At 62.9% G+C, this 55968-nt stretch carries 54 protein-coding genes and 1 tRNA gene (1 of these 55 only partly in view); 22 read left to right on the forward strand and 33 right to left on the reverse strand.

The features are described from left to right. Positions 1-78: 78 nt before the first annotated feature. The 5 genes from DM807_RS16165 to DM807_RS16185 are packed head-to-tail and all read right to left on the reverse strand — an operon-like array spanning position 79 to position 3049. Positions 79-855, reverse strand: coding sequence for a fimbrial biogenesis chaperone (locus DM807_RS16165; protein ID WP_060514144.1), 777 nt, complete (start codon positions 853-855; stop codon positions 79-81). A gap of 40 nt (positions 856-895) precedes the next feature. Continuing rightward, on the reverse strand, positions 896-1399 hold the full coding sequence (locus tag DM807_RS16170) for a Csu type fimbrial protein (protein ID WP_179027557.1): 504 nt from the start codon (positions 1397-1399) through the stop codon (positions 896-898). Between the two features lie 3 nt (positions 1400-1402). After that, positions 1403-1936: a Csu type fimbrial protein gene (locus tag DM807_RS16175; protein ID WP_012271615.1), complete on the reverse strand. Its 534-nt coding sequence runs from the start codon at positions 1934-1936 to the stop codon at positions 1403-1405. A gap of 18 nt (positions 1937-1954) precedes the next feature. Continuing rightward, positions 1955-2491: a Csu type fimbrial protein gene (locus tag DM807_RS16180; protein WP_012271614.1), complete on the reverse strand. Its 537-nt coding sequence runs from the start codon at positions 2489-2491 to the stop codon at positions 1955-1957. 30 nt (positions 2492-2521) lie between these two features. Continuing rightward, positions 2522-3049, reverse strand: coding sequence for a Csu type fimbrial protein (locus DM807_RS16185; RefSeq protein WP_069942807.1), 528 nt, complete (start codon positions 3047-3049; stop codon positions 2522-2524). A 267-nt stretch (positions 3050-3316) separates the two neighbouring features. On the opposite strand from DM807_RS16185, the gene DM807_RS16190 reads away from it, so the two are divergent. The 3 genes from DM807_RS16190 to DM807_RS16200 are packed head-to-tail and all read left to right on the forward strand — an operon-like array spanning position 3317 to position 8441. After that, complete coding sequence (locus DM807_RS16190) at positions 3317-5563, forward strand: ATP-binding protein (RefSeq protein ID WP_179027558.1); 2247 nt, start codon at positions 3317-3319, stop codon at positions 5561-5563. A gap of 15 nt (positions 5564-5578) precedes the next feature. Further along, on the forward strand, positions 5579-6040 hold the full coding sequence (locus DM807_RS16195; protein WP_012271611.1) for a response regulator: 462 nt from the start codon (positions 5579-5581) through the stop codon (positions 6038-6040). Between the two features lie 13 nt (positions 6041-6053). Next, positions 6054-8441, forward strand: coding sequence for a hybrid sensor histidine kinase/response regulator (locus DM807_RS16200; RefSeq protein WP_060514146.1), 2388 nt, complete (start codon positions 6054-6056; stop codon positions 8439-8441). A 150-nt stretch (positions 8442-8591) separates the two neighbouring features. Here the strand turns inward: DM807_RS16200 and DM807_RS16205 are convergent. Then, positions 8592-8666: transfer RNA gene (locus tag DM807_RS16205), tRNA-Gln, on the reverse strand. A 259-nt stretch (positions 8667-8925) separates the two neighbouring features. On the opposite strand from DM807_RS16205, the gene DM807_RS16210 reads away from it, so the two are divergent. Next, positions 8926-9168, forward strand: coding sequence for a hypothetical protein (locus DM807_RS16210; RefSeq protein WP_012271609.1), 243 nt, complete (start codon positions 8926-8928; stop codon positions 9166-9168). A gap of 127 nt (positions 9169-9295) precedes the next feature. After that, a complete protein-coding gene (gene zapE / locus DM807_RS16215) occupies positions 9296-10366 on the forward strand; it encodes a cell division protein ZapE (RefSeq protein ID WP_060514147.1) in 1071 nt (356 codons plus the stop codon). 65 nt (positions 10367-10431) lie between these two features. Here the strand turns inward: zapE and DM807_RS16220 are convergent, their stop codons facing one another. After that, positions 10432-12321 (reverse strand): propionyl-CoA synthetase, encoded by a 1890-nt coding sequence (locus tag DM807_RS16220; RefSeq protein ID WP_012271607.1) that lies wholly within the window; start codon positions 12319-12321, stop codon positions 10432-10434. A 179-nt stretch (positions 12322-12500) separates the two neighbouring features. Between DM807_RS16220 and DM807_RS16225 the strand changes: the two genes are divergently transcribed. Further along, positions 12501-13367 carry a LysR family transcriptional regulator gene (locus DM807_RS16225; protein WP_012271606.1) on the forward strand — a complete coding sequence of 289 codons (867 nt, stop codon included), beginning with the start codon at positions 12501-12503 and terminating at the stop codon, positions 13365-13367. Here DM807_RS16225 and DM807_RS16230 read toward each other — a convergent pair. From DM807_RS16230 to DM807_RS16250, 5 genes are all read right to left on the reverse strand, one after another. Continuing rightward, positions 13341-14495, reverse strand: coding sequence for an HPP family protein (locus DM807_RS16230; protein WP_012271605.1), 1155 nt, complete (start codon positions 14493-14495; stop codon positions 13341-13343). The two genes, DM807_RS16225 and DM807_RS16230, sit on opposite strands and share 27 nt — an antisense overlap. A 253-nt stretch (positions 14496-14748) precedes the next feature. Continuing rightward, positions 14749-16068: an ATP-binding protein gene (locus DM807_RS16235; protein WP_060492839.1), complete on the reverse strand. Its 1320-nt coding sequence runs from the start codon at positions 16066-16068 to the stop codon at positions 14749-14751. Next, on the reverse strand, positions 16065-16733 hold the full coding sequence (locus tag DM807_RS16240) for a response regulator transcription factor (RefSeq protein ID WP_060514148.1): 669 nt from the start codon (positions 16731-16733) through the stop codon (positions 16065-16067). Before DM807_RS16240 ends, DM807_RS16235 begins: the two co-directional genes overlap by 4 nt. Then, a complete protein-coding gene (locus DM807_RS16245) occupies positions 16734-17048 on the reverse strand; it encodes a PepSY domain-containing protein (protein ID WP_060492840.1) in 315 nt (104 codons plus the stop codon). Then, positions 17048-17356 (reverse strand): PepSY domain-containing protein, encoded by a 309-nt coding sequence (locus DM807_RS16250; protein WP_012271601.1) that lies wholly within the window; start codon positions 17354-17356, stop codon positions 17048-17050. Before DM807_RS16250 ends, DM807_RS16245 begins: the two co-directional genes overlap by 1 nt. A gap of 164 nt (positions 17357-17520) precedes the next feature. Here DM807_RS16250 and DM807_RS16255 point away from each other — a divergent pair, with 164 nt between their 5' ends. The 3 genes from DM807_RS16255 (at position 17521) to queD (ending at position 20011) form a co-directional block, all read left to right on the forward strand. Then, positions 17521-18600: a patatin-like phospholipase domain-containing protein gene (locus DM807_RS16255; protein ID WP_012271600.1), complete on the forward strand. Its 1080-nt coding sequence runs from the start codon at positions 17521-17523 to the stop codon at positions 18598-18600. 80 nt (positions 18601-18680) lie between these two features. Then, on the forward strand, positions 18681-19331 hold the full coding sequence (locus DM807_RS16260) for a hypothetical protein (protein ID WP_012271599.1): 651 nt from the start codon (positions 18681-18683) through the stop codon (positions 19329-19331). Positions 19332-19654: 323 nt separating this feature from the next. Further along, positions 19655-20011: a 6-carboxytetrahydropterin synthase QueD gene (gene queD / locus DM807_RS16265; protein ID WP_012271598.1), complete on the forward strand. Its 357-nt coding sequence runs from the start codon at positions 19655-19657 to the stop codon at positions 20009-20011. Between the two features lie 68 nt (positions 20012-20079). On the opposite strand, the gene DM807_RS16270 is transcribed toward queD, so the two are convergent. Beyond that, positions 20080-20559 (reverse strand): DUF1289 domain-containing protein, encoded by a 480-nt coding sequence (locus tag DM807_RS16270; RefSeq protein ID WP_171577252.1) that lies wholly within the window; start codon positions 20557-20559, stop codon positions 20080-20082. A gap of 405 nt (positions 20560-20964) precedes the next feature. On the opposite strand from DM807_RS16270, the gene acnB reads away from it, so the two are divergent. Beyond that, positions 20965-23574, forward strand: a complete 2610-nt coding sequence (gene acnB, locus DM807_RS16275; RefSeq protein ID WP_041166454.1) for a bifunctional aconitate hydratase 2/2-methylisocitrate dehydratase — start codon at positions 20965-20967, stop codon at positions 23572-23574. Between the two features lie 72 nt (positions 23575-23646). On the opposite strand, the gene prpD is transcribed toward acnB, so the two are convergent. From prpD to DM807_RS16305, 6 genes are all read right to left on the reverse strand, one after another. Continuing rightward, a complete protein-coding gene (gene prpD, locus DM807_RS16280; RefSeq protein ID WP_012271595.1) occupies positions 23647-25131 on the reverse strand; it encodes a 2-methylcitrate dehydratase in 1485 nt (494 codons plus the stop codon). A gap of 72 nt (positions 25132-25203) precedes the next feature. Continuing rightward, positions 25204-26394, reverse strand: coding sequence for a 2-methylaconitate cis-trans isomerase PrpF (prpF, locus tag DM807_RS16285; RefSeq protein ID WP_012271594.1), 1191 nt, complete (start codon positions 26392-26394; stop codon positions 25204-25206). Between the two features lie 64 nt (positions 26395-26458). After that, positions 26459-29047 (reverse strand): Fe/S-dependent 2-methylisocitrate dehydratase AcnD, encoded by a 2589-nt coding sequence (acnD, locus tag DM807_RS16290; protein ID WP_069942812.1) that lies wholly within the window; start codon positions 29045-29047, stop codon positions 26459-26461. Positions 29048-29216: 169 nt separating this feature from the next. Continuing rightward, a complete protein-coding gene (gene prpC / locus DM807_RS16295; protein WP_060514150.1) occupies positions 29217-30344 on the reverse strand; it encodes a bifunctional 2-methylcitrate synthase/citrate synthase in 1128 nt (375 codons plus the stop codon). A 60-nt stretch (positions 30345-30404) separates the two neighbouring features. Beyond that, the gene (gene prpB, locus DM807_RS16300; RefSeq protein ID WP_060493053.1) at positions 30405-31295 is read right to left on the reverse strand and encodes a methylisocitrate lyase; all 891 of its coding nucleotides are present in this window, start codon (positions 31293-31295) and stop codon (positions 30405-30407) included. Continuing rightward, the gene (locus DM807_RS16305) at positions 31292-32008 is read right to left on the reverse strand and encodes a GntR family transcriptional regulator (RefSeq protein ID WP_012271590.1); all 717 of its coding nucleotides are present in this window, start codon (positions 32006-32008) and stop codon (positions 31292-31294) included. Before DM807_RS16305 ends, prpB begins: the two co-directional genes overlap by 4 nt. 306 nt (positions 32009-32314) lie before the next feature. On the opposite strand from DM807_RS16305, the gene rloA reads away from it, so the two are divergent. From rloA to DM807_RS16330, 5 genes are all read left to right on the forward strand, one after another. Further along, positions 32315-32851 (forward strand): retropepsin-like aspartic peptidase RloA, encoded by a 537-nt coding sequence (gene rloA, locus DM807_RS16310; RefSeq protein ID WP_012271589.1) that lies wholly within the window; start codon positions 32315-32317, stop codon positions 32849-32851. A 5-nt stretch (positions 32852-32856) separates the two neighbouring features. Next, positions 32857-34392, forward strand: coding sequence for an osmotic stress tolerance membrane protein RloB (gene rloB / locus DM807_RS16315; protein ID WP_012271588.1), 1536 nt, complete (start codon positions 32857-32859; stop codon positions 34390-34392). Further along, a complete protein-coding gene (locus tag DM807_RS16320; RefSeq protein ID WP_012271587.1) occupies positions 34392-35372 on the forward strand; it encodes an alpha-L-glutamate ligase-like protein in 981 nt (326 codons plus the stop codon). Before rloB ends, DM807_RS16320 begins: the two co-directional genes overlap by 1 nt. Positions 35373-35526: 154 nt before the next feature. After that, positions 35527-36870, forward strand: coding sequence for an aminodeoxychorismate synthase component I (gene pabB / locus DM807_RS16325; RefSeq protein ID WP_179027559.1), 1344 nt, complete (start codon positions 35527-35529; stop codon positions 36868-36870). 79 nt (positions 36871-36949) lie between these two features. Next, positions 36950-37684 (forward strand): phosphoadenylyl-sulfate reductase, encoded by a 735-nt coding sequence (locus tag DM807_RS16330; protein ID WP_003250299.1) that lies wholly within the window; start codon positions 36950-36952, stop codon positions 37682-37684. Positions 37685-37722: 38 nt separating this feature from the next. On the opposite strand, the gene cysB is transcribed toward DM807_RS16330, so the two are convergent. The 3 genes from cysB to DM807_RS16345 all read right to left on the reverse strand — a co-directional run bounded on the left by cysB (position 37723) and on the right by DM807_RS16345 (position 40408). After that, the gene (gene cysB, locus DM807_RS16335; RefSeq protein ID WP_010953293.1) at positions 37723-38697 is read right to left on the reverse strand and encodes an HTH-type transcriptional regulator CysB; all 975 of its coding nucleotides are present in this window, start codon (positions 38695-38697) and stop codon (positions 37723-37725) included. Positions 38698-38826: 129 nt separating this feature from the next. After that, positions 38827-39324: a universal stress protein gene (locus DM807_RS16340; RefSeq protein WP_012271585.1), complete on the reverse strand. Its 498-nt coding sequence runs from the start codon at positions 39322-39324 to the stop codon at positions 38827-38829. A gap of 136 nt (positions 39325-39460) precedes the next feature. After that, positions 39461-40408, reverse strand: a complete 948-nt coding sequence (locus DM807_RS16345; protein WP_179027560.1) for a putative 2-dehydropantoate 2-reductase — start codon at positions 40406-40408, stop codon at positions 39461-39463. 232 nt (positions 40409-40640) lie between these two features. Here DM807_RS16345 and DM807_RS16350 point away from each other — a divergent pair, with 232 nt between their 5' ends. Continuing rightward, on the forward strand, positions 40641-41717 hold the full coding sequence (locus DM807_RS16350) for a 3-deoxy-7-phosphoheptulonate synthase (RefSeq protein ID WP_012271583.1): 1077 nt from the start codon (positions 40641-40643) through the stop codon (positions 41715-41717). 58 nt (positions 41718-41775) lie between these two features. Here DM807_RS16350 and DM807_RS16355 read toward each other — a convergent pair whose 3' ends face one another. Beyond that, positions 41776-42057, reverse strand: coding sequence for a GNAT family N-acetyltransferase (locus DM807_RS16355; protein ID WP_003250290.1), 282 nt, complete (start codon positions 42055-42057; stop codon positions 41776-41778). Positions 42058-42563: 506 nt separating this feature from the next. On the opposite strand from DM807_RS16355, the gene oprI reads away from it, so the two are divergent. After that, positions 42564-42815 carry an outer membrane lipoprotei OprI gene (gene oprI, locus DM807_RS16360; protein ID WP_003259780.1) on the forward strand — a complete coding sequence of 84 codons (252 nt, stop codon included), beginning with the start codon at positions 42564-42566 and terminating at the stop codon, positions 42813-42815. A 132-nt stretch (positions 42816-42947) separates the two neighbouring features. Here oprI and DM807_RS16365 read toward each other — a convergent pair whose 3' ends face one another. From DM807_RS16365 to DM807_RS16375, 3 genes are all read right to left on the reverse strand, one after another. Continuing rightward, positions 42948-43925 carry a L,D-transpeptidase family protein gene (locus tag DM807_RS16365; protein WP_012271581.1) on the reverse strand — a complete coding sequence of 326 codons (978 nt, stop codon included), beginning with the start codon at positions 43923-43925 and terminating at the stop codon, positions 42948-42950. Between the two features lie 113 nt (positions 43926-44038). After that, positions 44039-44329: a hypothetical protein gene (locus DM807_RS16370; RefSeq protein WP_012271580.1), complete on the reverse strand. Its 291-nt coding sequence runs from the start codon at positions 44327-44329 to the stop codon at positions 44039-44041. Positions 44330-44387: 58 nt separating this feature from the next. Further along, entirely contained in the window at positions 44388-44993 is a 606-nt protein-coding gene (locus tag DM807_RS16375) for an arylesterase (RefSeq protein WP_041166452.1), read from the reverse strand. 10 nt (positions 44994-45003) lie between these two features. Here DM807_RS16375 and DM807_RS16380 point away from each other — a divergent pair, with 10 nt between their 5' ends. Next, entirely contained in the window at positions 45004-45687 is a 684-nt protein-coding gene (locus DM807_RS16380; protein WP_012271578.1) for an ABC transporter ATP-binding protein, read from the forward strand. Next, a complete protein-coding gene (locus DM807_RS16385; RefSeq protein WP_179027561.1) occupies positions 45687-48194 on the forward strand; it encodes an ABC transporter permease in 2508 nt (835 codons plus the stop codon). Before DM807_RS16380 ends, DM807_RS16385 begins: the two co-directional genes overlap by 1 nt. Before the next feature lie 47 nt (positions 48195-48241). Here DM807_RS16385 and greB read toward each other — a convergent pair whose 3' ends face one another. From greB to DM807_RS16405, 4 genes are all read right to left on the reverse strand, one after another. Further along, on the reverse strand, positions 48242-48712 hold the full coding sequence (gene greB, locus DM807_RS16390) for a transcription elongation factor GreB (RefSeq protein WP_012271576.1): 471 nt from the start codon (positions 48710-48712) through the stop codon (positions 48242-48244). Positions 48713-48723: 11 nt separating this feature from the next. Further along, entirely contained in the window at positions 48724-49032 is a 309-nt protein-coding gene (locus tag DM807_RS16395) for a hypothetical protein (protein ID WP_179027562.1), read from the reverse strand. A gap of 224 nt (positions 49033-49256) precedes the next feature. Continuing rightward, positions 49257-49694 (reverse strand): DoxX family protein, encoded by a 438-nt coding sequence (locus tag DM807_RS16400; protein WP_012271574.1) that lies wholly within the window; start codon positions 49692-49694, stop codon positions 49257-49259. A 113-nt stretch (positions 49695-49807) separates the two neighbouring features. Then, on the reverse strand, positions 49808-51214 hold the full coding sequence (locus DM807_RS16405) for an MltF family protein (RefSeq protein WP_012271573.1): 1407 nt from the start codon (positions 51212-51214) through the stop codon (positions 49808-49810). A gap of 157 nt (positions 51215-51371) precedes the next feature. Here DM807_RS16405 and DM807_RS16410 point away from each other — a divergent pair, with 157 nt between their 5' ends. The 3 genes from DM807_RS16410 to DM807_RS16420 all read left to right on the forward strand — a co-directional run bounded on the left by DM807_RS16410 (position 51372) and on the right by DM807_RS16420 (position 54183). After that, on the forward strand, positions 51372-52166 hold the full coding sequence (locus tag DM807_RS16410; protein WP_012271572.1) for a TatD family hydrolase: 795 nt from the start codon (positions 51372-51374) through the stop codon (positions 52164-52166). A 94-nt stretch (positions 52167-52260) separates the two neighbouring features. Beyond that, positions 52261-53739: a methyl-accepting chemotaxis protein gene (locus DM807_RS16415; protein WP_069942815.1), complete on the forward strand. Its 1479-nt coding sequence runs from the start codon at positions 52261-52263 to the stop codon at positions 53737-53739. 75 nt (positions 53740-53814) lie between these two features. Continuing rightward, entirely contained in the window at positions 53815-54183 is a 369-nt protein-coding gene (locus DM807_RS16420; protein WP_060493059.1) for an Mpo1-like protein, read from the forward strand. A gap of 36 nt (positions 54184-54219) precedes the next feature. Here the strand turns inward: DM807_RS16420 and DM807_RS16425 are convergent, their stop codons facing one another. From DM807_RS16425 to DM807_RS16435, 3 genes are all read right to left on the reverse strand, one after another. Next, the gene (locus DM807_RS16425) at positions 54220-55017 is read right to left on the reverse strand and encodes an acyl-CoA thioesterase (protein ID WP_060493060.1); all 798 of its coding nucleotides are present in this window, start codon (positions 55015-55017) and stop codon (positions 54220-54222) included. Between the two features lie 77 nt (positions 55018-55094). Then, positions 55095-55874, reverse strand: coding sequence for a CHAD domain-containing protein (locus DM807_RS16430; RefSeq protein ID WP_179027563.1), 780 nt, complete (start codon positions 55872-55874; stop codon positions 55095-55097). Positions 55875-55888: 14 nt separating this feature from the next. Further along, positions 55889-55968, reverse strand: the end of a protein-coding gene (locus tag DM807_RS16435) for a lipoprotein (protein WP_003250254.1). Its footprint extends 199 nt past the window's final position; 80 of the gene's 279 nt are visible here — the last part of the coding sequence; its start codon lies beyond the right edge, outside the window — the gene reads right to left on this strand; the stop codon is at positions 55889-55891.

A 55968-nucleotide genomic window follows, 5' to 3' on the forward strand; every position in this document is an offset into this window, starting at 1 on the left:
CGCCGAAAGCTTTTTCACACACGGTTTCCGACCATTGCCGGGTACTCCCTGACCCCTGCACTGCATTCATTTGCTGGCTCATTGGCCTTGGCGAATAGCGTCCGCCGTACCCTGCCCATTGACCCTGCCCTTGAGCACGCTACCGCTGCTGGACACCTCGGGAGCAGGCCAGCGCATGCTGGCGCCCGGCAGCACATAGCCCAGCAGCCCCTCGGCCAGTGGTTTGCTCTGGCTGCCTTGCTGCACCACTACATCGGTCAAGCGCGCATGCACGGGGCCAGTGTTGCGCAGTTCAACGTAAGGCTTGCCCTGCACGGTAACCGGGCGCCAGCTGAGCTGCGGCTTGCCCACACCCTCGGCATTGCGCTTGCCGTCAGGGTCGGCCTTGCCCCACAGCCCTTCGCCATAGACGAACAGCGGCACCGAATAACGCATTTGCAAACGAATGGCCGCGGTAGCGCCGGGGTCGGCTTTATCGACCGGGATGGCGGGCGGGATCTCGTCGATGATGATGCGGTAGGCCTGCTCCTGGCCGGCGGGTGATGAGCCCGTACGGGTCAGGCGAATCAGCTGCTTCTGCCCTGGGGCAATGTTGGCGACCGGCGGGCTGCCGATGATTTCGCGCTGCGCCTGGAACTGTTCCTGGTAATCACCCTGGCGCCAGGCGAATACCCGCACCTGCAAGTTGGCCGGCGCAGTACCGCGGTTTTCCAGCCACAGGGCGCCCGCCTTCTGGTCGGCCTCCAGCACCGGGTCGATCGGCCAGATCAACACCGAGGTGGCCGCCCCGGCCGGCAAGCTTGCCAGCCACCACAACCCGATCAATCCTCGCGCCCACTTCGCGCCTACCCGCATGCAGCTCTCCTTAGACACTTGTCGTTGGTGGCGCTGGTGTTCACCAGGTCACCGTCACTTGCACCACATCGGTGTAGGTCCCTGCCGGCAGCGTGCCGGTCAGCTGGACCCGCCCGTACACCGGCAGCTTGATCGCCGTCGGGTCGGCATAGCTCACGGCCACGCTCTGGCCGATTCCCAGGCTCTGGCTGTAGGCCGCGTCCCGGTACAACTGGTAGGCCAGCACTTGCGTGCCGCTCGATCGTTTCAGGTTGCGGGTGCCACTGGCACTGTTCTGCCCGCCATCCAGGCTCATGCTCATGGCCACGCCTGGCGTGCACTGGAAGGTCACGGTAGAGCCACCCAACGACGTGCTGAGCAACCCCGTGGACAGCGCGGACTGCGAGCCATAATCGAGCGTGCCGTAGCTGGTGACACCCCCCACCACCAGGCAACCGGCGACAATCTGCGCCGTCACCGTGAATGTACTGGTAGTCACCGCCCCCAGCGGGGCGGCCAACAGCATGCCGATTCCGCTCAGGCCACTTGCCAGCCAACCGCGCATGGTTCAGAACGACAGCTCGACCGAAATCGTGTCGCTGTAGACCCCTGCGGGCAGGCCCGCCTTGCCCACGGCCTTGCCGTAAAGGTTGACGGTCTGGGCCGCGCCAGTACTGGTTGGCAGGGTGATGGTGCCGTCAATGGCCAGCAACGTCGTACGGCCGGAGTCGGTATAGAGGTCGTACGGCACGAAGTTGCCAGCGCCATCGGCGAGCGCACGCGTGCCACCGCTCGACTGGCCGTCATGTAGCCCTGCACGCACTTTGATGGCAGGCACCGTACCCGCCGAGCACAGGATGCTCATAGCACCGCCCCCACCACCCAGCACCTGGGCATTGGCAGTGGTGAACAGGGCATCCTGAGTGCCAAAGTTCAGAGCGCCGAAGTTCAACCCCGAAGTGCCCGAACTGCCGTTGACCTGGCACGCGGCAATCAGGGTCAGCGTCGAGGTGATGTTCCCGGTCACCGTGGCGGCCTGGGCCTGGGAAGCCAGTGCCAGGCCAAGGCCTGCGAGCATGCAGCATGAAAGGTTCGTTCGCATCGGAGTCTCCTTGCGTGGTTACCAGTCCAGGGTCACTCTGAGGGTGTCGCGGTAAAGCCCGGCGGGCAGCGCGCGCGGCTGCGCCACTACCACGCCGTAGATGGGAATCGGCACTTGCTGGCTGCTGCGAATGGTGAAGGCGCGCGCCTGGCCGATGCCGTAGCGGCTGTTGCCGCCAGGGTCGACTGCCAGCTGATAAGGGATCAGTTCACGGCCATTGCTCAGACGCCGTATACCGTCGTCGCCATTCAGGCCACCATTGATGCGCACATTGAAAGCCCGGACTTCGGGCGTGCAACTGATCTGCAGGCTACCCTCGCCGCCCACTTCGTCCACCCGGCTGCGCAATGGCTGGTCCCAGTTCGGGCCGCGCTCGCCAAAATCCAGCACCCCCGGGTTGCCCAGCACGGCCGGTTGTGTCTCGTTGCTGCTGATCTGGCAGGCCGCGCTGATCACCAGCCGCGCCTGGATGAAACCTGTGGTGCTGCCATGCGCCTCACCACCAGGTACCAGCAGCGGGCCGAGGGTAAGCAACAGGATCGAAGTGCGGTTCATGGCATGGCGTCCTTGTGCATGGTGGCGTCCCTACCAGGTGACTGTGACTTTGAGCAGGTCGGCATACAGCCCTGCATTCGGTACCCAGGCCAGTTTGTCGATACGTGCGTACAGAGGCAGCTCAACCGAGCCACTGTCCGGCACCCGCGCCGACTGGGCCACCCCCACCGCCAGAGGCTCGCGCCAGGCAGCATCGCGGTACAAGCGATAAGGAATGGGCCGGGCCGTGCGGTCGCTGCTGGCCAGGTAGCGCAATTCGCCGACGCCACCATGCTGGCCGCCATCGACGCGTACCTGGTAGGGGGTGCCAGGGTTGCACTCAAGTCGCGGTGGGCGCTGGCTCAGCAGTACCCCGCTCAAGGGCGCGCCAGGGCCATCGAGGCGTGCCGACACACCCAGGTCGATCCTCCCCAGGGCTTGGGCTCCCGCGTCGCGTGTCTGGTTGACCAGCATGCAGCCACGCTGCACCAGTACCCGCACTTCCACGAGAAAATCCGCTGCCACGGTACTGCCGCTGAACAACAGGCCCAACAGCGCGGCCAGATAGCGCTCCGTCACCTTGTTATCCTTGTCGAAACGTCTTGGTTTGAGCGTAGCAGCGAGGCAGCGCAACCGTGGTGGCATCAAGCCATTTTTTTGTATTAGCGATAAAGCGATAGCGCCCCTTCAAAAAAAGCCTGAACGGCACAGAACCCCAGCGCACCGGCGTGCCTCCAATGGCGAGAGCCGGTAAATGTGCCGGGTTTCTGTTAGGGTGAACCAGTCTCATCCTGCCCCAGGCACCTATGCCATACATGGACGGACATGACAGGAGCGCTTTCATCGATGACTGCAGACAACACGCTGGCAGACGCCATGGAGCGCTGTGCCCAAGAACCGATCCACCTGCCGAGCAGCATCCAGCCTCATGGCTTTCTGCTGGTACTGGACGCCACCGACCTGCGCGTGCTGCAGGCCAGTGAAAACGTCGAGCACTGGCTGGGCTTGCCGGCCCAGGAGCTGATCGGTTGCCCCTTCGCCAATCTGGTCAGCGACGGTTTCGACCTGCACGCGCACCTCGCACGGCTGCCGGAAGATGAAATTTTCCCCTTTCACATCGGCGACGTGCGCTTGCGCCAAGGCGCGCCCCACAGTGAGCCGCTGCACTTGCTGGCCCACTGTCACGACGAAGTACTGATTGCCGAGTTCGAACCCCCGCGCCTGCCACCGGAGCTGGCCGGGCAAGGCGACTACTACCCATTGGTGCGCAACTTCGTCGGTAGCCTGCAACTGGCCACAAGCCTTGAGGATCTGCTGCAACAAACGGTGGTGCAGCTCAAACGCATCACCGGCTTTGGGCGGGTCAAGGCGTACCGGTTCGATGCCGATGGCAACGGTCAGGTGCTGGCGGAGGTGGCCGACCCTGGCTACCCCAGCTATCTGGGCCTGTGTTTCCCGGCCGCGGACATCCCGCGCCAGGCGCGCGAGCTGTACCGGATCAACCGCATCCGCGTGATCGAGGATGCCAACTATCAGTCCTCCCCCCTGTTACCGGCCGCCAACCCTCGCACCGGCAAGGCACTGGACATGAGCTTCGCTGCACTGCGCAGCGTGTCGCCGATACACCTGCAGTACATGCGCAACATGGGCACGCTGGCCTCGATGTCGCTGTCGATCGTGGTCGATGGCGAGCTGTGGGGGCTGGTGTCGTGCCACCACCATCAGCCACGCCCGGTGGACTTGCGTACCCGCACAGCCTGCGAGTTGCTGGCCAGCGTGCTGTCGTTGCAGATCGAGTCCCGCGAGGCCGATGCCAGCACGCGCAAGTTGCTGGCACTGCGTCAACACATCGTGCGCATGATCTCGTCCATGGCTGACCACGACAGCGTCAGCGACGGCCTGCGCGAACTGCCTCAGGTTTTGTTGGCCTTTGCCGGTGCCCAAGGTGCGGCGGTAATCTCGGCCGAACGCTGTGACCTGATCGGCCAGACCCCACCCGAAGCCCAGGTGACCGCGCTGGTGCACTGGCTTGGCCAGCGTGGCGAAGACAGCGTGTTCCAAAGTGACAACCTGCGCCGCGACATCACAGACCTGCCCGAACTGGCAACCCATGCCGGTGGTGTGCTGGCGGTGGCCATCTCGCAAATCCACTCGCACTACCTGCTGTGGTTCCGCCCCGAGCAAGTGCGTACGGTAAACTGGGCCGGCCAGCCGACCAAGCAGGTGGGGCCACAGGGCAACCTCCACCCACGACACAGTTTTGAACGCTGGCAGGAAGAACTGCGCGGCTATTGCGAGCCCTGGGACCCGCTGGTGATCGAGGGCGTGATGGAACTGCGCACCGCGGTGCTGGGCATCGTCCTGCGCAAGGCCGAAGAGCTGGCGCAACTGGCGGGCGAGTTGCGCCGCTCGAACAAAGAGCTCGAGGCGTTCTCCTACAGTGTTTCCCATGACTTGCGCGCGCCCCTACGGCACATCGCCGGCTATACCGAGCTGCTTGGCGAAATCGAAGGCCAAGGCCTGAGCGAGCGCGGCAAACGCTTTTTGCAGCACATCGGCGAAGCGGCGCACTTTGCCGGCAGCCTGGTCGACAACCTGCTCAACTTCTCGCAGATGGGCCGCTCGGCCTTGCGCTTGTCCGACGTCGACCTCAACGCACTGGTCGAGGCCATTCGCAGCGAATTGACCCCAGATTACGAAGGCCGCGCAATCGTTTGGGACATCGCCCCGCTGCCCAAGGTGATCGGCGACCCGGCGTTCATCAACATGGCATTGCACAACCTTATCGCCAATGCCATCAAGTACACGCGCGGGCGTAACCCTGCCCGCATCGGGATCAGTGCCGTACAGCACCCTGGCGAAACCGAGGTCTGCATCCGCGACAATGGCGTGGGCTTCGACATGGCCTATGCCAACAAGCTGTTCGGCGTATTCCAGCGCCTGCACCGCATGGAAGACTTCGAAGGCACAGGGATTGGCCTGGCGAGCGTGCGCCGTATCATCGAGCGCCATGATGGCCGGGTCTGGGCCACTGGCCAGATCGAGCAAGGCGCCAGCTTCCACTTCACCCTACCCCGAAACACTGCTACCTGAGGCATCGCTACCATCATGCTCAAGCCCATCCTGCTGGTCGAAGACAACCCCCGGGACCTGGAACTGACCCTGCTGGCCCTGGAGCGCAGCCAATTGGCCAACGAGGTCATCGTGCTGCGCGACGGTGCCGACGCGCTCGACTACCTGCTGCGCCGCAACGCCTATGCCGAGCGCGATGACGGCAACCCTGCCGTGCTGTTACTGGACCTGAAACTGCCCAAGGTCGATGGCCTGGAAGTGCTCAAGGCTGTGCGCGCCACCGCCGAACTGCGCAGCATACCCACCGTGATGTTGACCTCCTCGCGCGAAGAACCCGACCTGCTGCGCGCCTATGAGCTGGGGGTGAACGCCTATGTGGTCAAGCCAGTGGAATTCAAGGAATTCGTCGCCGCCATCTCGGACCTCGGGGTATTCTGGGCCGTGCTCAACGAACCACCACCCGGCTCACTGCGGCTAAACCGTCGCGGTAGTAACTGAGGCCGCCGCAACGATGCAACAAACGCCGTTGAAACTACTGATGGTCGAAGACAGCTCGATGGATGCCGAGCTTACCCTGTTGCGCCTGGAACGCAGCGGGTTGCAAGTGCAATCACAGCTGGTGTTCGACCATGCGGGCGTCGAACATGCCCTGCGCGAAGCCCACTACGACCTGATCCTGTGCGACTGTGTGCTGCCAGGCTCGTCCGGCACCGAGGTGCTGGCCATCGCCCAGCGCCTGGCACCGGACATCCCGTTCATCTTCCTGTCCGGTATTTACGGCGAAGAACACGCGGTGGAAATGATCCGCCTGGGCGCCACCGACTATGTGCTGAAAAAAAACCTGCCACTGCTGCCCAAGGCCGTGCGCAGGGCGCTGACCGAAGTACAGGAGCGCCAGCGCCGGCGCCGCGCCGAAGAAGCATTGGCCGACGTTGAGGCGCGTGCTCGGATCGCCATCGACGCTGCCGGCATGGGCACTTGGGACCTGCGCCCGCAGGAAGGCCTGCTGGTTTGGGATGACCGCTGCAAGACGTTGTTCGGCCTGCCTACCAGCACCGAAATGAGCCTTGAGGTGTTCCTCGGTGGCATCTACCCCGATGACCTGGCAATGGTGCGTGACGCGGTGGAATATGCCATGCGCCCCGAAAGCGGTGGCCAGTACCGGGTGGAGTTTCGTATCGCGCCAGTCGATGGCCAGGAGCCGCGCTGGTTGCTCAGCAGTGGCCAGAGCCAGTTCGTCGACGGCCAATGCGTGCGTTTTTCCGGTGTGCTGCAGGACATCCACACGCAACGCCTGGCCACCCAGGCACTGCGCCAGCTGAACGAGATGCTCGGTGAACGGGTCGAGCGACGCACGCGCGAACGCGATCGCGCCTGGGAGCTGTCGCAAGACTTGCTGGCCGTACTGAACAAGGACCTGACCCCGGTCGCGCTGAACCCCGCGTGGGAGGCCAGCCTGGGTTTCTCCCGCGAGCGCCTGAGCCAGTCGTCCCTGCTGCACCTGCTGCCCGAGCCCGATCAGGAACTGCTACTCACCGAACTGGCCGCCCTCGCCCATGGCCGCACCAGCGCCCGCTTTGTCGGCCGCATCCTGCATGCCGGCGGCCAGCAGCGCTGGCTGTCGTGGGTGGTGGTGCCGGAAGACACCCTGCTGTACGTGGTGGCACGCGACATCACCAGCGAACGTGAAGCCGCCCTGGGCCTGGCTGAAGCCAACGCCCGCCTGCGCGAGCAGATCAACGAACGCGAGCGCATCGAGGCTGCCTTGCAACAGATGCAGAGGCTGGAGGCGGTTGGCCAACTGACCGCAGGCGTGGCCCATGACTTCAACAACTTGCTCACGGTGATCCTCACCGGTGCAAGCTTTCTTGAGCGTGACCTGGCCAAGGCCGACCTGGACAAGGCCCGCACACGCCTCACGCATATCCGCGAAGCGGGCGAGCGTGGCGCCAAGCTGACCTCGCAGTTGCTGGCTTTCTCCCGTCGCCAGCGTCTGGAGCCGGTAGCGCTTAACCTCAACCGCACCTTGGCCGGCCTGGAAGAGCTGCTGCGCCGTACCCTGGGTGGCAACGTCTCGGTGCGCTTGGACCTGGACCAGGCCCTGTGGCAGGCAATGACCGACCCGACCCAGACCGAGATGATCATCCTCAACCTGGCGATCAATGCCCGCGATGCCATGCCCGAGGGCGGACAGCTGACCCTTACCACCCGCAACACCCGTATCAACGGGCGCCCGCATCGCCCAGAAGACCCGGACCCCGGCGAGTACGTGATGCTGAGCATCCGCGATACCGGCTGCGGCATGAGCGACGACGTGTTGGCCAAGGTGTTCGAGCCGTTCTTCACCACCAAGGACATCGGCAAAGGTTCGGGCCTGGGCCTGGCCCAGGTGTTCGGCTTCGCCAAGCAGTCCGGGGGTGGCGTGCGCATCGATACCACACCGGGGCGCGGCACCGAGGTGGCGGTGTACCTGCCCGCAGTAAAGGAGGAAGTGGTGGACGAACCTGCCGCAGCGGTGCTCAGCCAGTCGAGCAGCGAGAGCGGCCGTAACCGCACGGTGCTGCTGGTGGACGATGACCACCTGGTGCGCGACATGCTTGGCGATGTATTGCGCCAGTACGGCTATCAGGTGCGCCAGGCGCACAGCGGCGAGCAAGCATTGGCATTGCTGGATGACGAGATCGACCTGCTGCTGACGGATTTCGCCATGCCCGAGTTCAACGGTGCGCAACTGGCGCTGGCGGCGCGTGAGCGGTACCCGCGCCTGCCCGTGGTGTTCCTTACTGGGTATGCCGAGCTGCAGGGGCTGGAGCTGCCGGGCAGCCTGGTGATTCAGAAGCCGGTGCAGGCCGATGAACTGGCCAGGGTACTGAACGAAATGCTGGGCATTGCCGGGTAACTTGAGACGACGCAAAACCCGTGCAGGAGCGGCCCATCGCGACACAAGGCCGCTTCTACAGGCATCGCATTACGAAATTAAATACGGAAACGACAAAACCCAGCGCTCATCTTTCGAAGCACCGGGTTATAGACGTTTGAAACTGGAAAATGGCAGGGGCGGCTGGATTCGAACCAACGCATGGCAGGATCAAAACCTGCTGCCTTACCGCTTGGCGACGCCCCTGTATCGGATGCAGTGTTTGCTGCTCTGACAATTCCAACTGAGTGACAACTGGGTTGTTGTCTTGGAATGCGCGGCACTTTAACAACAAACTTTCGGTCTGTGAACCCCCTGATGAAAAAAAATTGCTAAAAAACAGCGGGTTAGTCATTTCGGCGTTGGCCCATCGACCATCCGTCGCTTTCCTCCCGCTTCGCTTCAACAGAATCGCATTCCTTCCTTCCAATCAGATGAGCCCACTGCATCGACCAAGGAGGACCTCATGCCTGTCTCCCACGACCTCTACCAGGACCTGCACTACCCGCGCGAAATCGTCCAGCAACGCCGCCAGCAGGACAAGGCGCTGGACCGCCTGCTGGACGAGTACATGGACATCGACAACCAGGTGCTGGCTGCCGAGTCGATCTCGGCCGGCAACTTCGTTGACGAAGACCTGCGCCACCTCAAGGAGCGCCGCCTGGCGGTGAAGTACATGATCGAGCGCCAGCTGGAGCGCAAAGCCTAGGCAATGCAGGTGCGCGGCCAGACGTATCGCATGAAGTGATCATTGCCGGTCACTTTCTGTATTAGTCAAAATGGCCGCCCTCGGGCAAGCTGCACGCTGACCCGCCATCGCCCAAGGAGCGTTGCTTTTGTCTGCCTGGATCCCTGCCCCATTGCGCCAGCTTGGCCAGCGCCTGCGCGGCACTGCCGCCAACGAGAGCGAACTGCTCGATTGGTTCGAGGACAAAGCCCGAAGCCGGGGTTATCAGCTTAGTGACGGCCAGCGACGGGTGATCCACTGCATGGCCGAACAACTGGCACTGCTGGAACAAGGGCAGCCACGCAGCCTGTACCTCTACGGGTCGGTGGGACGCGGCAAGAGCTGGCTGCTGGACGGTTTCTTCCAGGCGGTACCGGTCGAGGCCAAGCGCCGCCTGCATTTTCATGACTTCTTTGCTCGCCTCCACCGAGGCATGCACCACCACCGGGCGCTGGACGATGCGCTGGGCGCAACCCTCGACGAGCTGGTGGGTGGCTGCCAGGTGCTGTGCTTCGACGAATTCCACGTGCATGACATCGGCGATGCCATGCTGCTGACACGCCTGTTCAACGCCCTGTTCGCACGCGGCGTGTTCCTGCTGGTGACGTCCAACTACGCGCCCGAAGGGTTGTTGCCCAACCCGCTGTACCACGAGCGCTTCCTCCCGGTAATCCGCCTGATCAACAGCTCGATGCAAGTGCTCGAAGTGGACGGCGACACCGACTTTCGCAGCTTGCCGGCCAACCGTGAGCATCAACGTTTTACCCAGGGCCATTATGTCTGGCCGGGGAATGCAGCGCAGCGCCAGGCGCTGAACGTGCCGAACGAACAGCCGGTGATGCTGGAAGTGAACAAGCGCCCGCTGCGTGCGCTGGCCATCGATGGCCGGCGGGTGGTGCTTGGCTTCGATGACTTGTGCGAGAAGGCCACGGCGGTCATTGACTACCTGGTGCTGGCGGCGCAATACGATGAATGGATCATCGACGGGCTGGGTGACCTGGCGGAGTGCTCGCTGGCGGCTCAGCAGCGTTTCGTCAACCTGGTGGATGTGTTGTATGACCAGGATCGGCAGGTGGTGGTGATAGGTAAACGGCCACTGGAAGAAAGCCTGGGCGGGCCGCTTGCCGACCTGATGCGTACCCGCAGCCGCTTGGGGCAATTGCACCAGATAGCCCCTTGAAACTGCATCGCCTCGACAGGCCTCTTCGCCGGTAAACCTGCGAAGAGGCCTGTAATGTCAAAGCATCAACCGGCTCTGGGTAAATCCGCCAGCACCGCCTCGATCTCCCCCAGCACCGCCGGGTCATCCAGGGTCGAAGGCGGCGCATAGTCCTGCCCGTCGGCGATCTTGCGCAGCACCGCACGCAAAATTTTCCCCGAGCGGGTCTTGGGGAGCCGCTTCACCAACCGAACCCGGTTGAAACAGGCCAGCGGGCCAATCGCCTCGCGCACACTGCCCACCAGGTCCACCAGCAGTTGCGCCTCGGCAATGCCCTCGCCGTCCTTGAGCACAACAAGTGCCAACGGCACTTGCCCCTTGATTTCATCGTGCACGCCAACCACCGCACACTCGGCCACCGCCGGGTGGCAGGCCACCAGGTCCTCCATTTCGCCGGTAGACAACCGGTGCCCCGACACATTGATCACGTCATCGGTGCGCCCCATGATGTAGACGAAACCGTCATCGTCCAGGTAGCCGCCGTCACCGGTGTGGTAATACCCCGGGTAGGTGCGCAGGTACGCCTGCAGGTAGCGCTCGTGGTCGCCCCACAGTGTCTGGCTACAACCAGGTGGCAATGGCAGGGCGATCACTATCGAACCCTGATGGTTGGGCCCGAGCAAGCGGCCTTCGTCGTCCAGCACGCGAACGTTGTAGCCGGGTACCGCCCGGTTGCTCGATCCCGGCTTCGCGGCGCTCCCCTCCAGCCCGACACACGGCGCAGTGACCGGCCAGCCGGTCTCGGTCTGCCACCAGTGGTCGTGCACAGGCTTGCCACTGACCCGTTCCAGCCATTCGTGGGTGCTGGAATCGAGCTTCTCACCCGCCAGGAACAATTGGCGCAGCGAGCTGAGGTCATGTTTGCGGATCAGCTCGCCTTCCGGGTCTTCCTTGCGGATGGCACGCATGGCGGTGGGCGCACAGAACAACGCATTGACCTTGTATTGCTCCACCACCCGCCAGTAGGCCGAGGCATCCGGGGTGCGGATCGGCTTGCCTTCGTAGAACACTGTGGTACAGCCGCTCATCAACGGCCCGTAAACGATCAGCGAATGGCCGACCACCCAGCCCACATCAGATATGCCCCACCACACATCGCCGGCCTGCATGCCATAGATATGGCGCATGGCATAGCACAGCGCCACGGCATTGCCACCGTTCTCCCGCACGATGCCTTTGGGTTTGCCGGTGGTACCCGAGGTATACATGATGTACAGCGGGTCGCCGGCATCCAACTCGACTGGGGCCACCGGCTCGGCGCCGGTCAAGGCCGCCTGCCAGTCCAGGTCGCGGCCTGGCTGCAGGTCGGCCTGCACCTGTGGCCGCTGCAGCACCAGCACATTGCGCGGTTGGTGCCGGGCCAGTTGCAGGGCGCGGTCGACCAGCGGCTTGTACGCAATCACGCGATCGAACTCCAGCCCGCAGGAGGCCGTCAGCAGCAGCGTGGGCCGGGCATCATCGATGCGCAAAGCCAGTTCGTTGGCGGCAAAGCCACCGAACACCACCGAATGCACCGCGCCAATCCGCGCACAGGCCAGCATGGCCATGGCTGCCTGCGGCACCATGGGCATGTAGATGATCACGCCATCGCCCTTGCTCACCCCCAGCTGGCGCAGCAAGCCAGCCAGGCGCGCCACTTCATCGCGCAACTGGTTATAGGTATACGCCTGCTGCACGCCCGTCACCGGCGAATCGTAGATCAGCGCCAATTGCTCGCCACGGCCTTGCTCGATCTGGTAATCGAGGGCCAGGTAGCAGCTGTTAAGGCGGCCGTCTGCGAACCAACTATGGGTACCGTCGGCGTGGTCTTGCAAAGTCAGGGCAGGCTTGCGGTGCCAGGCCAGGTGTGCGGCCTGTTCCGCCCAGAAAGCGGCAGGGTCGGAAATGGAATGGGCGTAGCTGTGCTGGTAGCTCATATCGAAAGAAACCCGGTACTTGTTGTTATTGAAGGGCGAAACCTGAGTATGGACCGCTACACCCACGCCGCCATGGGACTAAAGTCACAACCGACCTGCAAATTTGCAGACAACGCAAAAACGCCCCATAACGGTGCAAAGCCTCTAGAATAGGCCACCCCTCAGCCACCGAGCAGCCCATGGATATCGATCAGGCCCGAACCTTCCTGGAAATCGTGCGTTGCGGCAGCCTGGTCGCCGCCGCCGAGCGCCTGTTCGTGTCACAGACCGCGATCACCGCGCGGGTACAGCGCCTGGAGCAGCAACTGGGTTGCCAGCTGTTCGTACGCAGCCGCAACGGCGCCAGTTTGACCAGCGATGGCGAAGCGTTCGTCAGTTATGCCAACCAGCTGGTACAAACCTGGGAAGCAGCGCGCCGCGACCTGCCGCTGCCTGAAGGCTGCCAGCAGGTGCTGCATGTGGGCGGTGAGGTGAGTTTGGGCAACCCGATGCTGCTCGACTGGGTCAGCGCCCTGCACCGTGAACTGCCCAGCCATGCCATCCGCAGCGAGGTCAGCGACGGTGAATCACTGCTGCGCAAGGTCGAGATGGGCCTGCTGGACGCCGCGCTGGTCTATCAGCCGACCTACGGCCCCGGCCTGCAGGTGGAGCAATTGATGGAAGAAAAGCTGATCCGTGTGCGCCGGGTCGCCCAGCCCGAACCGTACATCTACATTGACTGGGGCGAGGCCTTCCGCCGCCAGCACGATGCGGCCCTGCCCGACTGCGCACGCCCGGCACTGAGCTTCAACCTCGGCCCATTGGCCCTGCAGTTCATTCTTGACCAGGGGGGCAGCGGCTACTTCCGCACACGCGTGGTGCAGGCCTACCTGGACAGCGGGGTGTTCGAGCGGGTACCGCAGGCGCCTGAGTTCACTTACCCAACCTTCCTGGTGTACCCGCGCAAACGCGACAGCGAAGCCCTGCAACAGGCCTTCGCCATCCTGCGCCGGCTGGTGGCTGCCGGCGCAAGCGATTGGTCACAACGCTGGGACCCGGTTATCTGATGCCTCGGCCTTGCTAAGCAGCTGACGTTTGAGGCCGGCGATCAAGTCGGTCTGGGTGATCACCCCTACCAGCTTCTCGGCATCGAGCACCGGCAGGCAGTGCAGGCCCTGTTCGCACAACAACGGCAGCAGCCGCTCCAGCGGGTGCTGGCTGCTGACACTGACTACCCGCCGACTCATCACTTGCTCCATGCGTACCGCTTTGCGGCCAAACAAACCGCGCCAGCTGAAACGGCCACGCTGCATGGCCGGGCCGACCAGGTCGCTGAGGCTGACGATGCCCACCAGCTTGCCGTGCTGCAGTACCGGCAGGGTTTTCAGGTGATGGCTGGCGAGCATTTTCCAGGCCTGTTCCAGCGTGGTATCAGGCGTGGCGAACTGTACATCGCGGGACATCACCGAGGCCGCGGTGATACCGCCCAGGCTACGCTGCAGGGCGTGCTGCTCGGTGGCGAGGATGATGCGCTCCAGTTCGTCACGGGTAACGTCGACGAACTCACCAAGCTCCTCCAGCGCCTGGTCCAGGTCTTCACTGCGAATGCCGACGCGCTCGCCGGGCAGCGGGTCATGGGTGTGGTGCAGGTCTTTGCGCGGCACCGCGCCTTTCGGATAGCGCACGCCGGTCAGGCGGTTGTAGACGATTGCCACGGCCACCAGGATCAACGCATTGAGCAGCACCGGTTCCAACAGGTGATCGCCCATGGCGGTCAACCCGGAGTCGGCCAGCACCGCGCTCACTGCCACCCCGCCACCCGGGGGGTGTAGGCAGCGTAACAGGCACATGATCAGGATCGAAATGCCCAGAGCCGCAGCCGCCACCCAAAGCTCGGCACCGAAACCTTCGCGCATGGCAAGGCCAACTGCGCCAGCCAAGGCGTAGCTGCCCAGCACCGGCCAAGGTTGGGCCAATGGGCCGGAATGTACGGCGAAAACCAGGACTGCCGAGGCCGCCAACGGGCCCAACAGGTGCAGGGCAATGCCAGGGCCATAGGCCATGCTGGTCAGCCAGCCAGCGAGGAACAAGCCGAGCAACGCACCGATACCGGCACGCAACCATTCTTTGGGAGGGATATTCAGGGGCGCCGGCAACAGGCGCTGCAGACGGCTTTCGGAACGCGAGGCAGACATTGGTATTCGGGGTCTTTGGTTTTTCTGATTAAAAAGAAAGCCCAGCCGAGCTGGCCTGGGCCTTGTATTGCGCGTGCAATACCACAAGGGGCTCCGTCCATGGAGAGATGGAAACCGCAGGGTTTCGTGAGGGGGATTTTGCCGGGTGGGGTGCGATTGGGCTAATTCAAAAAACTGCGCCTGTACTGCATTTTTTTTGCAGTACTGACATTACCATGGGGGCTCGCTGCCACAGAGGGTTTCGGCGCCTGCATCATCGGGCCTTGCGCGGCAGGTCGATGCTCACCCGCAATCCGCCCAGCGGGCTCTCCAGCAAGGCCAGTCGCCCGCCCCATGCCTCGACGATATCGCGCACGATGCCCAACCCCAGCCCATGCCCGTCCACCTGTTCGTCCAACCGCGAACCACGCTCCAGCACCTGCTGCCGCCGGCCTTCAGGGATACCGGGGCCATCGTCATCGACCCACAGCCGGTAGCCCTCGCCGTTCGGCGCTATTCCCAGGCGCACCTCGCTGTCAGCCCACTTGCAGGCGTTGTCCAGCAGGTTGCCCAGCAGCTCCAGGAAGTCCTCGCGGTCCCAGGGCAACAACAGCCCAGGCGGCACATCACTTGCCAATTGCAAGCCCTCGCCATGGATCATGCCCAAGGTCTCCAGCAACCCCGGCAGCTCGGCATCACAATCGAACTGCGCGCCCGGCAAGGCATCCCCTGCCAGCCGTGCACGGTTCAGCTCGCGCGCCAGGCGTTGCTGAATCTGCTCCAACTGCTCGCGCATCTGCGCGCGGACTTCGGGCAGATCTTTCAGGCGTTCGCTGGAGGCCAGGCTCAGCAGCACCGCCAGTGGCGTCTTCAGTGCATGGCCGAGGTTGCCGAGGGCATTGCGCGAACGGCGCAGGCTGTCTTCGGTATGGCTGAGCAAGTGGTTGATCTGCCCCACCAGCGGCGCCAACTCGCTGGGCACCTCGGCATCCAGTTGCGAGCGCTTGCCCTGCTGCAACTGGGCAATCTGCTGTCGCGCCCGCTCCAGCGGCCGCAACGAGCGGGTAACGGTGATGCGCTGCAGCACCAAAACCACAATCAGTGCCACCAACCCCATGCCCAGGCCGATCTGCTGCAAGCGCCGGAAACCTTCGCGCACCGGCGAATAATCTTGCGCCACGCTGATCGAAATATCCTGGCCCAGGCGCCGGTAGTCGGCACGCAGGGCCAGCAGTTGCTGGCCTTCCGGGCCGAGTTCATGGCTATCGGAAAGCCCAGGCGCGGCGGGCTTGGGCATGTCCAGGTCCCACAGCGAACGGGACCGCCAGGTACCTTGGTCGAAATCGATGCGGAAGTAGTAACCGGAAAACGGCCGTTGATAAGCAGCCGAAATACGCCGCTCGTCCAGCTGCAGGCCGGAAGGCCCACGCACCAATGCCACCAGCAGGTTCTCGCTTTCCTTGCGCAGGCCGTTTTCCAGGTACCGTTGCAGGCCGGCTTCGAACAGCCACAAGGTCAATTGTGCCAGCACCACGCCGACCACCACCAGCACGGCCACCAGGCCCAGGCTCAGGCGCGCCTGTATCGACTTCACTCGCCGCTCCCGGCATAGATGTAGCCTTGGCCGCGGCGGGTTTCGATGACACTGCGGCCCAGCTTGCGGCGCAAATGGTTGACGTGCACTTCCAGCACGTTCGAGTCGCGCTCGGTTTCACCGTCGTAAAGGTGCTCGGCCAAATGGCTTTTGGACAGTATCTGCTGCGGGTGCAGCATGAAATACCGCAGCAGGCGGAACTCGGCGGCGGTCAGTTGGATGTCCACACCATCACGGCTCACGCACTGGCGGCTTTCGTCCAGGTGCAGGCCGGCCGCTTCCAGCTTCGGCTGGTTGGCCAGCCCACGGGCGCGGCGCAACAAGGCCTGGATGCGCAGTTGCAGCTCTTCGGGGTGAAAGGGCTTGCTCAGGTAGTCGTCGGCCCCGGCCTTCAGCCCTTCGATACGCTCGGCCCAGGAGCCGCGCGCGGTCAGAATCAGTACCGGCGTGGCCAGGCCGGCGGCGCGCCACTGGGCCAGTACATCCAGGCCCGGCAAGCCAGGCAGGCCAAGGTCCAGGATGATCAGGTCGTACGGTTCGCTTTGCCCCTGGTACACCGCATCACGGCCATCGGCCAACCAATCCACGGCATAACCCTGGCGCTGCAGGCCGGCGGTCAGTTCATCCGCCAGCGGCACATTGTCCTCGACAAGCAACAGGCGCATTCAGTCGTCTTCCTCGTCTTTGAGCAGGGCGCCGGTGCTGGCATCGAGCTTGATCTCGCGCACCACACCTTCAGTCGTCAGCAACTCGACTTCATATTCGTAGCGATCGTCGTCCTCTTCCAGCTCGGCCTCCAGCAAACGCGCCCCGGGGTAACGCCCCAAGGCGGCTTCCAGCAAGTGCTCGAGTGGCAGGATAATGCCCTTCTGCCGCAGCTTCAGGGCTTCGTCCTGATCGAGGTCGCGGGCAGCGGCCAGCGAACACACGGCCAGCAGCGCCAGCGCGAGGTAACGCGCCGGCCGCGGTAAGTGGATCATCAGTTGTCCCGCTCGTCCTTCAGCACTTCACCGGTCTTGGCGTCCAGCGCCACGTCCCATTCGACGTTCTGCGTGTCGCGCAGCTCGACCTTGTAGATGTAGCGGCCGTATTCGTCTTCAAGTTCCGAATCGGTGACGGTGGAGCCTGGGTGCTTGGCCACGGCGGCAGCCTTGAGTTCGTCCAGCGACTTGATGGTCTTGGCGTTGACCAGTTTGACCACTTCGTCGGGTTGAACATCCTTGGCGAAAGCGGCATTGGCGCCCAGAGCGAGGGCAGCGGCGGTGAACAGGGCAGTCAAGGTTTTCATCGTTCTTCTCTCCTGAGAACTGTGCAAGTTGTCTACGGGGTTAAGATTAACCACTGGTCCTTAATTCAACCTGAAAACAGCTGGCGGCATGATAGCGCAAGTCAAGACCGGGCCATCCTCAAACCCTTTATAGTGAACCGCGTACTGCCCAAGGGATCCCCCGCATGAGCGCCATCCACATCAAATACCCCGCCCTCACCTTCAAGGCTGGCCAACGGGCCCTGCGACATATCCGCGAGCGTGGCCTGCAGGCCGCCGATGTCGGGGTCTTGCCGGGCGCGGCGGGTGGGCCGAAGCCGCTGGGCATTCAAGGCCTGGACCTGGCGCTGTTCGGTGAGTGGCTGCCCTCGGCACCGCGCCCGCGGGCGCTGATCGGTGCCTCGATTGGTGCCTGGCGCTTCGCCAGCGCCTGCCTCGACGACCCGGTCGCAGGTATCCGCCGCCTGGGCGAGCTGTACACCGAGCAGGATTTCGCCAAGGGCGTGACCCCGGCCGAAATCAGCCGCAGTTGCCAAAAAATGCTCGATGACCTGTTGCAGGACCGTGACGGCCAGCTGCTGGCCAACCCGCACTATCACCTGAACATTCTGGTGGTGAAGAGCCATGGCCAGCTTGCCCACGACCATCGCGGGCGCCTGGGCTTGGGCCTGGGCTCGGTGGTCGCCAGCAACCTGCTCGGCCGTTCGCGCCTGGCCCGCCACTTCGAGCGCGTCATCCTGCACGATGAGCGCGCCGCCCCACCGCTCGAAGCGCTTACCGATTTCCCCTCGCGCTACTTGCCGCTGGGCCTGGCCAACCTGCGCCACGCCCTGCTCGCCTCGGGCTCGATCCCCATGGTCATGCAGGGCGTGAAAGACATCCCCGGCGCTGGCGCCGGCACTTACCGCGACGGCGGCCTGCTCGACTACCACCTCGACCTGCCCTATCGCGGCGACGACCTGGTGCTGTACCCGCACTTCACCGACAAGGTGGTACCCGGCTGGTTCGACAAAGCCTTGCCCTGGCGCAAGGGCGATGCCACTCGCCTGCAGAATGTGCTGCTGATGACCCCTTCCCCGCAGTACCTGGCCGCCCTGCCCTACGGCAAGCTGCCCGATCGCAACGACTTCAAACGCTTCATGGGCGATGCGCCTGGCCGCAAACGCTATTGGTACAAGGCCATTGCCGAAAGCCAGCGGCTAGGTGACGAATTGCTGGAGCTGATTGCCACCGGGCAGCTGTGTGAACGCCTGCAAGCCTTGTAGCGGCCATGCCTGCGCGACTACCGTTCCGACCCTTCCGCGGTGTTAATATGTCGTTTTGCCAGCATCAGGGGATCTGAGGGATGAAAGCGGTATTGGGCATCGGCGCTGCGATAGCGATTGCGGTGGCGGGTTGGTTCGGATGGAACCATTACGAAAGTGGCAAAGAACATGATGTAGCGGCAGCAGCTGTGCAGGTTTCCGTCACCCAAGCTGAACGACAGATGAAAGCGCAGTCAGAGGATGGAATCACTTTCGCGGAGTACTTCAAGCGAAGCGATACCGTGATTGACAATCTGGACAAGGAAATTGCCAACCTCGAGGGCCGAACCTGGAAACACAGGCTTGCCGAAAAGGATGCAGCCATCGCATTTATTGATCAATGCAAGGCTATTTTACGTGCGGATCAAACGGAAACCAGACTCCTGATGAAGGAGGGCAGCGCCCGAGAAGCGAATGACGAAGCCAAAAAGGAACTGAATGAGGCGGATTCGTCCGTTGCCAGAGAATGGGCATACAAAAGGTACAAGCGCACCAGCGATGCGCTGATTGATGTACTTGGGAAACTCATCAGCAATGCGGAAGAAAGCAAAGGTAAAATTGAGCGTATGCTGGCTGCGGATAACGCCGTGAAATCGACGTTTGGGGAGGGTCATGGACTCTCTCAGGGCACCGCAGAGCACTTGAAGAATCTGCTGAAACCGGCCGCCCCGGAAAAACCAGCGCAGAGCTGATTACAGCATCTTCAAAAGCCCGCCAGCAAGCGGGCTTTTTCATTGTATTTACAATGGCACAAGCTCTTCCACTTACTACCCAGGATCCTACCCCGCAACCGCGAAAATGCGACCGGCCGGAATACCTTCTATCGCAGATTCCGTGAAGCCCCCCCTAAAAAACAGGTTAAGATAGCGCCCAATTTGGTTGCCTGGCGCCAGCCGGCCATCACTCAGTGAATGACCTCTTTCACCCCAGCGACGACCAATCAGTACATTGAGCAGTACATTGAAATACCAATTTCCGCTCAAGCCCTTACCCCACCAGCTATACAGGTCCACCAGTGGAAATCTTCAAGGAATTCACATTCGAATCGGCCCACCGCCTGCCCCACGTCCCTGAAGGGCACAAATGCGGCCGCCTGCATGGTCACTCGTTCAAGGTCGGCCTGCACCTGACCGGCCCGCTCGACCCGCACACTGGCTGGATCCGCGACTTCGCCGAGGTCAAGGCGATCTTCAAGCCGATCTACGAGCAGCTGGACCACAACTACCTGAACGACATCCCTGGCCTGGAAAACCCTACCAGCGAAGTAATCGCCAAGTGGATCTGGGACCAGGTCAAGCCGTTGATGCCAGAGCTGTCGAAGGTACGCATCCACGAAACCTGCACCAGCGGTTGCGAGTATACCGGCGACTGATTCAGGCTCTACGTCGGCCCCTTCGCGGGTAACCCCGCGAAGGGGCCGGTAGCTTCACCCACTCAGCGTCAACCTTGCCCCGTCGCCAAGGCATCGCGCAGGAAGCTGGGGGCGATGTAGCGCTGATAATGCGCCTCTGAAAGCAGGAAAAACTCGCGATCGATGGCATCGCGCAACTGCGGCAGTTCCCAGTCGCGAAATTCCGGCAACAGCACCATACCGTAGGCCTCCAGGTCACGGATCATCCGCGCCCCGCGGGCGATAAGCTGGTAAGCCCAGCAATATTCCGACTGCTGCTCGACAAAGCGGATCGAGCGCTGCTCCAGTTGCTGGCGCAGCAGGCTTTTGTCGAACACCTCAAGCTTGGCCATCATCACCTGCACCAGCAGTTGCTCAAGGCGCAACCACACGGCGCGCTTCTGCGTGTCGTCGTAACCGTTCCAGTTGATCACTTCGTGGTGAAAACGCTTGCAGCCACGGCACACCGTGTCTCCGTACACCGTGGAGCACAGGCCGACGCAAGGGGTTTTGATGGACTTGTTGGACATGAAAAACAACAGCTTGGCGGTGGAACACAGGCCCATGTTAGCCCTTTGTCTAACCAGGGTCACTCGTTAAAGTCATGTTCACCGCCTTACCTTCGGGCTTTTTTTGCCGTAGAATCATCCGGCCTTTTCAAAGGCAACAATGTCCGTTGGAAGCTGTTTTCAAAGCGTCACGAGCACAGTTAATCCGGTAGAACGGCGTTGGCCCGGGTCATGCTTCCCTCGCATGCCCGCGCCAACCCTCATCAGCCCCCGTTCTGCAGGCGTAAAACTTTGAAAGCAGCTTCTGTAAGGATTCTTTGCGACTCTGGCTGGGCGGCCCACAAAGCCGTGGCAGCGCATGGGTGCATTGAATGCTGGATAAGCGTCCCGGACCCCCTTTAGGGACCACTGATGAGGGAAATAACTGTGCTTGAAGCCTACCGCAAACACATCGAAGAGCGTGCCGCCCTGGGCATCGTGCCCCAGCCGCTGAACGCCGAACAAACTGCAGGCCTGGTCGAGCTGCTGAAAAACCCGCCGGCCGGCGAAGAAGCCTTCCTCGTAGACCTGATCACCAACCGCGTACCGCCAGGGGTCGACGAAGCTGCCTACGTCAAGGCCGCTTTCCTCTCCGCCGTCGCCAAGGGCGAAGCCAAGTCGCCACTGATCGACCGCAAGCACGCCACCGAACTGCTGGGCACCATGCAGGGCGGCTACAACATCGAAACGCTGGTCGCACTGCTGGATGACGCCGAACTGGGCGCCGTCGCGGCCGAGCAGCTCAAGCACACCCTGCTGATGTTCGATGCCTTCCACGACGTGGCCGAAAAAGCCAAGGCCGGCAACGCGCATGCCAAGGCCGTGCTGGAATCCTGGGCTGCCGGCGAGTGGTTCACCTCGCGTCCGGCCATCGCCGACAAGTACACCCTGACCGTGTTCAAGGTACCTGGCGAAACCAACACCGACGACCTGTCCCCAGCCCCGGACGCCTGGTCGCGCCCAGACATCCCGCTGCACGCCCTGGCCATGCTGAAAATGGCCCGCGACGGCATCGAACCGTCGCAGCCTGGTTCGGTCGGCCCGCTGGCCCAGATCGAAGCCGTCAAGGCCAAGGGTTTCCCGGTTGCCTATGTGGGTGACGTGGTCGGTACCGGCTCCTCGCGTAAATCCGCTACCAACTCGGTACTGTGGTTCTTCGGCGACGACATCCCGTACGTGCCGAACAAACGCGCCGGTGGCTTCTGCTTCGGCACCAAGATCGCCCCGATCTTCTACAACACCATGGAAGACGCCGGCGCCCTGCCGATCGAATTCGACTGCACCAACCTGGGCATGGGCGACGTCATCGACGTTTACCCATACAAAGGTGAAGTACGCCGTCACGGCAGCGACGAACTGGTCACCAACTTCGAGCTGAAAACCGAAGTGCTGCTGGATGAAGTCCGCGCTGGCGGCCGTATTCCGCTGATCGTCGGCCGTGGCTTGACCGAAAAAGCCCGCGCCGAACTGGGCCTGGGTGCTTCCGACCTGTTCAAGAAACCAGAGCAGCCTGCCGATTCCGGCAAGGGCTTCACCCTGGCGCAGAAAATGGTCGGCCGTGCCTGCGGCCTGCCAGAAGGCCAGGGCGTGCGCCCAGGTGCCTACTGCGAGCCGAAGATGACCACCGTCGGCTCCCAGGACACCACGGGCCCGATGACCCGCGACGAGCTGAAAGACCTGGCGTGCCTGGGCTTCTCCGCTGACCTGGTGATGCAGTCGTTCTGCCACACCGCGGCCTATCCGAAGCCGATCGACGTCACCACCCACCACACCCTGCCAGACTTCATCCGCACCCGTGGCGGCGTGTCGCTGCGCCCAGGCGACGGCATCATCCACAGCTGGCTGAACCGCATGCTGATGCCTGACACCGTGGGTACCGGTGGCGACTCACACACCCGCTTCCCGATCGGTATCTCGTTCCCGGCCGGTTCCGGCCTGGTGGCTTTCGCCGCCGCCACCGGCGTCATGCCGCTGGACATGCCAGAGTCGATCCTGGTGCGCTTCAAGGGCAAACTGCAGCCAGGCATCACCCTGCGTGACCTGGTGCATGCCATCCCTTACTACGCCATCCAGAAGGGCCTGCTGACCGTCGAGAAGAAGGGCAAGAAAAACGCCTTCTCCGGCCGCATCCTGGAAATCGAAGGCCTGGACGAACTGACCGTCGAGCAAGCCTTCGAGCTGTCCGACGCCTCGGCCGAGCGTTCCGCTGCCGGTTGCACCATCAAGCTGCCAGAGAAGGCCATCGCCGAGTACCTGACCTCCAACATCACCCTGCTGCGCTGGATGATCGGTGAAGGCTACGGCGATGCCCGCACCCTGGAGCGTCGCGCCCAGGCCATGGAAGCCTGGCTGGCCAAGCCTGAGCTGCTGTCGGCCGACGCCGATGCCGAGTACGCCGAAATCATCGAAATCGACCTGGCCGACGTCAAGGAGCCTGTGCTCTGCGCGCCGAACGACCCGGATGATGCCCGCCTGCTGTCCTCGGTACAGGGCGAGAAGATCGACGAAGTGTTCATCGGTTCGTGCATGACCAACATCGGTCACTTCCGCGCTGCCGGCAAGCTGCTGGACAAGGTCAAGGGTGGCATCCCAACCCGTCTGTGGCTGGCTCCGCCAACCAAGATGGACGCTCACCAGCTGACCGAAGAAGGCTACTACGGCATCTACGGCAAGGCCGGCGCACGCATGGAAATGCCAGGCTGCTCGCTGTGCATGGGTAACCAGGCACGTGTGCAGACCGGTTCGACCGTGGTTTCCACCTCGACCCGTAACTTCCCGAACCGTCTGGGCGACGCTACCAACGTGTACCTGGCATCGGCCGAGCTGGCTGCTGTCGCTTCGATCATCGGCAAGCTGCCGACCGTCGAAGAGTACATGCAGTACGCGAAAGACATCGACAGCATGGCTGCCGACGTTTACCGCTACCTGAGCTTCGACCAGATCGCCGAGTTCCGCGAAGCGGCAGCCAACGCCAAGATCCCGGTGGTGCAGGCGTAAGCTGAGTCACAGGTTGTAAAGAAAGCCCTGGCAGTGATGCCAGGGCTTTCTTGTTTCAACCCCACTCCGGCCTCAGATCACGAACAAATCCACGAACCCGTGCACCGCTGTGCGCTCCAGCCGCTGCTGGTCCTTGCACAGCTCTCCAATCTCGCCACACCGCTGCCGCGCGAAACGGGTCGCCAGGTTGGCCCTGAACTTGGCCTCCAGCAACGGTATGCCTTCTCCACGCCGCCGCCGATGCCCGATCGGATACTCCACCAGCACTTGCTCGGTGCTGCTGCCATCCTTGAAGAATACCTGCAGCGCGTTAGCGATCGAACGCTTGTCCGGTTCCAGGTACTCGCGGCTGAAGCGCGGGTCTTCCACCACCTCCATCTTCTCGCGCAAACGATCGATGCTCGGGTGGTTGGCATGGAAGGCATCCTCATAATGCTCGGCCACCAAATGGCCGAAGATCAGCGGCACCGCCACCATGTACTGCAGGCAATGGTCGCGGTCGGCGGCGTTGGCCAGCGGGCCGCTTTTGGAAATGATGCGGATCGCCGACTCCTGGGTGGTGATGACGATGCGGTCGATTTCGTGCAGGCGGTTTCGTACACGCGGATGCAGGGTGACGGCCGCCTCACAGGCGGTCTGAGCATGAAACTCGGCAGGAAAGCTGACCTTGAACAGCACGTTTTCCATCACATAGCTGCCCAAGGCCTGGGGCAGACGCAGCTCGTACTGCCCAGCAGGCTTGAGCGCCAAGTCCTTGTTGGTATGGCTGAACGATACGTCGTAGAAGCCCCATTGCGGCGCCGTAAGCACACCCGGCACGCCCATCTCGCCACGCAAGGCGATATCGGCCAGGCGCACGCCCCGGCTGGACGCATCACCCGCGGCCCAAGACTTGCGTGAGCCCGCGTTGGGCGCATGGCGGTATGTGCGCAGGGCCTGGCCGTCGACGAAGGCGTGGGACAAGGCCGAGAGCATCTGCTCGCGGTTGGCCCCCATCAGCCTGGCGCACACGGCGGTCGAGGCTACCTTCACCAGAATCACGTGGTCGAGCCCAACACGGTTGAACGAGTTTTCCAGCGCCAGCACACCCTGAATCTCGTGGGCCATGACCATGGCTTCGAGCACATCACGCATCAGCAGCGGCGCTTCACCAGCGGCCACGCGCTTTTGTGACAGGTGATCAGCAACGGCCAGGATGCCGCCAAGGTTGTCTGAAGGGTGAGCCCATTCGGCGGCCAGCCAGGTGTCGTTATAGTCCAGCCAGCGCACGGCACAACCGATATCCCAGGCAGCCTTGACCGGATCGAGGCGGTAGGCGGTGCCAGGAACGCGAGCCCCATGGGGCACCACGGTACCTTCCACCAATGGACCCAGCAGCTTGGTGCACTCAGGGAAGCGCAAGGCGAGAAGACCGCAGCCCAGGGTGTCCATCAGGCAGTTGCGCGCGGTGTCCAGGGCTTCAGCGGAATCGACCCGATAACCGAGGGCGTAGTCGGCCAGGGTTTGCAGCACCCGGTCGTAGTCCGGGCGGTCATTGAGGTCTACGTTGGCGCTCATATCCAGCTCCCTTCAGAATTGCCGGGGCTGCACAGCAGCCCCAACTGACTAAAGCCGAGCGCCGCTGGTGCGTTAGAAGCTGTCGCCAGGCACGCGAACCCAGCCCTCCATCAGCACGCGAGCACTGCGGCTCATGATTGCCTTGGTCACCGTCCACTCACCCTTCTCCTGACGCGCCTCGGCGCCGACCCGCAGGGTGCCCGAGGGATGACCGAAACGCACGGCGCTGCGCTCGCCCCCGCCAGCGGCGAGGTTGACCAGCGTGCCCGGAATGGCCGCTGCGGTGCCGATTGCCACCGCCGCCGTACCCATCATGGCATGGTGCAGCTTGCCCATCGACAGGGCCCGTACCAGCAGGTCGATATCGCCTGCCTGCACCGGCTTGCCACTGGACGCAGTGTAGGTGCTCGGTGGCGCAACGAACGCCACTTTTGGTGTGTGCTGACGCCCGGCAGCCTGGTCGACATTGTCGATCAGGCCCATGCGCAAGGCGCCATAGGCGCGAATGGTCTCAAAACGCAGCAGTGCCTGCGGGTCGCCATTGATAGCGTCCTGCAGTTCGGTACCGGTGTAGCCGATATCGGCAGCATTGACAAAAATGGTCGGGATGCCGGCATTGATCAAGGTCGCCTTGAAGGTGCCCACACCCGGCACTTCCAGGTCATCGACCAGCTTGCCGGTAGGGAACATGGCACCCCCGTCGCCGTCCTCGTCGGCGGCCGGGTCAAGAAACTCCAGCTGCACCTCGGCCGCCGGGAAGGTCACCCCGTCCAGCTCGAAATCGCCGGTTTCCTGCACCTCGCCTTCGGTGACCGGCACATGGGCGATGATGGTCTTGCCGATGTTCGCCTGCCAGATGCGCACGGTGGCGATACCGTTGCGCGGTATGCGCGCCGGGTCGACCAGGCCGCTGCTGATGGCGAACGAACCGACCGCAGCGGACAGGTTGCCGCAATTGCCGCTCCAGTCGACGAAGGCCTTGTCGATGCTGACCTGGCCGAACAGGTAATCGACATCGTGCTCGGGCTTGATGCTTCGCGACAGGATCACGGTCTTGCTGGTGCTGGACGTCGCACCGCCCATGCCGTCGATCTGCTTGCCGTAGGGGTCGGGGCTGCCGATTACCCGCAGCAGCAGTGCATCGCGGGCGGGGCCGGGGATTTGCGCCTGCTCGGGCAGGTCTTGCAGGCGGAAGAACACGCCTTTGCTGGTGCCGCCGCGGATGTAGGTGGCGGGGATTTTTACTTGCGGTACATGTGCCATTGTCTTGGGCATCCTGATAGTCCGGTGAAATACCCTGGGGCCGCAAAGCGGCCCCGCTTCATACTCAGGCGGTCGCTTCGAGGAAGTCCTGGGCAAAGCGCTGCAGCACACCGCCCGCTTCGTAGATCGACACTTCCTCGGCGGTGTCCAGGCGGCAGGTCACCGGCACGTCAAGGCGCTCGCCATTGCTGCGGGTAACCACCAACGTCAGGGTCGCCCGTGGCGTACGCGCGCCCAGCACGTCATAGGTCTCGCTGCCGTCCAGGCCCAGGGTCTTGCGGTCGGTGCCCGGTTTGAACTCCAGCGGTAACACGCCCATGCCCACCAGGTTGGTGCGGTGAATGCGCTCGAAGCCTTCGGCGACGATTGCCTCGACACCCGCCAGGCGCACACCTTTGGCCGCCCAGTCACGGGACGAGCCCTGGCCGTAGTCCGCACCGGCAACGATGATCAGCGGCTGCTTGCGCTGCATGTAGGTTTCGATCGCCTCCCACATGCGGGTGACCTTGCCTTCCGGCTCGATACGCGCCAGCGAGCCCTGCTTCACGCTGCCATCTTCCTTGCGCACCATTTCGTTGAACAGCTTGGGGTTGGCAAAGGTGGCGCGCTGGGCGGTGAGGTGGTCGCCACGGTGGGTAGCGTAGGAGTTGAAGTCCTCTTCCGGCAGGCCCATTTTTGCCAGGTACTCACCGGCGGCGCTGTCGAGCATGATGGCGTTCGATGGCGACAGGTGGTCGGTGGTGATGTTGTCCGGCAGCACCGCCAGCGGGCGCATGCCACGCAACGTGCGCTCGCCCGCCAGGGCGCCTTCCCAGTAGGGTGGGCGGCGGATGTAGGTACTCATCGGGCGCCAGTCGTACAGCGGCGCCACTTTCGGCCCACGGTCCTCCTCGATGGCGAACATCGGGATATACACCTTGCGGAACTGCTCCGGCTTGACCGCGGCACGCACCACGGCATCGATTTCTTCATCGCTGGGCCAGATATCCTTCAGGCGGATTTCCTTGCCATCGACCACACCCAGCACATCCTTCTCGATGTCGAAGCGGATGGTACCGGCGATGGCGTAGGCCACCACCAGCGGCGGTGAAGCCAGGAAAGCCTGTTTGGCATACGGATGGATACGCCCGTCGAAGTTGCGGTTACCCGACAGCACGGCGGTGGCGTACAGGTCGCGGTCGATGATCTCTTTCTGGATCACCGGGTCGAGGGCGCCGGACATACCGTTGCAAGTGGTGCAGGCGAAGGCGACGATGCCAAAGCCGAGTTGCTCCAGTTCCTTCTCCAGGCCGGCCTCTTCCAGATACAACTGCACGGCCTTGGAGCCTGGCGCCAGCGATGACTTGACCCACGGCTTGCGGGCCAGCCCCAGCCGGTTGGCATTGCGTGCAATCAAGCCTGCGGCAATCACGTTGCGCGGGTTACTGGTGTTGGTGCAACTGGTGATGGCGGCGATGATCACCGCGCCATCAGGCATTTGCCCCGGTACCTCTTCCCAACTGCCGGCGATGCCTTTGGCCGCCAGGTCGCTGGTGGCCACGCGAGCATGCGGGTTGGACGGGCCGGCCATGTTGCGCACCACGCTCGACAGGTCGAAGCTCAGGGTACGCTCATAAACGGCAGCGCCCAGGCTGTCGGCCCACAGGCCGGCGGCCTTGGCGTAGGTCTCCACCAGCTTGACCTGCTGCTCTTCACGGCCGGTCAGGCGCAGGTAGTCGATGGTCTGCTGGTCGATGGCGAACATCGCTGCAGTGGCGCCGTATTCCGGGGCCATGTTGGAAATGGTGGCGCGATCGCCCAGGGTCAGGGCGCGGGCACCCTCACCGTGAAACTCCAGATACGCGCCGACCACCTTCTGCTTGCGCAGGAACTCGGTCAGGGCCAGCACCAGGTCGGTGGCGGTGATGTTCGGCGCCAGCTTGCCGGTTAGCTCGACGCCGACGATTTCCGGCAGGCGCATCCAGGAGGCGCGCCCGAGCATCACGTTCTCGGCTTCCAGGCCGCCCACGCCGATGGCGATCACGCCCAGGGCATCGACGTGCGGGGTGTGGCTGTCGGTGCCGACGCAGGTGTCCGGGTAGGCCACGCCACGGTCGTTGTGGATCACCGGCGACATCTTCTCCAGATTGATCTGGTGCATGATGCCGTTGCCCGGCTGGATCACGTCGACGTTCTTGAACGCCTTCTTGGTCCAGTTGATGAAGTGGAAGCGGTCTTCGTTGCGGCGGTCTTCGATGGCGCGGTTCTTCTCGAAAGCCTGCGGGTCGAAACCACCGCACTCCACGGCCAGCGAGTGGTCGACGATCAGTTGCACCGGCACCACCGGGTTGACGGCAGCCGGGTCACCACCTTTATCGGCGATGGCATCACGCAGGCCGGCGAGATCGACCAGCGCGGTTTGGCCGAGAATGTCGTGGCACACCACGCGGGCCGGGAACCACGGGAAGTCGAGGTCGCGCTTGCGCTCGATCAGCTGGCTCAGCGAGGCGTCGAGCGTGGCTGGGTCGCAGCGACGCACCAGGTTTTCGGCGAGCACGCGGGAGGTGTATGGCAGGCCGTCGTAGGCGCCGGGCTTGATCGCCTCGACCGCCGCACGGGCATCGAAGTAGTCCAGGTCGGTGCCTGGCAGGTGCTTGCGGAATGCTGTGTTCATATCGTTATCAGGCTCGGTCACGGTATTCGGGGGCAGGTGCGGCTCAGGCCTCGGGAGCGCTACGCGCCCCTTTCGCGACACAAAGCCGCCCCCACAGGTACTGCGCCGTCCCTGTGGGATCGGCCTTGTGTCGCGAAAGGGCTGCGCAGCAGCCCCAGCAATCTCTGACTCAGCGCTGCTCGATCGGCACGAACTGGCGCTGCTCGACGCCGACATACTCGGCGCTCGGGCGGATGATGCGGTTGTTGGCGCGCTGCTCGAAGACGTGCGCCGCCCAGCCGGTCAGGCGCGAGCAGACGAAGATCGGGGTGAACAGCTTGGTCGGGATGCCCATGAAGTGGTAAGCCGAAGCATGGTAGAAGTCGGCATTCGGGAACAGGCGCTTCTGCTCCCACATGGTCTTGTCGATGGCTTCGGAAACCGGGTACAGCACCTTGTCGCCCACTTCGTCGGCCAACTGCTTCGACCAGCCCTTGATCACCTCGTTGCGCGGGTCGGACTCTTTGTAGATCGCATGGCCAAAACCCATGATCTTGTCCTTGCGCTCGAGCATGCGCAGCAGCTCGGCAGTGGCTTCCTGCGGGCTCTGGAAGCGCTCGATCAGCTCCATCGCGGCCTCGTTGGCGCCGCCATGCAGCGGGCCGCGCAGCGAGCCAATGGCAGCAGTAACGCAAGAGTACAGATCGGACAGGGTCGACGCGCAGACACGGGCAGTGAAGGTCGAGGCATTGAACTCGTGCTCGGCGTAGAGAATCAACGACACGTTCATGACCTTGACGTGCAGCTCGCTTGGCTTCTTGCCGTGCAGCAGGTGCAGGAAGTGGCCACCGAGGGTGTCTTCATCGCTGGTGCAGTCAATGCGTACGCCATGGTGGGTGAAGCGGTACCAGTAGCACATCACGGCCGGGAAAAGCGCCAGCAGGCGGTCGGTCTTGTCGCGCTGGGCCTCGAAGGTCAGTTCGGGTTCGAGGGTTCCCAGCACCGAACAGCCAGTGCGCATCACGTCCATCGGGTGGGCGTCGCGCGGGATGCGCTCCAGCACCTCCTTCAATGCTTGCGGCAGGTCACGCAGGCCCTTGAGCTTGCGTTTGTAGTCGGCAAGCTCGGCTTGGGTTGGCAGCTCGCCGTACAGCAGCAGGTAGGCGACTTCTTCAAATTCGGCACCGGCCGCCAGGTCACGTACATCGTAACCCCGATAGGTCAGCCCGGCACCGGCCTGGCCCACGGTCGACAGTGCAGTCTGGCCGGCCACCTGGCCACGCAGGCCTGCGCCACTGAGTACTTTTGCTTCGGCCATGGTGTTTCTCCTTTCTTGAATTTGTTATGGATGCTTTCTGGCTAATTCGGGAGATGTCGCTCAGCCCTTCTTCTGGGCAAACAACGCATCAAGGCTCTGCTCGAAGGCGTGATAGCCGATGGCATCGTAGAGCTCCATGCGGGTTTGCATGGTGTCGATCACGTTTTTCTGCGTGCCGTCACGACGCAGCGCGGTGTACACGTTCTCGGCCGCCTTGTTCATGGCGCGGAACGCCGACAGTGGGTACAGCACCAGCGACACGTCGACCGAAGCCAGTTCTTCGGTGGTGTACAGCGGCGTGGCGCCGAACTCGGTGATATTGGCCAGAATCGGTGCCTTCACCCGATCGGCGAAAGTCTTGTACATCTGCAGTTCGGTGATGGCTTCCGGGAAGATCATGTCGGCGCCGGCCTCGATGCAGGCCTCGGCACGGTCCAGGGCAGCGTTCAGGCCTTCGACGGCCAACGCGTCGGTACGCGCCATGATCACGAAGCTGTCATCGCTGCGGGCATCCACGGCAGCCTTGATGCGGTCGACCATTTCCTGTTGGGTGACAATTTCCTTGTTCGGGCGATGGCCGCAACGCTTGGCGCCAACCTGGTCCTCGATATGGATCGCGGCAGCGCCGAACTTGCTCATCGAGCGCACGGTACGGGCAACGTTGAAGGCCGAGGCACCGAAGCCAGTGTCGACATCCACCAACAGCGGCACGTCGCAGACATCGGTGATACGGCGCACGTCGGTGAGCACGTCGTCCAGGCCACTGATGCCCAGGTCCGGCAGGCCCAGGGAGCCTGCGGCCACGCCTCCACCGGACAGGTAGATGGCCTTGAAGCCGGCACGCTTGGCCAACAGGGCATGGTTGGCATTGATGGCGCCAACCACCTGCAGCGGATGTTCAGCGGCAACGGCATCGCGGAAACGCTGACCGGGGGTGCTCTTCACAGTCATTTCTCACCTCGTGGGCTGTTGTTGTGGGCGTCCAGATAGTGGCGCTCGATATTGCGTTTGGATGCACCGATATGGCGGCGCATCAGGAGCTCGGCCAGTTCGCCGTCACGGTCGGCGATGGCATCGAGAATGCGGTGGTGCTCGGCAAAGGCCTGACGCGGCCGGTTGGGCGTGGCGGAGAACTGGATGCGGTACATGCGCACCAGCTGGTACAGCTCGCCGCAGAGCATCTTGACCAGGGTCTGGTTACCGCTACCCTGAATAATCCGGTAGTGGAAGTCGTAGTCGCCTTCCTGCTGGTAGTAACCCAGGCCGGCCTGGAACGCAGCGTCGCGCTCGTGGGTGTCGAGCACCCGGCGCAACTCGTCGATGTCGGCCTGGCTCATGCGTTCGGCCGCCAGCCGGCAGGCCATGCCTTCCAGGGACTCGCGAATTTCGTACAGTTCGATCAGCTCGGCGTGGTTGAGCGACACTACCCTCGCCCCTACATGCGGCACGCGCACCAGCAGGCGCTGGCCTTCAAGGCGGTGGATAGCCTCGCGCAGCGGCCCACGGCTGATGCCATAGGTGCGCGCCAGTTCCGGCTCGGAAATCTTGCTGCCGGGGGCGATTTCACCCTTGACGATGGCCGCCTGGATGCGCCGGAAGACGTTTTCGGAAAGTGTTTCCGTTTCGTCTGCCAGCACTGGGCCAGGGGTGGAAAGGTCCTGCATATTGTCGACACCTTGAAAAACTCTTCGCCAGAAATTAACCAACAGAGCCCATCAAGTCAAAGACAAAATGAATATTGTCGACAATCGTCTAAGAACGAACTATCACCGCCTTGATGCTGTCAGATCGCGCACCGCTGGCGTCAAGACGTCGGCGTGATAGAATGCCGCGCCTCCAATGGGGTATGGATAGCCTGTCTGTCATACATTCATGCTTGTTGACAGATACACGAGGAAGCTTGCGCAGCCGTTGCCAGTCGCCTTGACCCGAACCTTGCCTAGAACCTTGCACTGCACCGCGCCAGGATTATGAGACTTACACCCGTTTTATTGCTGCTATGCCTCACCCTGCTGCCGGCCCTTGGCCAGGCTGCGGGCAAGACCGTGTATGGTCTCAACGAATACGCACAGCTGGGCGACCTGAACCTGGAAGTGGCCGCCAAGCTCGACACCGGTGCCAAGACCGCGTCGCTCAGCGCCCGCGACATCAAGCGGTTCAAGCGCAACGGCGAAAGCTGGGTACGCTTCTACCTCGCCATCGATGCGGCCCATTCGCACCCGATCGAGCGCCCACTGGCACGCGTAAGCAAGATCAAGCGCCGGGCTGGCGACTATGATGCCGAATCGGGCAAGGCCTACACGGCCCGCCCGGTCATCGAACTCGAAATCTGCATGGGCCAGGCCATGCGCACCATCGAAGTGAACCTCACCGACCGCAGCGCCTTCCAGTTCCCGCTGCTGATCGGCTCCGAGGCGCTCAAGCACTTCGACGCGCTGGTTGACCCAAGCCTTAAATATGCGGCCGGCAAACCTGCCTGTGCCACCGACGCTCCCAAAGCAGAGTAATCCCGATGCGCTCTCTTACCCTCCATCTGAAAGTCCTGATCACCGTACTGGTGCTATTGGGCGTGGCGGTCACGGCTTATCAGATCTTCTTCCTCGGCATCCCGGTGACCGAGGATGAAACCGACGACCTGTGGAACATCGACGCCAAGGTCGAGTTCGTGGCCAGCACCAAGGACCCGGTCAAGGTGCAGATGTTCGTGCCGCCGCTGAACCGCGACTACGTCAGCCTGAACGAGAGCTTCATCTCCAACAACTACGGGGTCAGCGTCAACCGCGCCGACGGCAACCGCAAGGTCACCTGGTCGGCCCGCCGCGCCAGTGGCAACCAGACCCTCTACTACCGCCTGGTGCTGACCAAGCGCTACAGCAACGAGAAGACCACGGTCAAAGGCCCGACCTTCCGTGACAGCCTGGCCGTCGAAGGCCCCGAGAAGATCGCCGCTGAAGCCCTGATGGCACCGATCCGCCAGCACTCGGCCGACGTCGAAACCTTCGTCAGCGAGACCATCAAGCGGGTCAACAACCTCAACGATGACAACGTCAAGCTGCTGCTGGCCGGCGACACTTCGGCCATGAAGAAGGCCCAGATCATCGACCTGCTGCTGTCGATCGCCCACGTGCCGATGGAAAAGGTGCACACCATCCGCCTGGTCGCCGACACCCCGCAGACCCCGGAACTGTGGCTGCGCAGCTTCAACGGCAACGACTGGCTGTACTTCAACCCGGACACCGGCGAGCAAGGCCTGCCGAGCGACCGCCTGCTGTGGTGGACGGGTGACGACAACCTGATCACCGTCGATGGCGGCAAGAAGGCCAACGTCACCTTCAGCATGAACAACAGCGAGATGAACGCCATTCGCCTGGCCAAGCTGACCGACGAGAACACCGACGCCGACTTCCTCGAGTACTCGTTGTACGGCCTGCCGCTGCAAACCCAGCAAACCTTCATGATCATGGTCATGATCCCGATCGGCGTGCTGGTGATCCTGGTGTTGCGCAACCTCATCGGCCTGCAGACCCTGGGTACCTTCACACCGGTACTGATTGCCCTGGCCTTCCGCGAGACCCAGCTAGGCTTTGGCATCGTGCTGTTCACGGTGATCACCGCCCTGGGCCTGTCACTGCGCTCGTACCTGGAACACCTCAAGCTGCAGATGCTGCCACGCCTGTCGGTGGTGCTGACCTTCGTCGTGGTACTGATCGCCGCCATCAGCCTGTTCAGCCATAAACTGGGCCTGGAGCGCGGGCTGTCGGTGGCGCTGTTCCCGATGGTGATCCTGACCATGACCATCGAACGCCTGTCGATCACCTGGGAAGAGCGTGGCGGCGGCCATGCCATGAAAGTGGCCATCGGCACCCTGTTCGCCGCCTCGGTGGCACACCTGCTGATGATGGTGCCGGAACTGGTGTACTTCGTATTCACCTTCCCGGCCGTACTGCTGATCCTGGTGGGCTTCATGCTGGCGATGGGCCGTTATCGCGGCTACCGCCTGACCGAGCTCGTGCGTTTCAAGGCTTTTCTGAAGAAGGCTGACGCCTGATGTTTGGCCTGATCAAGACGTGGAAAGCCCTGGAGGCCCGGGGCATCATGGGTATCAACCGGCGCAACGCGGACTACGTGTTGAAGTACAACAAGCGCCACCTGTACCCGATCGTCGACGACAAGATCATCACCAAGGAGCGTGCCCTGGCGGCCGGCATCCATGTGCCGGAAATGTACGGCATCATCGAGACCGAAAAAGAGATCGAGAAGCTCGATCAGATCATTGGCGGGCGCAACGATTTCGTCATCAAGCCGGCACAGGGCGCCGGCGGTGACGGCATCCTGGTGATCGCCGACCGCTTCGAAGACCGCTACCGCACGGTGTCGGGCAAGATCATCAGCCATGAGGAAATCGAGCACCAGATTTCCAGCATCCTCACTGGCCTGTACTCGCTCGGCGGGCACCGCGACCGCGCGCTGATCGAGTACCGGGTGACCCCGGACCAAATCTTCAAGAGCATCAGCTACGAAGGCGTGCCGGATATCCGCATCATCGTGCTGATGGGCTACCCGGTAATGGCCATGCTGCGCCTGCCAACCCGCCAGTCCGGTGGCAAGGCCAACCTGCACCAGGGCGCCATTGGTGTGGGTGTGGACCTGGCCACCGGCGTGACCCTGCGTGGCACCTGGCTGAACAACATCATCAGCAAACACCCGGACACCACCAATGCGGTGGACGGCGTGCAGCTGCCGAACTGGGACGGTTTCATGAAGCTGGCCGCCGGCTGTTACGAGCTGTGCGGCTTGGGCTACATTGGCGTGGACATGGTGCTGGACCAGGAAAAGGGGCCGTTGATTCTGGAGCTCAATGCCCGCCCGGGACTGAACATCCAGATTGCCAACGACTGCGGTTTGACCCAGCGTACCCATGCCATCGAGGCGCATATCGAAGCGCTGGCCAAGGACGGCGTGACCGAGGATGCCGAGCAGCGGGTACGGGTCGCGCAAGGGCTGTTTGGGCACGTACCCAACCGCTGAGATACCGGGGGGCTGCATTGCAGCCCCTAATGCAGGATCAGCCTTGTGCTGCGAATGGGCCAAACACAATGTTGAATGTCGCGCCCAGTGCTAGGCGCTTTTCCTACACAGGTCTACAATCGCCCTCCTCGCTTTTACATCGCCGTCCACACTGATGCCGACCTGTACGCTTTACCCCCTGCCCTACCAGCCCGACCCTGCCGCCTATTTCGCCCGCCTGCGCCAGGCCCCCGGCGCAATTCTGCTCGACAGCGCCCGCCCTGGCGCCGAACGCGGCCGCTTCGACCTGCTCAGCGCCTGGCCGCTGCAACAGTTGCGAGCGCACCCGCACGAAGAAGGCCGCGCCTTCCTTCAGCGCCTGCGGGTCGGCCTGGCTCAACTGGGTTACGCCGACTTGCCCGACGGTGTAGAACTGCCCTTCTCCGGCGGCCTGATCGGCTACCTGAGCTATGACTTCGGACGCCGCCTAGAACACCTGCCAAGCCATGCCGTGGACGACCTCGGCCTGCCAGACGCCCAACTGGGCCTGTACGCTTGGGCATTGGTCAGCGACCATCTGCTCGGCACCAGCCAACTGGTGTTTCACCCAAACCTGGCAGCTGACGAACGCCAACGCCTGATCAGCCTGTTCCAAGGCGAAATCAACGCCGAAGCCGGCGAGTTCCAGCTGCTCGCGCCGATGGCCGGCGACCTGCAGCCCGAGCAGTACAAAGCAGCCTTTGACCAGGTACAACGCTACATCCAGGCCGGTGACTGCTACCAGATCAACCTCACCCAACGCTTCCGCGCGCCCTGCCAGGGCGACCCGTGGCGCGCCTACCAGGCCCTGCGCCAGGCCTGCCCAACGCCGTTCTCCGGCTACCAGCAACTGGCCGACGGCAGCGCCTTACTGAGCTTTTCGCCTGAACGCTTCATTCGCGTCAACCAGGGCCAGGTGGAAACCCGACCCATCAAGGGCACCCGCCCACGCGCCAGCGACCCGACCGAAGACACGCGCAATGCCGAAGAGTTGCTGCACAGCCCCAAGGACCGCTCGGAAAACCTGATGATCGTCGACCTGCTGCGCAACGATTTGGGGCGCACCTGCAAAATCGGTTCAGTGCAGGTACCGGAGCTGTTCAGCCTGGAGAGCTACCCCAACGTCCACCACCTGGTCAGCAGCATCACCGGCCAGCTGGCCAGCGACAAGGACGCGCTGGACCTGATCGGCGACAGCTTCCCCGGCGGCTCGATCACCGGTGCACCGAAAATCCGCGCCATGCAGATCATCGACGAGCTGGAGCCATCGCGCCGTGCGCTGTACTGCGGCTCTCTGCTGTATGTGGATGTGCGCGGCGAGATGGACAGCTCCATCGCCATTCGCAGCCTGCTGGTCAAGGACGGCCAGGTCAGTTGCTGGGGCGGCGGCGCGGTGGTAGCCGACTCCGAGTGGCAGGCCGAATATGAAGAGTCGATCGCCAAAGTGCGGGTGCTGATGCAAACCTTGCAGGGCTTGTGAGTCCGTCTAGCCCGCGTTTTTTTGTTACCATCACCTCATTACGAGCGCACAGCGCCACAGCCAAGATGGAAACCGCCTGATGAGCCAACCCTTCGACGTCGCCGCCCTGGCCGCGACCTACGCCAACAAGTCCCCACAGGACATTCTCAAGCTCGCGTTCGAGCATTTTGGTGATGACCTGTGGATCTCCTTCAGCGGCGCCGAGGACGTGGTGCTGGTCGACATGGCCTGGAAGCTGAACAAGCAAGTCAAGGTGTTCAGCCTCGACACCGGTCGCCTGCACCCGGAGACCTACCGGTTCATCGACCAGGTACGCGAGCAGTACAACCTGCCGATCGAAATCCTCAGCCCTGATCGGGCCAAGCTCGACCCGTTCGTCAAGGAAAAGGGCCTGTTCAGCTTCTACAAGGATGGCCATGGGGAGTGCTGCGGCATTCGCAAGATCGAGCCGTTGCGCCGCAAGTTGGCCACCGTCAGCGCTTGGGCTACCGGCCAGCGCCGCGACCAGAGCCCGGGCACCCGCAGCCAGGTGGCGGCACTGGAAATCGACAGTGCCTTCTCCACCCCTGAACGTACGCTGTACAAGTTCAACCCGCTGGCGCAGATGAGCAGTGAAGAGGTGTGGGGCTATATCCGCATGCTTGAACTGCCGTACAACAGCCTGCATGAGCGCGGCTTCATCAGCATTGGTTGCGAGCCGTGCACCCGGCCGGTGCTGCCGAACCAGCATGAGCGTGAAGGGCGTTGGTGGTGGGAAGAGTCGACGCAGAAGGAATGCGGGTTGCACGCGGGCAACCTGATCAGCAAGGCTTGAAATAGCCGGGGCTGCTATGCAGCCCCAGCATTCTTGAATCAGTGCACTGGCAGTTCGACGCCTTCGAAAAGTTCTTCCAGCTCCTGCTTGTTATGGCACTGAATCGCCTTGGCCATCACTTCGCGGGTCAGGTGCGGGGCGAACTTCTCGATGAAGTCGCACATGAAGCCACGCAGGAAGGTGCCACGGCGGAAGCCGATCTTGGTAATGCTGGCTTCGAACAGCTCGCTGGCGTCCAGGGCCACCAGGTCACTGTCGAGCTTGGCATCCACGGCCATGCCAGCAACGATGCCCACGCCCAACCCCAAGCGTACATAGGTCTTGATCACGTCGGCGTCAGCCGCGGTGAATACAACTTTCGGCGTGAGGCCTCGGTGGTTGAAGGCTTCGTCCAGCTTCGAACGCCCGGTGAAACCGAACACGTAGGTAACGATCGGGTATTCGGCAACGGCTTCCAGGGTCAGCTTCGGCAGCTTGGCCAGTGGGTGACCTTGCGGCACCACCACGCAACGGTTCCACTTGTAGCACGGCATCATGATCAGGTCGCCGAACAGCTCCAGCGCCTCGGTAGCGATAGCGAAGTCGACCGTACCGTCCGCAGCCATCTCGGCAATCTGCATGGGTGAGCCCTGATGCATGTGCAGGGACACTTCCGGGTATTGCTTGATGAAACTGCTGATTACCGGCGGCAGTGCATAACGCGCCTGGGTATGGGTAGTGGCAATGGACAGCGTGCCCTTCTTCTCGTTGGAGAACTCCTGGGCGATCTGCTTGATGCTCTCGACCTTGCGCAGGATTTCGCCTGCGGTATTGATGATGCGCTCACCGGCCGGAGTAACGCGGGTCAGATGCTTGCCACTGCGGGCAAAGACTTCAACACCCAGTTCGTCTTCGAGCAGGCGGATCTGCTTGCTGATACCTGGCTGGGAGGTATACAGGCTCTGCGCCGTCGCGGAGACGTTGAGGTCATGGTGCGCCACTTCCCAGATGTAGCGCAGTTGTTGAAGCTTCATAGGTTCCCCTCGGTTCAGCGATGAGTCCGCGGCAGCAGGCAGCGACGATATATAACTATATTAGTGGTTCTGAAAATAAATCTAGAACTATTTTGTTACGCGCCAGCCGGAAATGGCCTACAGCCATCTTCATGTTTTCCTACGCCCCAGGTGCTGCGCCAAAGGCACCATGTACACCGGCACCGGCGACAATTGCAGCAGCCGCACCGCCGTGCGCCCCAGCGGTACATCTACCCCGGCACCGGCGCTGTGGCTACCGAATATCAACAGGTCGACGCTTAGCCGCTGCGCCTGGTCGAGAATCACTTGGGCCGGGTCGCCCTGCCGTACCCGCACGGCTCTGATCACCGCCAGATCGGCTTCTTCACCTAGCTCGTCGCGAAAGCTTTCCAGCACCCGCTGCTCTATATTCGCCATCACCGTGTTCACACCTTGGCTATGCAACTGGTCGAGCGTCTGCTCATCGAGGTAGCTTTGCAGGAGGGATTCGGCGAACTGGCCCATCGGCTCTACCGCGTGAATCACATACAATTCGGCGTTGAACGTGCGCGCCAACGCCAGCGCGTGCTGCATCACGAAAGGGGCGTAGACACCGAGGTCGGTGGCGTACAGCATGGAGCGGATCATTCGACCTCCTCGACTGCCGCAGCGGCAGAGCAAGCTTCAGCTTAGCAGCGCGCCGGATGCACGCTTTGCCGTCCGGCGCGCTGCTGGCGTGGGCTGGAGCGACCCACAGCGAGTGCCGCCAAGGCCGAAGCCGCCTTCAGTGGGGCCGATTACTGCTGTCGATGAAACTCAGCGCCTGATACAGCATCTCCATGCGTGGCAGGCTGCACCCCGCCGCCCGAGCGCGTGCCAGCGGCTCGGCATAGATAGCCTGCAGTTCAAGGGGGCGCTGGTGGGCATGGTCGTGGTACATGCTCGGCCAGTAGTCGGGCATGCGCTCGGTCACCTGGAACAAGTGCTCGGCGTAGCCCTCCGGTAACACATGGCCACAGGCTTCCGCCCCCTGCACCACCTCGGCCATCAAGGCCTGGATCAGCTCGCGACTATGGCGCTCGGCCATCAGCGGCGTGGTGCTCGCCCCCAGCAGCACCGACAGGCCGTTGTAAGGCACGTTCCACACCAACTTCTGCCAGCGAGCCTGGGCCAGGTTCGGCATGGCCTGCGAATCGATGCCCGCGGCCTGGAACAACCCGGCGCCTTCCGCGACCAGCGCGGCGCCACCATCAATGGCCGGCCCGCTGTGGTACCCCAGATTGACCGCACCTAGAGCCTGGTGACGGATTACACCCGGTGCCTGGCGATTGACACAGATGAAGCACAGGCCGCCAAGCAGATGCATGTCGCTGCGCAAGGCCGAGCGCAACTGTTCCTCCACACCCAGGCCATTCTGCAACAGCACCACCTTGGCGCCGGGCGCAGCGGCCTGGACGATCAACGGCGCAAGCTGCGCGTTGCTGGTGGCCTTGGCGCCGATCAGCAGCCAGTCACACGGCGGCATGTCGGCGGCATTGACGTAAGCCTGCACCTTCATTTGCAGCGTGCCATGCACGGCACTGTCCAGGCTAAGCCCCTGCTCGCGAACGGCCTGATACTCGCTGCGCAGCAGAAAATGCACATCGAAACCGGCCCGGGCCAGCATCAACCCATAAAAGCCGCCAATGGCGCCACTGCCGATGATGCCGATGCGCGGGGTGTTCGAATCCATGCCAATCTCCAGCTATAGGGTCAGCCCTCTTTTTACACAGGTTGAGACGCGCTGGGCAGCCCATTCGCGCGCAACCCCCTCGAACAGGGAAAAACCCCACAATGACTGGGCTTAGCCCATTGTCGCGCCACCTGTAACGCGCTAAGGTTCGGCTCCCCGCTGCGATTATTCTTGCTGCTGGGCCGCACGGGGATTGTTGGCGGCCGGCACCCGTGACCTGACGAGTAACACGATGGCTGATTTACCGATCGATGACTTGAACGTTGCCTCCAACGAGACCCTGATCACCCCTGATCAGCTCAAGAAGGAAATCCCCCTCAGCGCCAAGGCCCTGCAGACCGTGACTGCCGGCCGTGAAGTGGTGCGCAATATTCTCGACGGCAAGGACCATCGCCTGTTCGTCGTGGTCGGCCCTTGCTCGATCCACGACATCAAGGCCGCCCACGAGTATGCCGAGCGCCTGAAAGTGCTGGCCGAAGAAGTGTCCGATACGCTGTACCTGGTCATGCGCGTGTACTTCGAAAAGCCACGCACCACCGTCGGCTGGAAAGGCCTGATCAACGACCCATACCTGGATGACTCGTTCAAGATCCAGGACGGCCTGCACATCGGCCGCCAGCTGCTGCTGGACCTGGCTGAAATGGGCCTGCCGACTGCCACCGAGGCGCTCGACCCGATTTCCCCGCAGTACCTGCAAGACCTTATCAGCTGGTCGGCCATTGGTGCTCGCACCACCGAGTCGCAAACCCACCGCGAGATGGCCTCGGGCTTGTCCTCGGCGGTCGGCTTCAAGAACGGCACCGACGGCGGCCTGACCGTTGCCATCAACGCTTTGCAGTCGGTGTCCAAGCCGCATCGCTTCCTGGGTATCAACCAGGAAGGCGGTGTATCGATCGTTACCACCAAGGGCAACCCTTACGGCCACGTGGTACTGCGCGGCGGCAACGGCAAGCCGAACTACGACTCGGTCAGCGTTGCCCTGTGCGAACAGGACCTGGCCAAGGCCAAGATCAAGGCCAACATCATGGTCGACTGCAGCCATGCCAATTCCAACAAGGACCCGGCCCTGCAACCGCTGGTCATGGAAAACGTTGCCAACCAGATCCTCGAAGGCAACCAGTCGATCATCGGCCTGATGGTCGAAAGCCACCTGAACTGGGGCTGCCAGTCGATACCGAAAAACCTGGACGAGCTGCAGTATGGTGTGTCGATCACCGACGCCTGCATCGACTGGTCGGCTACCGAGAAGACCCTGCGCAGCATGCGTACCAAGCTGAAAGATGTGCTGCCGCAGCGCAAGCGCGGCTAAGCATTGCAACAACGAAAAACGCCGGGCAATGCCCGGCGTTTTGGTGTCTGGTGCCTGCTCAGGCTTTGCTCGAATGCCGCTGCTGGCGCTCCATGTAGCGCTCCACATACGAGCAGGACGGAATCACCGTGTAGCCCATCTGCTCGGCGTACTCCAGGGCTCGTTCGGTCAAAGCGGCAGCGATCCCGCGGCCGCGCAGGGCGTTGGGCACGAAGGTGCGATAGATGTCCAGCGTCTGCTTGCCCAAATCCATGTACGTCAGATAGGCACGATGACCGTCCACGTTGGTCTCGAACTGATGACCCGCCTGGTCATGGTGGATGGTCAGCGCTTCGCTCATCACTACTCCTTGCAGGTCTTCTCGGCAGACCCATACCTTAACCGATGGTTGTTTATCCGGCACAGAATCTCTACGCCACCTGTTGCCCCTTCGACCACTGGACGATTGTAATCGTTCGGATCCTCTGGCACTCACAAGATAGTAGGCGCCGCGAGCGTGATTGCTCAAGGTGGCGGCGGTTAAAAATGGCCAAAATGGCATCAGGGCGACTTTCCCCATCCCACCCAACAGCCGCCGGATGTTCTAGGGCTTAAGACGCTGAGGGACAGTTAAAGTCACCCTTAGTTCAACAAAAAAGTTCCTGTACTACAATCGCTTGCGAACCCTGCACGTTTTTTTCACAGAAGCGTCGCAAATCTTGTCGGCGCAGGGTCAAGCAACATTTTTTTTGCAGTTCTTGCGCTCGGTCAGTTTACTTACTACAAGTAATGGGTACTATGTACGCCGGCCAGTTTCTCTTTCCTGAGAGATGGCTATTTAATAGAAAGTCCTTGAAGGGGAACACGATGAACAACGTTCTGAAATTCTCTGCTCTGGCTCTGGCCGCAGTTCTGGCTACCGGTTGCAGCAGCGTATCCAAAGAAACCGAAGCTCGTCTGACTGCGACTGAAGACGCAGCAGCTCGCGCTCAAGCTCGTGCTGACGAAGCCTACCGTAAGGCTGACGACGCACTGGCAGCCGCTCAGAAGGCTCAGCAGACCGCTGACGAAGCCAACGAGCGCGCTCTGCGTATGCTGGACAAAGCCAGCCGCAAGTAATAATCCTCACGGATTGTTAAGAAGCCGACCCACTTGTGGGTCGGCTTTTTTATTGCCTGTGAAACGGGCAAACACGTCAGGCGGGTACGAAAAGGCCTGCACTAAGGCAGGCCCGGGTGTGTCGCGATTACCTTACTGCAGTTCGGGCGGAATGCTCGTAACCATTGGTGTGCCACCCTGGTTTTCCACGGGCACGGCAATTTCTACCGGCATGCCATCTTCTGCAGCCACCACGTCTCGCACCATGTCCCAGTTCATGCGCAGGTTATTGGCCAGGTCTTCGCGCTTGAGCAAGGCATTGATAACGGCGGTGTGTTTGTCCACCACTGACGGGTTACCCTGGTCATCCAGCGGCGTGTGTGCCTCAAGATAGACCTTGCCGCCACTGATACCAAACTTGTACGGCTCGTTGATGATGCGTACCGGAGTACCCACCGGCACCATCTTCGACAGTTCCAGCACGTTGTTGTTGAGCATGCGGAAGCAACCGTGGCTGGTACGCATGCCAATGCCGAACTTCTTGTTCGAACCGTGGATCAGGTAGCCCGGCACACCCAAGGTGAACTTGAACGGCCCCAGCGGGTTGTCCGGGCCAGCCGGCACCACGGCGGGCAGGATGTCACCGTCCGCTGCGTGCTCTTTGCGAATCGAGGCAGGCGGCGTCCAGGTCGGGTTTGGCGTCTTGGCAGTGATCTTGGTGTTGGCGATCGGCGAACCCCAACCCTCCCGGCCAATACCCAGCGGGAAGGTATGTACCACGTTCTGCCCTTTCGGGAAGTAATACAGGCGGTACTCGGCCAGGTTGATGACGATGCCTTCACGCGGGCCCGGCGGCAAGACGTAACGGGTCGGCAGGATGATTTCGGTGCCGGCGCCCGGCAGCCAGGGGTCGACGCCCGGGTTGGCGGCAATCATTTCCAGGTAGCCGAGGTCGTTGGCGGTGCCGATATCGGCGAACGTGTCCTCGTACTTTGCCTTGATCACATGCACCTGGCCGACGATGTCTTCACCGGGCGGTGGCAGTGGCAGCTCCAGCGCAGCAGCGGGGCCCGCTACCAGCAGGGCGGCCAGGGACAGGCTACGGGTGACGGCAGGAAAGCGCGGCAACATCCGGTAAATCCTTCGAAAGGTGGGTCAAGAGGATCGATTGTACACCCGCGCCAGTGCAAGCGGGAGGCATTGGCGTCATGCAAGCGTTTCAGATGATGAAAGGTGCTTGCCGTTCAGCTGCCATGCAGCTCAGGCCACACCGGGCGCATGCCGCGTCGCTGGGCATCGAGGATGGCACGGCATAGGTCACACAGGCGGCCATCGCGGTAGATCGAGCGCGGGACCCCCGACCAGCGCGGCTGCGCAGGTAGCAGACCACCGCACAAGGTACGGTCGACTGGCACACCCAGCTCAAGCTGGCGGGCCACGAGGTGAACACGGATTTCCTGGCAGGCGAACAAGTCGAGCTGCTCGTCAGGCTCGATCAGTTGGTAGGCAAACAGGGACCAGGCAGGGCGCGGCATTGGGGGCACTCGAAACGGGGGGCGCAACATTAGCCGAAAGGCGCCCTCGTTTAAAGCTTCACAGCAAGGGTTTTATCGCTGGCCAGGCATTTTCCAGCAGGCGCTGCTGGGCACCCTGCGCCGGATGGATGCCGTCGGCCTGCATCAGCTCAGGCACGCCCCCTACCCCTTCAAGGAAAAACGGCACCAAGGGCACCTGCTTGTCCGCTGCCAGCTGTTCATACACGTTGGCAAATGCGGTGGTGTAGCGCACACCATAATTGGGCGGTAGGCGCATGCCCAACAAAAGTACCTTGGCACCAGCCTGGCGCGAACGCTCGATCATCGACGCAAGATTTTGTTGCAATTGCGCGGGCGGCTGCCCGCGCAGGCCATCGTTACCGCCCAGCTCCAACACCACCAGGCTGGGTTTATGGGCTGCAAGCAGCGCCGGCAGCCGTGCCTGGCCGCCTGCGCTGGTGTCACCGCTGATCGATGCATTGACCACTTTGTCATCGAAACCTTCGTCCTTGAGGCGGGTCTGCAAGAGAGACACCCAACCCTGGCGGGTATCCAGGCCAAAACCGGCGCTGATACTATCGCCAACAATCAGCAGCGTTCCCGCCGCCGCGCTCTGGGCCAGGCAATACAGGGCCAGACCGGCACTCAACCACCACACTCGCATCGGATTCTCCATGAGCCCCAGCATTCTCGTTGCGCAGAACCTTAGCAAAGTGGTCCCCAGCGCGGAAGGCGACCTGACCATCCTCCACGCACTTTCCCTTGATCTCACCCAGGGTGACAGCTTGGCCATCGTCGGCGCCTCGGGCTCTGGCAAGTCGACCCTGCTCGGCCTGCTCGCGGGCCTCGACCAGCCCAGCGCTGGCAAGGTCATTCTCGCCGGCCATGACCTGGGGCCACTGGATGAAGACCAGCGCGCCCGTGTGCGCGCCGAACATGTGGGCTTCGTGTTCCAGTCGTTCCAACTGCTCGACAGCCTCAATGCGCTGGAAAACGTCATGCTGCCACTGGAGCTGGACGGCCGCCGCGATGCACGCGAACAGGCGCGCACCCTGCTGGAACGGGTCGGCCTCGGCAAGCGCCTGAGCCACACCCCACGCCAACTGTCGGGCGGCGAGCAGCAGCGGGTGGCCATCGCCCGCGCCTTCGCCGCACAGCCTGCGGTGTTGTTTGCCGACGAACCCACCGGCAACCTCGACAGCCACACGGGTGAGCGCATCAGCGACTTGCTGTTTGAATTGAACAAGGAGCGCGGCACCACCCTGGTGCTGGTCACCCATGACGAACGCCTGGCCCGGCGCTGCCGCCGCCAGATCCGCCTGGACGCGGGGCGCCTGGTGACCTCGGTGGAAGCCTGATGAACCACATGCCGTTATCCCGCCTGTGCGGCCTGGCCCTGCGCCAGTTGCTGCGCGACATTCGCGCCAGCGAAGTACGCGTGCTGTTCTTTGCCCTGCTGGTGGCGGTGGCAGCCAGCACCGCCATCGGCTATTTCGGCGCCCGCCTTAACGGTGCCATGCAACTGCGCGCCAGCGAATTCCTGGGTGCCGACCTGGTGCTGCAGGGCAGTGCCCCCGCCCGCGAGCAACAGATCGATACCGGCACGGCACTTGGCTTGCGCCACGCGCAGGTGGTCGAGTTCACCAGTGTGGTGGGCGGCGATAACGGCATCCAACTGTCCAGCGTCAAGGCCGCCGACGGCACCTACCCATTGCGCGGGCAAGTACGCAGCGCGCCGGCACCTTACGCCGAGGAAACGCCTGGCGGCGGCCCTGCTCCTGGCGAGGCGTGGGTCGAACCACGCCTGCTGGCGGCACTGGGGCTGGCGATTGGTGACAGCATCGACGTAGGCATGAAAACCCTGCGCATGAGCCGCGTGCTGACCTACGAGCCAGACCGCGCCAACAACTTCTACAGCCTTACCCCGCGCGTGATGATGAACCTGGCCGACCTGGGGGCAACCGGCGTGATCCAGCCGGGCAGCCGGGTCACCTACCGCGACCTGTGGCGCGGTGATGCCGAGGCACTGGCCCGGTACCGCCAAGCCGTGGAAAAAGACCTGGCCGCCAACCAGCGCCTGCGCGACACCCGCGATGGCAACCAACAGATCGGCGGCGCGCTGGGCAAGGCCGAACGCTACCTGAACATGGCCAGCCTGGTGGCCGTGCTGCTGGCCGGCGTGGCTGTGGCCCTCTCGGCCAGCCGCTACGCCGCACGCCGCCTGGACGCCAGCGCCCTGCTGCGCTGCCTGGGGCTCTCACGCCGCCAGGCTCTGGGCTTGTATTGCCTGCAGTTGGCCATGCTCGGCCTCGTCGCCGCCTTTGCCGGCGCCCTGCTCGGCTGGCTGGCTCAGTTGGGCCTGTTCCGCTTGCTGCACGGCCTGCTGCCAAGCGTGGTACCGGCCGGTGGCATCATCCCGGCGCTGGCCGGTATCGGTACCGGGCTGGTTGCACTGGCCGGCTTCGCCCTGCCGCCAATTGCCGCCCTGGGCCAAGTTCCGCCACTGCGGGTACTGCGCCGTGATCTGTTACCGATACCACCCAGCAGCTGGTTGGTGTACGGCGCCGCTCTGTTTGCCCTGGGCCTGATCATGTGGCGCCTGAGCCTCGACTTGCTGCTCACTTTCGCCCTGCTCGGCGGCGGCCTGGTCGCTGCACTATTGCTCGGTGGCCTGCTGTTACTCGGATTGCGCAGCCTGCGCCAGCTGCTGGCCGGCGCGCCACTCACCTGGCGCCTGGGGCTCGGCCAGCTGTTACGCCACCCCATGGCTGCCGCCGGCCAGGCCCTGGCCTTCGGCTTGATTTTGCTGGCCATGGCCCTGGTCGCCCTGCTGCGCGCAGAACTGCTCGACACCTGGCAAGCGCAGTTGCCCAAGGATGCGCCGAACCATTTCGCCCTGAACATCCTGCCGGATGACCGCGAACCGTTCGCTCAACGCCTGCACCAGGTCAACGCCACTTCAGCGCCGCTGTACCCGGTGACGCCCGGGCGCCTGGTGCAGATCAACGAGCAGCCGGTACAGCAGATCGTCAGCAAGGACTCGGCAGGCGAGCGCGCCGTACAGCGCGACCTCAGCCTGACCTGGGCCGCCGAATTGCCCGAAGGCAACGCGCTGACCGCCGGCAGCTGGTGGCAAGCCTTGCCAGCCGACAACGAAATCCCCGGGGTATCGGTGGAAGCGGAACTGGCCAGCAGCCTGAAACTGCACCTGGGCGACCTGCTGACCTTCGACATCGGCGGCCAGCAGCGCCAGGCCCGCGTCAGCAGCCTGCGTAGCGTGCACTGGGACAGCTTCCAGCCGAATTTCTACATGATCTTCCAGCCCGGCACGCTACAAGGGCTGCCGACCACCTACCTGACCAGCTTCTACCTGGCACCGGGGCATGACCTGGATGTGGTGGCGCTGTCACGGGCGTTTCCGGCAGTGACCATCCTGCAGGTGGATGCCTTGCTCGACCAGCTGCGCAGCATCCTCGCCCAGGTGACCCTGGCGGTGGAGTATGTGCTGCTGTTCGTACTGGCGGCCGGGCTGGCGGTGCTGTTCGCAGGCTTGCAGGCCACACTGGACGAACGCATTCGCCAGGGCGCCTTGCTGCGCGCCCTGGGGGCGGCGCGGCCGTTGCTGGTCAAGGCTCGGCGTATCGAATTCGGTTTGCTGGGAGCGGCCAGCGGGCTGTTGGCTGCAGTGGGCTGCGAACTGATTACCCTGGTGCTGTACCGCTACGCCTTTGACCTGCAATGGAGCCCACATCCGTGGTTGCTGGTGTTGCCGCTTGCGGGGGCGTTGCTGGTGGGGGGTGCGGGGGTACTGGGGACGCGACGGGCCTTGAATGCTAGCCCGCTGGCGGTTCTACGCGACACTTGATGGCTGCCTGTGCCCGCGAAGAGGCGGGCACAGGTAACGTCAACTCATCACCCGTAGCTGATGCTGTTCACATACCAGGTCGCTTCACCAGTAGGTGTATGCACCACCACCTCATCGCCCTCCTCCTTCTTCAACAAGGCGCGGGCCATGGGCGAGTCGATCGAAATGTAATCGTTGCGCCCGTAGATCTCGTCATAGCCGACAATGCGAAACTTCATGGTCTCGCCCTCATCGTTCTCGATTTCGACCCAGGCACCGAAAAACACTTTGCCCTCCTGCTGCGGCGAGTACGCCACCACCTTCACATCTTCAAGGCGCTTGCGCAGGTAACGCACTCGGCGGTCGATTTCGCGCAGTAGCTTCTTGTTGTACTGATAGTCGGCGTTCTCGCTACGGTCTCCCAGCGACGCCGCCCAGGCGACTTTCTGGGTGATTTCCGGCCGATACACCCGCCACAGGTGGTCCAGCTCCTTCTTCAGCGCCTCATGGCCTTCCGTGGTGATGATGTTGGTGCTCAACAGCGCACTCCTCAGCGGCGGGTAATCAGGCCTTGGCGCGCGATGCGGGTGAGGTGGCCGATGACTTCGGCAGCCTCCTCCAGCGCTGGCGCCTGGATCACGGCCAGGTCGAAACGGTCAGTGCCATACTGCGCGAGGTAGCAGCCGCTATCGGCGAACTGAATCAGAAAGGCACGCGCCTGGCCCTTGCGCCGTGACAGGCCTTCGAGATGACGCAAAAGGGTGGGCTGATGCTGGCCGCCGAGCAGGATGCGCGGTGTGCGGGCCGCCTGGTTGGCAGGCAAAGGGCTCAAACAGACACTGGTACGTGGGCAACTCATGGAGCTTCTCTCCGCCTCGCGAATCCCGCTGGGCAGCGGTGGGAGGCGTCACCGAACCAGCGCTTTAGCGGTATTTCGGATGGCCCGGAGGTGGGGCTTTCCTGCGCCCCGCAAGTAGCTGTTTAAATCGGCGCAGGCGGTATGCTAGAGCTACAAGCGGCAAGATACAAGCCTCAAACCGATCACTTTCGGCTTGAGGCTTGTATCTTGCCGCTTGCGCAGTATCAGCGGGCGATCAGGCGGTCGAGCGAGAAGCGGCCTGCGCCTTCGATCATGACGGCAACGGTACCGGCCAGCAGCGCCAAGGCGAACTCATAGCCGTTGTTGGACATGAACAGGCCATTGCCGATGTGCACCGAGAAGATCGCCACCACCAAGGTCACGGTCAGCGCCAGCGCCGCTGGACGAGCCAGCAGGCCAACCACCAGAGCCAGGCCGCCGAAGAACTCGGCACTACCGGACAGCAGGGCCATCAGGTAACCCGGGGCCAGGCCGATGCTTTCCATCCATTGGCCGGTGCCTTCCAGGCCATAGCCACCGAACAGGCCGAAGAGTTTTTGCGCACCATGCGCCATGAAAATGATGCCGACCAGGATGCGGATAACGCTGAGGCCAGCGCCAGCACGGGTAGAGAACAGGGCGTTGAGGGTAGTGTTGTTCATGTCGGAGCGTCCTTGAAGCGAGGAAGTTGTGTTGGGATGGGCGCCATCATAATCAATTCTACTGATATGAAAATCGCAAAAAGCCCAACATAACAATCTACAAATTCGATACATCAACGCTTCGCTACGCGCTCCAGCGCGACCCGTTCGCGGTTGAACGCCAGGTAGTATTTGTTGACGCTGTTGACGAAATTGACTGGCCCCATACCCACCTGCTCCATGGCGATGCGTTCGGTCTGGAAAAACCACTGGTTACCGTTGAGCCCACGCCGCCGAGCCTCGGCGCGCATGGCCTGGACCCGCTCGGGGCCAAGATTGTAGGCTGCCAGCACAAAGGCCATGCGCTCACGCTCGTTGATCTTGGCACTGGCGAAGAACTTGCGCCGGATAAGCGCCAGGTATCGAGCACTGGCCTGGACATTGCCATCCACCGTCGCGGTGTTGCTCACCCCCACGCGCTGGGCGGCCGAAGGGGTGATCTGCATCAGGCCATGGGCACCACCGGTGCCGCGTGCGGCCGGGTTGAGCGTCGACTCCTTGAAGGCCAGCGCAGCCAGGTTGAGCCAGTCGATCTGCTGCGCCTGACCATGCTTCTGCAGCACCGCCCGCACCGAGGCCAGGCGCTGGCGGTCCTTGCTGGCCAACGGGTTGTGCACCCGATACTGACGGCGGTAGATGCGCTCGAACGCGGCATCCTGGTTGTCAGGCGCGCGGTAACCTTGCAGGAAGTGATCGACTGTCGCCAACAATTGCGGCGCATCACGCCCCACATACCAGCGCATGGCTTGCGGCGCCCCCAGGTGCACCCGGCTGTCCAGGCGCAGCCGCGGCATAACCCGCGCCCATCGGCGGGCAATAGGCTGCTCGACTACGGTCAGGTGGTAGATGCCAGCCTGTACCATCTCCAGCACGTCCTCCACCGCCAGCGTCGAATCGACCCACTCCACCTTGATTGGCGGCCGCTTGCGCAGCGCCAGTTGCTGGTTGACCTGCTGGATCATTGGCCCGGCGGCGCTGGCGCTGGTCAAGGCCACGGTACGCCCGGACAACTGCTCGACCTTGCTGAAGCTTCGCTCGCCTTTACGCCCGACCAGCATCAACGGCACCTGGTCGAGTATCGGCGCACTGCTGCTGACGCCGCGCACCGTGCTGGGGTCGAGCAGTTCGCCAGGCGCAGCCAGGTCACCCTCGCCACGGGCCAAGGCGCCCAGCAACTGCTCCTTGGCCCTTGGGATGAGTTTCAGCTGGATCTGCTGGTCGTCGTCGGTACGAGCATTGAGGTAATGCTCCAGGGCACGCAGGCGATAATACTCAATGCCGACCGGCTCGCCCTTGACTTCACCCGAGCTGTTGCGGCTTTGGTTGACCAGCACCCGCAGCACTTTGCTGGTGCGAATCTGCTGCAGGTCACGCACCTTGGCTGGCGGAATATTCTGCTGCGGCCCCGGCGCGCGCGCCTGTGCCGGACCGGCAAGGACCAGCCCAAGCGTCAGCAGGAAAACAAGCCAGCATCGCAGCATGCGCAAACGTGTCCGTGGTCGGTGGGCGGCATCCATGGGTTGCACCGCCAAGTGATAAATGACGGTAAAAGACCACGGCAACAGCATGAAGTTCTTGGTTTTTTCAGAAAAACGCGGTTTTTGCTATGCTGGCCGCCCCGCGGCACGAGATAGCACCATGCAACTGATCGATATCGGCGTCAACCTGACCAACAGCAGTTTCCACGACCAACAGGCAGCAATCGTCGAGCGCGCACTTGAGGCCGGGGTTACGCAAATGGTGCTGACAGGCACTAGCCTGGCCGTCAGCGAACAGGCGTTGGCGCTGTGCCAGCAGCTGGACCCGAACAGTGCGCACCTGTTCGCCACGGCCGGCGTGCACCCTCATGACGCCAAAGCCTGGGATGCCGACAGCGAGCGCCAGCTGCGCCTGTTGCTGAATGAACCGCGCGTGCGCGCCGTGGGCGAATGCGGCCTGGATTTCAACCGCGACTTCTCCCCTCGCCCGCTGCAGGAAAAAGCCCTGGAAGCCCAGCTGGCCCTGGCTGTGGAGCTGCGCCTGCCGGTGTTCCTGCACGAGCGTGATGCCAGCGAACGCTTGCTGGCAATCCTCAAGGATTACCGCGACCACTTGACCGGCGCGGTGGTGCACTGCTTTACCGGTGAGCGCGAAGCACTGTTCGCCTATCTGGACATGGACCTGCATATCGGCATTACGGGCTGGATTTGCGACGAACGCCGCGGCACCCACCTGCACCCTCTGGTAGGCAACATTGCGCAAGGCCGGCTGATGCTGGAAAGCGACGCGCCCTACCTGCTGCCGCGCAGCCTGCGGCCCAAGCCGAAAAACGGCCGTAACGAGCCGGCGTTTCTGCCGGAGGTCTTGCGCGAAGTGGCCCTGCATCGAGGTGAGTCGGCCGAGCAGACCGCGGCGCATACCACAGCGACGGCGCGGGCATTTTTCCAAATCTGAATTTGACGCATATCAACAACGGACCTGAGTGATACAGGCACAATGATGGCACCTTGCCAATATTGTTTCCGCTCAACTCAGAGAAGACCTGCCCATGGGTGCCTGGCTTAGCAACGTTTCCTTGAAGTACAAATTCTGGGCCGTCAACGCGGTGGCCTTTGTGACCACCTTGCTGCTGGTGCTGTATGCCGTGCACCTGGAGCAACGCGCACGCGCCGAGGCAGCGCAGGAGCAAGCGGCCGCGCAAGCCCAGTTGTTGGCTGCCTGGCCGGCCGGGCAAGCACTGCCGCGCCCGGCCAACGTCATCAGCTGGTCGGCCGGGCAAACGCCAACCTTCGCCGGTGAGGCCCTTGAAGCCCTGCGCAACGCCCAGGGCTGGGTTGCACTGCCCAGCGCCTGGGTCCTCGGTGACAACCCGCTGCGCGGCGCACAGGTACTGCGCAACGGCGACCAGCAGGTTGCCGTGCTGGCCCAGTCGCCCAGCCTGCGCCAGGTATTCTTCGATCGCTTCAGCAATTACGCGGTGTGCGTGCTGATATTGATGCTGGCCATGCTCGGCGCCTCACAACTGCTGATCCGCTTCCTGCTCAGCCAGCTCAATACCCTCAAGGACGTGATGCTGCACGTGGAAAAAACCGGCGACCTGGCGGCTCGGGTACCGCTAGCCTGTGGCGACGAGGTCGGCCAGATGGCCGGGGCCTTCAACGCCATGCAGGCAACCTATCACCGCGTGGTCAGCACCGTCGCCCATACCGCTGCACAGTTGGACTCAGGTGCCGCACGCCTGGCCGCCAGCATGAGCGACGTGCGCCACGGCATGCTTGGCCAACAGAGCGAGACCGATCAAGCGGCCACCGCCATCAACGAAATGTCGGCGACGGTGCACCACATTGCCCAGCACGCCGGCGCCACCCGCGACTTGTCACAATCCGCCGACACCCTGGCCGGCAGTGGCAAAGAGGTGGTCAGCCGGGTGCAGGATTCGATTTCCGGGCTTTCCAGCGGCGTGCAGCAAACTGCCGAGATGATTCGTCAGCTGGCTGAAGACAGCCAGAAAATCAACGGCGTGGTCAGTGTGATCCACAGTATTGCCGAACAGACCAACCTGCTGGCGCTCAACGCCGCCATCGAAGCAGCGCGCGCCGGTGACTTGGGGCGCGGCTTTGCCGTGGTGGCCGATGAAGTGCGCAACCTGGCCAAACGCGTGCAATCCTCCACAGACGAGATCACCACCATGGTTTCGGCCCTGCAGTCGGGCACCCGCGATGCAGTGGAGTTCATGCAGGAAAGCTCGTACAAGGCCGACGACTGCGTGCGCCAGGCACAGGAAGCCGGTGAGGCGCTGGCCGAAATCACCGGTGCCGTGGCGCAAATGCGCGAAAGCAATACCCAGATTGCTGTGGCGGCCGAGCAGCAAAGCCAGGTGGCCGAGGAAATGAACCGCGCGGTGGTGAGCATCCGCGATGTCACCGAGCAGACTGTGCAGCAGACAGTGAGCTCGGCGACCACCAGCAGCGAACTGGCGACCCTGGCAGGCGAACTGAGCAAAGCCATTGGCCAGCTCAAGCTATAGCCACCATAGCCAGCCTCGATTGGCCCCCGCTCGGGGGCCGCACTAAGCTTTGGGCATGACCGAGAGGAATTACCCATGAGCAAACGCCTGCCCAACCTGCCCGCCTGGCAATGGCGCGGCTACCACCATAACCACCGCCACCCGACCAATCTGGTGCTGCACCTGATTGCCGTGCCGTTGTTCATCCTGGGGGCTCTGCTGGTGCTGTCCGGCCTCTTCGGTCTCGACCTGGGCCAGATCGCGGTGGGTATCATTGCCTTGATCGCCGGCCTCGGCCTGCAGCGCCATGGCCACCGCCTGGAAGCCGAACAGCCCGAGCCATTCGCCAACCGCCAGGATGCCATGCAACGCTTACTGACCGAGCAGTTCATCACCTTCCCGCGCTTTGTACTCAGCGGGGCTTGGTGGAAGGCCTGGCGGGAGCGGCACAAGCACCGCCATTGACGTGACGATCATGCGCGCAATCGCTGTGGTTACGGGTTAGGCAAACACGGTGACGGTCTGGCGGCTCAAGGCCAGCAATTCACCCCCTGCGGTCCACAACGCCGCAGCAGCATGCCCATAACCATCCCGCGCATGCTCGGTCTCTACGCAATACCGGCACCAGTCCAGGGTCGATAGCTTCGCTGTGGGCTGAATGAATTCGATGGTCCAGGTCAGCGTGCTGCCCGCTGCGGGCTGCTTGAGAAACGGCATCAGGCTCGGTGGCCAGGCATCGACCAACGCCAGCAGGTGCGTTTCGTTGACCTGTTCTTCAGCCACATCCCGCAACCGTACCCAGCCCCCCATCTTGCGCGACTGATTGCCACTGAACGGCAACCCGCCCACTGCCCAGCGCAATGCCACGTGCCGCATGAACTCTGGGGTAACGCCTTTGATGTACGGTAACTCGGGAGCTGCATCATCGAGTGCCGGCATTTCCATTGCCGGTAATGCTGGCACTTCGACCACCGAAGGCCGGCCTGCACCGAAATTGCCCTGTACCAGCGTCACAACCTGGCCATCCTGAACGGCGCGGCCCAGCAAGGTGCTGACTGCCTTGCCTTCACGCAGCACCTCCACCTCGAAGCGGATCGGCACATCTGCCGCCGCTGGCGCCACAAAGCTGATGGCCAGCGAGCGTACCGGGCGGCTGTCGCTTAGTTTCAGGCGCATGGTTTCATAGACCATTGCCGCCATCAGCCCGCCAAAGGCAGCGCGGCCCTGGGCCCAGCTGGGCGGGATACTGACGGAGTTCGGGTTGGCCCGCACGGCGTCGAGCAGTTGGTTGAAATTCATTGGCCGGCTCCTGCCTGCAGCGAAAAAGGTCTGCCCATCCTAGCCAGCAAACCTCGGGGGATCAGCCCGCATTTCGGTCATTTTTCGGGCTGGCGCCGCGCCAGCGCCCGTTGCAGGGCATCGAGGGTCACATCCGATTGGCGCTCAGCCTCGTGCAGCTCATGCTCCCAAGCCGCCTTGCAGGGGGCCAGGTCGGCATGATCGCGCACTTGCAGCAGCCATTGCAGGCGGTCGTGCCAGTTGCCAAGGTCGCCCTGCGCCTGCTTCAGCAAACGCTGCAGTTTCTTGCCTGCATGGTTGAGCTGCGGGTATGCCTCATCGCCATAGCGCGCACGCTTGATCAGCAAACGCAGCCGGTGACGATCGTGGGCCGGGTCCTGCAGCGCTTCGTTCAACCTGCGCCATTGCTTGACCAGGCGTTTGTCGATGCGCTTGCCCAGCGACTTGACCAAACCCTCACGGCCTGCCGCACGCAGAAACAGTGGAAACGCGTCGACAATCGCCAGCACCCTTGCCAGCTGTGGGCTAGCAGCGACACTGGCGAAGGTTTTGTCACGCCCCTGAAGGCGCCGCTGGCCGGCCGCGGTTTGGCCGCGCCCGATCAGCTCAGCCGCCAGCACCTCGCGATCACGCAGCGGCGTGGTCAGGGTACCCAGCGCGCTGGCGGCATCTTCCAGTTGCTCCACGCCAGGCAGGCCGCGCAGCGGCCGCAGCAGGCTGCGCAGCCGGCGCAAGGTGATACGCAGGTCGTGCAAGGCCTCGCTGTCGGTATTGGCAGCCAAGCGCTCGCGACAGGCCAGCAGGCGCACCTGCACGGCCAGAATCTGAGCTACGACATGATCGAGCATGGCAGACATTGGACGCTCCTTGGTCAACGCCCGGCGCGCGATTCACGAATGTAGAAGCGCGCCTTTTCAGCTTTGCGGGTACAGCTTTCGTAACCTTCGAACT

It is taken from the genome of Pseudomonas hunanensis (assembly GCF_013393325.1).
Classification (GTDB): domain Bacteria; phylum Pseudomonadota; class Gammaproteobacteria; order Pseudomonadales; family Pseudomonadaceae; genus Aquipseudomonas; species Aquipseudomonas putida_P.

What these genes read in the sequence shown, in the direction of transcription:
- DM807_RS16165 (WP_060514144.1), bottom strand. Translation starts at nt 855, where the DNA reads ATGCGGGTAGGCGCGAAGTGGGCGCGAGGATTGATCGGGTTGTGGTGG.
- DM807_RS16170 (WP_179027557.1), bottom strand. Translation starts at nt 1,399, where the DNA reads ATGCGCGGTTGGCTGGCAAGTGGCCTGAGCGGAATCGGCATGCTGTTG.
- DM807_RS16175 (WP_012271615.1), bottom strand. Translation starts at nt 1,936, where the DNA reads ATGCGAACGAACCTTTCATGCTGCATGCTCGCAGGCCTTGGCCTGGCA.
- DM807_RS16180 (WP_012271614.1), bottom strand. Translation starts at nt 2,491, where the DNA reads ATGAACCGCACTTCGATCCTGTTGCTTACCCTCGGCCCGCTGCTGGTA.
- DM807_RS16190 (WP_179027558.1), top strand. Translation starts at nt 3,317, where the DNA reads ATGACTGCAGACAACACGCTGGCAGACGCCATGGAGCGCTGTGCCCAA.
- DM807_RS16195 (WP_012271611.1), top strand. Translation starts at nt 5,579, where the DNA reads ATGCTCAAGCCCATCCTGCTGGTCGAAGACAACCCCCGGGACCTGGAA.
- DM807_RS16200 (WP_060514146.1), top strand. Translation starts at nt 6,054, where the DNA reads ATGCAACAAACGCCGTTGAAACTACTGATGGTCGAAGACAGCTCGATG.
- DM807_RS16210 (WP_012271609.1), top strand. Translation starts at nt 8,926, where the DNA reads ATGCCTGTCTCCCACGACCTCTACCAGGACCTGCACTACCCGCGCGAA.
- DM807_RS16220 (WP_012271607.1), bottom strand. Translation starts at nt 12,321, where the DNA reads ATGAGCTACCAGCACAGCTACGCCCATTCCATTTCCGACCCTGCCGCT.
- DM807_RS16225 (WP_012271606.1), top strand. Translation starts at nt 12,501, where the DNA reads ATGGATATCGATCAGGCCCGAACCTTCCTGGAAATCGTGCGTTGCGGC.
- DM807_RS16230 (WP_012271605.1), bottom strand. Translation starts at nt 14,495, where the DNA reads ATGTCTGCCTCGCGTTCCGAAAGCCGTCTGCAGCGCCTGTTGCCGGCG.
- DM807_RS16240 (WP_060514148.1), bottom strand. Translation starts at nt 16,733, where the DNA reads ATGCGCCTGTTGCTTGTCGAGGACAATGTGCCGCTGGCGGATGAACTG.
- DM807_RS16245 (WP_060492840.1), bottom strand. Translation starts at nt 17,048, where the DNA reads ATGATCCACTTACCGCGGCCGGCGCGTTACCTCGCGCTGGCGCTGCTG.
- DM807_RS16250 (WP_012271601.1), bottom strand. Translation starts at nt 17,356, where the DNA reads ATGAAAACCTTGACTGCCCTGTTCACCGCCGCTGCCCTCGCTCTGGGC.
- DM807_RS16255 (WP_012271600.1), top strand. Translation starts at nt 17,521, where the DNA reads ATGAGCGCCATCCACATCAAATACCCCGCCCTCACCTTCAAGGCTGGC.
- DM807_RS16260 (WP_012271599.1), top strand. Translation starts at nt 18,681, where the DNA reads ATGAAAGCGGTATTGGGCATCGGCGCTGCGATAGCGATTGCGGTGGCG.
- DM807_RS16270 (WP_171577252.1), bottom strand. Translation starts at nt 20,559, where the DNA reads ATGTCCAACAAGTCCATCAAAACCCCTTGCGTCGGCCTGTGCTCCACG.
- prpD (WP_012271595.1), bottom strand. Translation starts at nt 25,131, where the DNA reads ATGAGCGCCAACGTAGACCTCAATGACCGCCCGGACTACGACCGGGTG.
- prpF (WP_012271594.1), bottom strand. Translation starts at nt 26,394, where the DNA reads ATGGCACATGTACCGCAAGTAAAAATCCCCGCCACCTACATCCGCGGC.
- acnD (WP_069942812.1), bottom strand. Translation starts at nt 29,047, where the DNA reads ATGAACACAGCATTCCGCAAGCACCTGCCAGGCACCGACCTGGACTAC.
- prpC (WP_060514150.1), bottom strand. Translation starts at nt 30,344, where the DNA reads ATGGCCGAAGCAAAAGTACTCAGTGGCGCAGGCCTGCGTGGCCAGGTG.
- prpB (WP_060493053.1), bottom strand. Translation starts at nt 31,295, where the DNA reads ATGACTGTGAAGAGCACCCCCGGTCAGCGTTTCCGCGATGCCGTTGCC.
- DM807_RS16305 (WP_012271590.1), bottom strand. Translation starts at nt 32,008, where the DNA reads ATGCAGGACCTTTCCACCCCTGGCCCAGTGCTGGCAGACGAAACGGAA.
- rloA (WP_012271589.1), top strand. Translation starts at nt 32,315, where the DNA reads ATGAGACTTACACCCGTTTTATTGCTGCTATGCCTCACCCTGCTGCCG.
- rloB (WP_012271588.1), top strand. Translation starts at nt 32,857, where the DNA reads ATGCGCTCTCTTACCCTCCATCTGAAAGTCCTGATCACCGTACTGGTG.
- DM807_RS16320 (WP_012271587.1), top strand. Translation starts at nt 34,392, where the DNA reads ATGTTTGGCCTGATCAAGACGTGGAAAGCCCTGGAGGCCCGGGGCATC.
- pabB (WP_179027559.1), top strand. Translation starts at nt 35,527, where the DNA reads ATGCCGACCTGTACGCTTTACCCCCTGCCCTACCAGCCCGACCCTGCC.
- DM807_RS16330 (WP_003250299.1), top strand. Translation starts at nt 36,950, where the DNA reads ATGAGCCAACCCTTCGACGTCGCCGCCCTGGCCGCGACCTACGCCAAC.
- cysB (WP_010953293.1), bottom strand. Translation starts at nt 38,697, where the DNA reads ATGAAGCTTCAACAACTGCGCTACATCTGGGAAGTGGCGCACCATGAC.
- DM807_RS16340 (WP_012271585.1), bottom strand. Translation starts at nt 39,324, where the DNA reads ATGATCCGCTCCATGCTGTACGCCACCGACCTCGGTGTCTACGCCCCT.
- DM807_RS16345 (WP_179027560.1), bottom strand. Translation starts at nt 40,408, where the DNA reads ATGGATTCGAACACCCCGCGCATCGGCATCATCGGCAGTGGCGCCATT.
- DM807_RS16350 (WP_012271583.1), top strand. Translation starts at nt 40,641, where the DNA reads ATGGCTGATTTACCGATCGATGACTTGAACGTTGCCTCCAACGAGACC.
- DM807_RS16355 (WP_003250290.1), bottom strand. Translation starts at nt 42,057, where the DNA reads ATGAGCGAAGCGCTGACCATCCACCATGACCAGGCGGGTCATCAGTTC.
- oprI (WP_003259780.1), top strand. Translation starts at nt 42,564, where the DNA reads ATGAACAACGTTCTGAAATTCTCTGCTCTGGCTCTGGCCGCAGTTCTG.
- DM807_RS16365 (WP_012271581.1), bottom strand. Translation starts at nt 43,925, where the DNA reads ATGTTGCCGCGCTTTCCTGCCGTCACCCGTAGCCTGTCCCTGGCCGCC.
- DM807_RS16370 (WP_012271580.1), bottom strand. Translation starts at nt 44,329, where the DNA reads ATGCCGCGCCCTGCCTGGTCCCTGTTTGCCTACCAACTGATCGAGCCT.
- DM807_RS16375 (WP_041166452.1), bottom strand. Translation starts at nt 44,993, where the DNA reads ATGCGAGTGTGGTGGTTGAGTGCCGGTCTGGCCCTGTATTGCCTGGCC.
- DM807_RS16380 (WP_012271578.1), top strand. Translation starts at nt 45,004, where the DNA reads ATGAGCCCCAGCATTCTCGTTGCGCAGAACCTTAGCAAAGTGGTCCCC.
- DM807_RS16385 (WP_179027561.1), top strand. Translation starts at nt 45,687, where the DNA reads ATGAACCACATGCCGTTATCCCGCCTGTGCGGCCTGGCCCTGCGCCAG.
- DM807_RS16395 (WP_179027562.1), bottom strand. Translation starts at nt 49,032, where the DNA reads ATGAGTTGCCCACGTACCAGTGTCTGTTTGAGCCCTTTGCCTGCCAAC.
- DM807_RS16400 (WP_012271574.1), bottom strand. Translation starts at nt 49,694, where the DNA reads ATGAACAACACTACCCTCAACGCCCTGTTCTCTACCCGTGCTGGCGCT.
- DM807_RS16405 (WP_012271573.1), bottom strand. Translation starts at nt 51,214, where the DNA reads ATGCTGCGATGCTGGCTTGTTTTCCTGCTGACGCTTGGGCTGGTCCTT.
- DM807_RS16410 (WP_012271572.1), top strand. Translation starts at nt 51,372, where the DNA reads ATGCAACTGATCGATATCGGCGTCAACCTGACCAACAGCAGTTTCCAC.
- DM807_RS16415 (WP_069942815.1), top strand. Translation starts at nt 52,261, where the DNA reads ATGGGTGCCTGGCTTAGCAACGTTTCCTTGAAGTACAAATTCTGGGCC.
- DM807_RS16420 (WP_060493059.1), top strand. Translation starts at nt 53,815, where the DNA reads ATGAGCAAACGCCTGCCCAACCTGCCCGCCTGGCAATGGCGCGGCTAC.
- DM807_RS16425 (WP_060493060.1), bottom strand. Translation starts at nt 55,017, where the DNA reads ATGAATTTCAACCAACTGCTCGACGCCGTGCGGGCCAACCCGAACTCC.
- DM807_RS16430 (WP_179027563.1), bottom strand. Translation starts at nt 55,874, where the DNA reads ATGTCTGCCATGCTCGATCATGTCGTAGCTCAGATTCTGGCCGTGCAG.